This window comes from Neolewinella antarctica (assembly GCF_011927835.1).
Lineage (GTDB): Bacteria > Bacteroidota > Bacteroidia > Chitinophagales > Saprospiraceae > Neolewinella > Neolewinella antarctica.
The window spans coordinates 1-57,671 of the sequence record NZ_JAATJH010000012.1; the positions used below are offsets into that span (position 1 = coordinate 1).

Annotated in this window: 46 protein-coding genes and 2 tRNA genes (1 of these 48 running past the window's edge); 19 read left to right on the forward strand and 29 right to left on the reverse strand. The window is 54.8% G+C overall.

Annotated features, from left to right (window positions below; genetic code table 11):
• Positions 1-1,636: 1,636 nt before the first annotated feature.
• The 6 genes from GGR27_RS19090 (at position 1,637) to GGR27_RS19115 (ending at position 7,373) form a co-directional block, all read left to right on the forward strand.
• Positions 1,637-2,119: a YtxH domain-containing protein gene (locus tag GGR27_RS19090; RefSeq protein WP_168040393.1), complete on the forward strand. Its 483-nt coding sequence runs from the start codon at positions 1,637-1,639 to the stop codon at positions 2,117-2,119.
• 225 nt (positions 2,120-2,344) lie between these two features.
• Positions 2,345-2,728 (forward strand): phage holin family protein, encoded by a 384-nt coding sequence (locus tag GGR27_RS19095; RefSeq protein ID WP_168040395.1) that lies wholly within the window; start codon positions 2,345-2,347, stop codon positions 2,726-2,728.
• Positions 2,725-3,309 (forward strand): hypothetical protein, encoded by a 585-nt coding sequence (locus GGR27_RS19100; RefSeq protein WP_168040397.1) that lies wholly within the window; start codon positions 2,725-2,727, stop codon positions 3,307-3,309. The genes GGR27_RS19095 and GGR27_RS19100 overlap by 4 nt, the downstream gene beginning before the upstream one ends.
• Positions 3,310-3,564: 255 nt before the next feature.
• Entirely contained in the window at positions 3,565-5,304 is a 1,740-nt protein-coding gene (locus GGR27_RS19105) for a hypothetical protein (RefSeq protein WP_168040399.1), read from the forward strand.
• Between the two features lie 100 nt (positions 5,305-5,404).
• Positions 5,405-6,034 carry an RNA polymerase sigma factor gene (locus tag GGR27_RS19110; protein WP_168040401.1) on the forward strand — a complete coding sequence of 210 codons (630 nt, stop codon included), beginning with the start codon at positions 5,405-5,407 and terminating at the stop codon, positions 6,032-6,034.
• A 49-nt stretch (positions 6,035-6,083) separates the two neighbouring features.
• Positions 6,084-7,373, forward strand: coding sequence for a hypothetical protein (locus GGR27_RS19115; protein WP_168040403.1), 1,290 nt, complete (start codon positions 6,084-6,086; stop codon positions 7,371-7,373).
• Positions 7,374-7,384: 11 nt separating this feature from the next.
• Here GGR27_RS19115 and GGR27_RS19120 read toward each other — a convergent pair whose 3' ends face one another.
• From GGR27_RS19120 to GGR27_RS19135, 4 genes are all read right to left on the reverse strand, one after another.
• Positions 7,385-9,598: a molybdopterin cofactor-binding domain-containing protein gene (locus GGR27_RS19120; RefSeq protein ID WP_168040405.1), complete on the reverse strand. Its 2,214-nt coding sequence runs from the start codon at positions 9,596-9,598 to the stop codon at positions 7,385-7,387.
• A gap of 10 nt (positions 9,599-9,608) precedes the next feature.
• Entirely contained in the window at positions 9,609-10,082 is a 474-nt protein-coding gene (locus tag GGR27_RS19125; protein WP_168040407.1) for a (2Fe-2S)-binding protein, read from the reverse strand.
• Positions 10,083-10,178: 96 nt separating this feature from the next.
• Positions 10,179-11,138, reverse strand: a complete 960-nt coding sequence (locus GGR27_RS19130) for a 1-aminocyclopropane-1-carboxylate deaminase/D-cysteine desulfhydrase (protein ID WP_168040409.1) — start codon at positions 11,136-11,138, stop codon at positions 10,179-10,181.
• Positions 11,139-11,176: 38 nt separating this feature from the next.
• Positions 11,177-11,398, reverse strand: coding sequence for a heavy-metal-associated domain-containing protein (locus GGR27_RS19135; RefSeq protein WP_168040411.1), 222 nt, complete (start codon positions 11,396-11,398; stop codon positions 11,177-11,179).
• Positions 11,399-11,587: 189 nt separating this feature from the next.
• On the opposite strand from GGR27_RS19135, the gene GGR27_RS19140 reads away from it, so the two are divergent.
• Positions 11,588-12,406, forward strand: a complete 819-nt coding sequence (locus GGR27_RS19140; RefSeq protein WP_168040413.1) for a hypothetical protein — start codon at positions 11,588-11,590, stop codon at positions 12,404-12,406.
• A 239-nt stretch (positions 12,407-12,645) separates the two neighbouring features.
• On the opposite strand, the gene GGR27_RS19145 is transcribed toward GGR27_RS19140, so the two are convergent.
• The 12 genes from GGR27_RS19145 to GGR27_RS19200 form a co-directional block, all read right to left on the reverse strand.
• Positions 12,646-14,202: a T9SS type A sorting domain-containing protein gene (locus GGR27_RS19145; protein WP_168040415.1), complete on the reverse strand. Its 1,557-nt coding sequence runs from the start codon at positions 14,200-14,202 to the stop codon at positions 12,646-12,648.
• Between the two features lie 151 nt (positions 14,203-14,353).
• Positions 14,354-15,085: a ferredoxin--NADP reductase gene (locus GGR27_RS19150; protein WP_168040417.1), complete on the reverse strand. Its 732-nt coding sequence runs from the start codon at positions 15,083-15,085 to the stop codon at positions 14,354-14,356.
• A 54-nt stretch (positions 15,086-15,139) separates the two neighbouring features.
• Entirely contained in the window at positions 15,140-16,069 is a 930-nt protein-coding gene (locus GGR27_RS19155; protein ID WP_168040419.1) for a GYDIA family GHMP kinase, read from the reverse strand.
• Positions 16,062-17,396, reverse strand: a complete 1,335-nt coding sequence (locus GGR27_RS19160; RefSeq protein WP_168040421.1) for a CHAT domain-containing protein — start codon at positions 17,394-17,396, stop codon at positions 16,062-16,064. Before GGR27_RS19160 ends, GGR27_RS19155 begins: the two co-directional genes overlap by 8 nt.
• Positions 17,397-18,674: 1,278 nt before the next feature.
• Positions 18,675-20,777, reverse strand: a complete 2,103-nt coding sequence (gene rpsA, locus GGR27_RS19165; protein WP_406603646.1) for a 30S ribosomal protein S1 — start codon at positions 20,775-20,777, stop codon at positions 18,675-18,677.
• Positions 20,778-20,971: 194 nt separating this feature from the next.
• Complete coding sequence (locus tag GGR27_RS19170; protein WP_168040423.1) at positions 20,972-21,118, reverse strand: hypothetical protein; 147 nt, start codon at positions 21,116-21,118, stop codon at positions 20,972-20,974.
• 173 nt (positions 21,119-21,291) lie between these two features.
• Positions 21,292-21,362, reverse strand: a tRNA-Cys gene (locus GGR27_RS19175).
• Positions 21,363-21,591: 229 nt separating this feature from the next.
• The gene (locus GGR27_RS19180; RefSeq protein ID WP_168040425.1) at positions 21,592-22,425 is read right to left on the reverse strand and encodes a DUF4349 domain-containing protein; all 834 of its coding nucleotides are present in this window, start codon (positions 22,423-22,425) and stop codon (positions 21,592-21,594) included.
• A 171-nt stretch (positions 22,426-22,596) separates the two neighbouring features.
• Positions 22,597-25,083 carry an AsmA-like C-terminal region-containing protein gene (locus tag GGR27_RS19185; protein ID WP_168040427.1) on the reverse strand — a complete coding sequence of 829 codons (2,487 nt, stop codon included), beginning with the start codon at positions 25,081-25,083 and terminating at the stop codon, positions 22,597-22,599.
• A gap of 121 nt (positions 25,084-25,204) precedes the next feature.
• Entirely contained in the window at positions 25,205-26,107 is a 903-nt protein-coding gene (gene dapA, locus GGR27_RS19190; protein ID WP_168040429.1) for a 4-hydroxy-tetrahydrodipicolinate synthase, read from the reverse strand.
• Complete coding sequence (locus GGR27_RS19195; protein ID WP_168040431.1) at positions 26,091-26,645, reverse strand: DUF6913 domain-containing protein; 555 nt, start codon at positions 26,643-26,645, stop codon at positions 26,091-26,093. Before GGR27_RS19195 ends, dapA begins: the two co-directional genes overlap by 17 nt.
• 2 nt (positions 26,646-26,647) lie before the next feature.
• Positions 26,648-27,604, reverse strand: a complete 957-nt coding sequence (locus tag GGR27_RS19200) for an acetyl-CoA carboxylase carboxyltransferase subunit alpha (protein WP_168040433.1) — start codon at positions 27,602-27,604, stop codon at positions 26,648-26,650.
• A 284-nt stretch (positions 27,605-27,888) separates the two neighbouring features.
• Here GGR27_RS19200 and GGR27_RS19205 point away from each other — a divergent pair, with 284 nt between their 5' ends.
• Both GGR27_RS19205 and GGR27_RS19210 read left to right on the forward strand, forming a co-directional pair.
• Entirely contained in the window at positions 27,889-28,554 is a 666-nt protein-coding gene (locus tag GGR27_RS19205; RefSeq protein WP_168040435.1) for a hypothetical protein, read from the forward strand.
• Positions 28,551-31,850 (forward strand): hypothetical protein, encoded by a 3,300-nt coding sequence (locus tag GGR27_RS19210; protein ID WP_168040437.1) that lies wholly within the window; start codon positions 28,551-28,553, stop codon positions 31,848-31,850. Before GGR27_RS19205 ends, GGR27_RS19210 begins: the two co-directional genes overlap by 4 nt.
• 249 nt (positions 31,851-32,099) lie before the next feature.
• Here the strand turns inward: GGR27_RS19210 and GGR27_RS19215 are convergent, their stop codons facing one another.
• Complete coding sequence (locus GGR27_RS19215; RefSeq protein ID WP_168040439.1) at positions 32,100-32,372, reverse strand: HU family DNA-binding protein; 273 nt, start codon at positions 32,370-32,372, stop codon at positions 32,100-32,102.
• A gap of 165 nt (positions 32,373-32,537) precedes the next feature.
• Between GGR27_RS19215 and GGR27_RS19220 the strand changes: the two genes are divergently transcribed.
• The 4 genes from GGR27_RS19220 (at position 32,538) to GGR27_RS19235 (ending at position 36,378) form a co-directional block, all read left to right on the forward strand.
• Positions 32,538-32,714, forward strand: coding sequence for a hypothetical protein (locus GGR27_RS19220; protein ID WP_168040441.1), 177 nt, complete (start codon positions 32,538-32,540; stop codon positions 32,712-32,714).
• A gap of 173 nt (positions 32,715-32,887) precedes the next feature.
• A complete protein-coding gene (locus tag GGR27_RS19225; protein ID WP_168040443.1) occupies positions 32,888-34,369 on the forward strand; it encodes a DUF5691 domain-containing protein in 1,482 nt (493 codons plus the stop codon).
• 71 nt (positions 34,370-34,440) lie between these two features.
• Entirely contained in the window at positions 34,441-35,505 is a 1,065-nt protein-coding gene (gene trhO, locus GGR27_RS19230) for an oxygen-dependent tRNA uridine(34) hydroxylase TrhO (protein ID WP_245184764.1), read from the forward strand.
• Positions 35,506-35,688: 183 nt separating this feature from the next.
• Positions 35,689-36,378 carry an SDR family NAD(P)-dependent oxidoreductase gene (locus GGR27_RS19235; RefSeq protein WP_168040445.1) on the forward strand — a complete coding sequence of 230 codons (690 nt, stop codon included), beginning with the start codon at positions 35,689-35,691 and terminating at the stop codon, positions 36,376-36,378.
• A 147-nt stretch (positions 36,379-36,525) separates the two neighbouring features.
• Here the strand turns inward: GGR27_RS19235 and GGR27_RS19240 are convergent, their stop codons facing one another.
• Both GGR27_RS19240 and GGR27_RS19245 read right to left on the reverse strand, forming a co-directional pair.
• Complete coding sequence (locus GGR27_RS19240) at positions 36,526-37,143, reverse strand: uracil-DNA glycosylase family protein (RefSeq protein ID WP_168040447.1); 618 nt, start codon at positions 37,141-37,143, stop codon at positions 36,526-36,528.
• A gap of 111 nt (positions 37,144-37,254) precedes the next feature.
• Positions 37,255-39,477: a lamin tail domain-containing protein gene (locus GGR27_RS19245; protein ID WP_168040449.1), complete on the reverse strand. Its 2,223-nt coding sequence runs from the start codon at positions 39,475-39,477 to the stop codon at positions 37,255-37,257.
• 230 nt (positions 39,478-39,707) lie between these two features.
• Between GGR27_RS19245 and GGR27_RS19250 the strand changes: the two genes are divergently transcribed.
• Positions 39,708-41,123 (forward strand): CCA tRNA nucleotidyltransferase, encoded by a 1,416-nt coding sequence (locus GGR27_RS19250; RefSeq protein WP_168040451.1) that lies wholly within the window; start codon positions 39,708-39,710, stop codon positions 41,121-41,123.
• 688 nt (positions 41,124-41,811) lie between these two features.
• Here GGR27_RS19250 and GGR27_RS19255 read toward each other — a convergent pair.
• The 3 genes from GGR27_RS19255 to GGR27_RS19265 form a co-directional block, all read right to left on the reverse strand.
• Entirely contained in the window at positions 41,812-43,188 is a 1,377-nt protein-coding gene (locus GGR27_RS19255) for a trigger factor (RefSeq protein ID WP_168040453.1), read from the reverse strand.
• 94 nt (positions 43,189-43,282) lie between these two features.
• Positions 43,283-43,364: transfer RNA gene (locus tag GGR27_RS19260), tRNA-Leu, on the reverse strand.
• A 92-nt stretch (positions 43,365-43,456) separates the two neighbouring features.
• Positions 43,457-44,689 carry a metal-dependent hydrolase gene (locus GGR27_RS19265; RefSeq protein ID WP_168040455.1) on the reverse strand — a complete coding sequence of 411 codons (1,233 nt, stop codon included), beginning with the start codon at positions 44,687-44,689 and terminating at the stop codon, positions 43,457-43,459.
• A 148-nt stretch (positions 44,690-44,837) separates the two neighbouring features.
• Between GGR27_RS19265 and GGR27_RS19270 the strand changes: the two genes are divergently transcribed.
• Positions 44,838-46,163 carry a serine hydrolase domain-containing protein gene (locus GGR27_RS19270; protein WP_168040456.1) on the forward strand — a complete coding sequence of 442 codons (1,326 nt, stop codon included), beginning with the start codon at positions 44,838-44,840 and terminating at the stop codon, positions 46,161-46,163.
• A gap of 10 nt (positions 46,164-46,173) precedes the next feature.
• On the opposite strand, the gene GGR27_RS19275 is transcribed toward GGR27_RS19270, so the two are convergent.
• From GGR27_RS19275 to GGR27_RS19290, 4 genes are all read right to left on the reverse strand, one after another.
• Positions 46,174-47,511, reverse strand: coding sequence for an aminopeptidase P family protein (locus tag GGR27_RS19275; RefSeq protein ID WP_168040458.1), 1,338 nt, complete (start codon positions 47,509-47,511; stop codon positions 46,174-46,176).
• 125 nt (positions 47,512-47,636) lie between these two features.
• The gene (gene rluF, locus GGR27_RS19280) at positions 47,637-48,332 is read right to left on the reverse strand and encodes a 23S rRNA pseudouridine(2604) synthase RluF (RefSeq protein ID WP_168040460.1); all 696 of its coding nucleotides are present in this window, start codon (positions 48,330-48,332) and stop codon (positions 47,637-47,639) included.
• A 235-nt stretch (positions 48,333-48,567) separates the two neighbouring features.
• A complete protein-coding gene (locus GGR27_RS19285) occupies positions 48,568-49,359 on the reverse strand; it encodes a hypothetical protein (RefSeq protein WP_168040462.1) in 792 nt (263 codons plus the stop codon).
• A gap of 218 nt (positions 49,360-49,577) precedes the next feature.
• Positions 49,578-50,705, reverse strand: a complete 1,128-nt coding sequence (locus tag GGR27_RS19290) for an aminopeptidase (RefSeq protein WP_168040464.1) — start codon at positions 50,703-50,705, stop codon at positions 49,578-49,580.
• A 361-nt stretch (positions 50,706-51,066) separates the two neighbouring features.
• Here GGR27_RS19290 and GGR27_RS19295 point away from each other — a divergent pair, with 361 nt between their 5' ends.
• The 3 genes from GGR27_RS19295 (at position 51,067) to GGR27_RS19305 (ending at position 53,895) form a co-directional block, all read left to right on the forward strand.
• Positions 51,067-51,903: a DUF2911 domain-containing protein gene (locus GGR27_RS19295; protein ID WP_168040466.1), complete on the forward strand. Its 837-nt coding sequence runs from the start codon at positions 51,067-51,069 to the stop codon at positions 51,901-51,903.
• 250 nt (positions 51,904-52,153) lie between these two features.
• The gene (locus GGR27_RS19300; RefSeq protein WP_168040468.1) at positions 52,154-52,678 is read left to right on the forward strand and encodes a GAF domain-containing protein; all 525 of its coding nucleotides are present in this window, start codon (positions 52,154-52,156) and stop codon (positions 52,676-52,678) included.
• Positions 52,679-53,130: 452 nt separating this feature from the next.
• Positions 53,131-53,895 carry a segregation and condensation protein A gene (locus tag GGR27_RS19305; protein WP_168040470.1) on the forward strand — a complete coding sequence of 255 codons (765 nt, stop codon included), beginning with the start codon at positions 53,131-53,133 and terminating at the stop codon, positions 53,893-53,895.
• 114 nt (positions 53,896-54,009) lie between these two features.
• Here the strand turns inward: GGR27_RS19305 and GGR27_RS19310 are convergent, their stop codons facing one another.
• Positions 54,010-54,864 (reverse strand): class D beta-lactamase, encoded by an 855-nt coding sequence (locus GGR27_RS19310; protein ID WP_168040472.1) that lies wholly within the window; start codon positions 54,862-54,864, stop codon positions 54,010-54,012.
• 64 nt (positions 54,865-54,928) lie between these two features.
• Between GGR27_RS19310 and GGR27_RS19315 the strand changes: the two genes are divergently transcribed.
• Complete coding sequence (locus GGR27_RS19315) at positions 54,929-55,291, forward strand: DUF1304 domain-containing protein (RefSeq protein ID WP_168040474.1); 363 nt, start codon at positions 54,929-54,931, stop codon at positions 55,289-55,291.
• 119 nt (positions 55,292-55,410) lie between these two features.
• On the opposite strand, the gene GGR27_RS19320 is transcribed toward GGR27_RS19315, so the two are convergent.
• Positions 55,411-56,769 (reverse strand): RagB/SusD family nutrient uptake outer membrane protein, encoded by a 1,359-nt coding sequence (locus GGR27_RS19320; protein WP_168040476.1) that lies wholly within the window; start codon positions 56,767-56,769, stop codon positions 55,411-55,413.
• A gap of 13 nt (positions 56,770-56,782) precedes the next feature.
• Positions 56,783-57,671 carry the final stretch of a SusC/RagA family TonB-linked outer membrane protein gene (locus GGR27_RS19325; protein WP_168040478.1) on the reverse strand. It continues 2,006 nt past the right edge of the window, so 889 of the gene's 2,895 nt are visible here — the last part of the coding sequence; its start codon lies beyond the right edge, outside the window; it ends in the stop codon at positions 56,783-56,785.

Below are 57,671 nucleotides of genomic sequence, written 5' to 3' on the forward strand. Positions count from 1 at the left end.
TCAAGGGTTACTGGTTCATACATTTGGTAAAATAACAGCCGCAATCCTTGGCAGAATGGATGAATTAGAGCTTATTTAGCCCATGATTCGCATAAGTAATATTTATCGGCGGTATATATCAACCGGCTTAGCTTCTAATAAAATCGTGACACAAAATGAAAGAATATTTCACTGCATGAGGCTTGTACACTAGTGGATACTGACCGTTACGCAATTTATACTAAATTATGTGTAAAAAAAGGTGGTAACAAATCACTGATTTTTGATCAACCTTACCCTACTGCGCAGTATTATCTTTGACTTATCGAAGGAAAGGGGGGCAATGATTTCCCTTTCTGCCGACACAAAGATCCATACGTTTGAGTTGTTGTTTAGTATTTAGTTGGTGCCATGTCCGCCTTTCACTTTGAGTAATTCAGTGAAATACAAACGGACATGGCACCCTTTTTTGTGCCAAGTAATCCGTGAAATGTTAGACTAGCTTCCAAAATAGTCGTCCCGTATTTTACGGCCGTGCCATCAGCATCTCTCTTTCCTCACACTTTATACCTCTTACACTTACCCCAGCGATAACGCCCGCGCTATTGCCGGTTAGCGCTTGTATCTATTCTTCTTCCAGTAAATACTGTGTGAAGCTTTTGTACGTAATTCTGGAACCGGCTTCAACTTTTTTGCTGCACCTATTTAAATCGTTTGTCGTAAAATTTCCTGTGTTTTGTTTCAAATGCTATTGAGCCGTACCCAATAATTAGCAACGATAAGTCGCTACCGGTCAAACTTCCAGTAAAATCATGACACAAAGTGAACGAATCTTATTCATTATCCAACCCTAATGTCAGTAAACACTAGTCGTCACACAACTCATATTCAATTATAGACAATAAAACCTGGTAACAAATCAGTGATTTCTGATCAACATACCTCTACTTTACAGAACTATCTTTGACTTATCGAAAGAAGGGGGGCAATGATTTCTCCTTCAGCCGAAATAAAGATCCATACGTTTGAGTTGTTGTTTAGTATTTAGTTGGTGCCATGTCCGCCTTTCACCTTGAGTAACTCGGTGAAACATAAACGGCCATGGCACCCTTTTTTCTCTCAAAAAAATATTCCTCTCTCAGATCAATTTTTAGAAAATTTTGCACAGCGCCTATGGCCGTGCCGTCTTCGTCTCTCTCTATTTTACATACAAACTTGTTTCATCTAATCTTACCCGGTAAAAGCGCCTACGCTTTTACCGGGTAAGTGCTTTTGTATTTCAGGTAAGAACACATCAAATCCTACCAGAGGAGATAAACTCAATGTCTGCGGACTTCGGGAGAACTAGCTTCGCTATACGGTACAACTAAGACGACTTAGCAAGTAGTAGAATAATTTTGGGGTGACGCATTAGTTAGGCAACCCTTGTGCTCAAGAGACGGTAAATTAAGGTGTCCCCGGTCACAGAAGTCAATAAAAAGAGTGTGTTCTTCTACTCGGGTGCGAATATCCATACGACCAACTAGTGTTGAACTCATCAATCATGGAACAAAAACCGTCCAGTTGACCGAACAAACGGTAGCACTCACACGCTATACTTGTATAAATTGACAGCTAAAGTTGTCGATCCAATAATTTAACTCAAACTATCATAATTATGAACAACAATAACAACGACAGCGGCTCAAAAGGATGGGCTCTTGGTTTTGGTTTAATCGCTGGTGTAGCCGTCGGTTACTACCTTAACTCTAATGAAGGACGTGCCGCCCGCCGTAAGGCACAGGTTAGCTTTGACGAGTACGGTAATCAAGTTTCTGAGTACAGCACCCAGTTGTCAACCCGGGCCAACGAACTAGCCGACCAGGCTAAAGTGAAAGGTCAGGAGTATCTCGATACCGCTAAGGTTAAAGGTCAGGAGTACCTGGATACCGCCAAAGTAAAGGGCCAAGAGTATGTAGACACCGCTAAGCATCAGATCGCATCCACTAAGGAAAAAGCTACTACTACAGCACAGACCTTAAAAGAGGACGCCACCGATTCAGCTAATTCCGTAGCCGACAGTTTCAAGAAGGGCATGGACAAAGCAAAGAACAACATAGATGATAAGGCTGATAAGATTGACGACATCGTCAAGGCGTAGCATATCCGCTACCCTGGAATGAGAATTCTGGTTGACTTTAACCGAATTCATGTTTCCAATGCTTCAGGCAGCCATTACACAAGCGTGTAATGGCTGTTTTTTTTTGTAGGCGTAGATCACCTGGTCGATCAATATTTTCTTCTTTTCAGCGCACAGATCTTCCGTCTCCGTGTTAACAAAGAGAGGCATTGAATTTTTGAGAGTGACAAAACATCCCCCATTAGTATGTTAAGAGACAACCAACCTTTAGCGGAACAGATCGGTGAAACGATTGGGTACGTGAATGAAATATTTGATCGTAAAATCGAGAGTATTAAGATCAGCGTAGCTGAAAAATCAGCAACGACCATCTCCGGAGTGGTCATGGGAGTAATCTTGGGGATTTTGGGACTGGTCTTTTCTGTGTTCGGACTCGCCACTCTGGCGTTTTGGATAGCGGGAAGACCTGAATTGACAATGGGCTTTGGTATTGTTACCCTCGTACTATTGTCCTTGTTACTGCTCATCTTCCTGCTACGGAATATCTTAATCGTAAACCCCGCCGTCAGTAAGATTATTAGTATTTTCTTCGCTGACGACGACCCACAAAAACCAGACAACAAATCATGAGCAAATCGCAGAACATACATACCTTCGACGAACTCGAAAAACGTAAGAGAGAATTAGAACTCGAGGTCGAGGTATCACAGAGAGAATTGGCACACAGCTTGGGTACCAGTAAGGTAAACTTAAATGATTTTCTTCTCAAAAAAGTAGCTTTACCAATTGGCGGAGCGATCGTCGGAGTCTTCATGATTTCCAAAATTTTTGGCGGCAAGAAACGTCATACGCACGAATACCACGAAAAAACGATTGTCAAAGAGGTGCCCTCCACGACTGAACAGGATCCAGCCAAGTACCATTATCCCGTTCCACCGCCAGAGACGGATAAAGAGAAGGATGCCCCCCGTTACGTTGCACAACAAACCAAGTACCAGCGGCCGACTGCTGATCAGGCGTCACCAGCTGACCCTAAAGCTAAGCACGGTGCTAACTTTAGTCAAAAAGACAAAAAAGGATTGCTCAGTCTCGCCACGGTAGCATCGGTTGCAAAGATTGCCGTACCTGCCGTGAAGATGATTATCAAAGCCGTCAAAGACCACAAGGACAAACAACTAGCGGCCAACACGGATGGCGTACCAAACGTGTAAACAACTCTTTTAGCTAGTAGATTTCGAGTGCAAAAAGCCTCGGGTGGAGATGACTCCGCCCGGGGCTTTTTTACTTGCATTAGTGCAAACTCGCGTAGTCACAAAGCGACTGAATAAGAATACGGACGGGCGAAAATAATTTAATTACCCGTGTCACATTCCGTGAGATTCGGATATATACATGAGCGTTGGCTCGGGTAACTTTCCCTTTCGATACTATCATCAAATGACCGCCGGCACCCGTAACTTGGACTCATGCTAAAGCAAATCACCTTTCTTCTCACCGGTTGCCTCATCACATTAGTAGCCTTGTTAGCTTCGTGTGGAATTCTCGAAAACGAGGAATTTGAGGTCGTGCCCGTCGTCGATTGCCCTACACTTGCCCTAAACTTTCAAGATTCTTGCGCGGTCGCCGGTGCCATGACGGGGACGGTGAGCCAGGATTGTGCGTGCATCGTCACGGATTCACTCGATTGCCCGACACTGCAAGCCAATTTTCAAGACTCCTGCCGGACGGCCGATGGAACGGCGGGCCTCATCAGCGGTAACTGCGTCTGTACCGAGCCTGCTTTGGATAGCCTCGACTGCCCGGCACTAATGGCTAATATTCTGGACAGCTGTCTGATTAGAGATACCTTTCCCGGCATAGTTACGGGCAACTGTCGCTGCTCGTCAGCTATTCCGGATAGCTTCGACTGTCCGGTTTTAATGGCTAACATCGGCCGCCGCTGCCGCACGAGCTCCGGCGCGAGAGGTTCGGTAACCGAAGATTGTGAATGCTTGTTAAGCTTCGACTGCCCTGAGTTACGGTTAAACTTCAACGACTCTTGTGGCTTGGGTAATGGCCAGGCCGGGTACGTAGATACGCTTAATTGTGCCTGCTCACCTTATGACTGCCCCGTGTTTGAAAGTAACATCGGCGATTACTGCAAGACGGCCGAAAACTATTCCGGCCAGCTCGATGAGAACTGCAACTGCATCACTTTTTACGATTGCCCCGAACTCAGCGGCGACGTCGGCGACTATTGCAGAACACCCGAAAGATACTTAGGCCGCCTGGACGAAGCCTGCGAATGTGATCCCGTTTACGATTGCCCCGAAGTATCGAAAGACATCGGTAGCCCCTGCACCACAACGGAAGGTTACGCTGGTGAACTCGATGCTAATTGTGATTGCCTGATAACCTATGATTGCCTTGAGCTACAGTTAAATTTCAACGACTCCTGTGGCCTCGGTAATGGGCAAGCGGGGTACGTAGATTCTCTTACTTGCGCCTGTTCACCGTACGAATGCATCACCTTCGAAGGTAATCCTGGTGATCGCTGTCGAACGGCCGGGAATTATCCGGGTGAACTGGACGAAGCTTGCAATTGTGTTCCCCTTTTTGACTGTCCCGTGTTTTCCAGAAATATCGGAGATTTTTGTAGGACAATCGAAAACTATCAGGGCAAGTTGGACGAGAATTGTGATTGTGTCCCTTTTCATGATTGTCCCAAACTTTTTAGAGACATCGGCGACCGTTGTATAACACCAGTGGGCTACGTCGGTGAAGTCGATGCGGACTGCAATTGCACCAACGACTTCGCGTGCCCCATATTAAGAGAAGAGATTGGGGATACCTGCATAATATCCCGAACCGGAGAACTAGGGGTCGTTTCTAATGACTGCCAGTGTGTTGGCCCCGACGGGCCGGAATACGACTGCCCTGATCTTCAGTTAAACAAAGGTGAACCGTGCACAAACTCGGATGGTGTTCTGGGCTTCGTGGATGAGAACTGCGGGTGCGACGTCAGCCGGACAGCTTTTGACTGCCTGGCGCTGGAGCGGAATATTGGTGACTTCTGCCCCGTCCAGGATTCTCTCTCCGGCATCGTCAATTCGAAGTGTAACTGTACGCTACTGGATTGTCAGGTGCTTATGGCTAACGTCGGCGACGCCTGTCGTAGAACGGACGGATCCAACGGCAGGGTGAGTCAGGATTGCGAGTGTGAATAGACAAGCAGCCGGAGTGCAAGGAGACACGTCAAACTGTCAACTCTTTCCAAAGGCTGTACTAACCTTACCTGTTTTTCATTCCAATAAGTAATTAAACGTTTTGGCTAAAAGACGTATTGACGCCGCCCTAATTAGTGCCTGTCTTGCTAACCAGCAACGGGCTCAACGTTGCCTGTACGATATTTCTCTACCTACGCTACGCTTCCTAGCCCATCGGTACTTGTTAAACGAAGCAGAAACGCAAGACGCGCTACAGGAAAGCTACTTGAGCATCTTCAAGAATTTAGCTCAATTCGATCCAACAAGAGGAAGCTTCCGTACTTGGGCGGGCCGTATTACGATTAATACTTGTTTGAAACGAAACCGTAAACAAGCGAGCATTACTACCGAGATACTCGACGCTAGTTTACAGAAGCCCTGTGCTACCGCCGGGCCGCTGAGCCAGCTAACGGATAAAGAATTACTGAATTGGGTCAAACGAATGCCCCACCCTTATTATACGGTATTTAATCTTCACGCCGTAGAGGGTTATAGACACCAGGAAATCGCCGAGATGATCGGTATTACACCAGCCCTTTCCCGCCAACGACTGACCCGCGCCCGCGCCTGGCTGAAGCAGGAAATACAAACCGAGCCGGAGCATCCTTTACGGGACTGGGTACGCCACCGACCAAACACCATGATTACACCGGTAATAATAGCCCTACACGTGGCTATTCAAACGCTCTAACGCTAACCTCACCCGCTAACTATTTTCTGTACCGTCTCAACTATCCACCATGCCACATCCTGAAGAAGAACTTTCGCGGCGCTTACGCGAAGGCCAGTCCGAACCAGATCATTCGGCGGACGACCTACTCTGGTCGAGTATAGTAGCATCATTACCGGTAGGCAGTGTAACTAAAGATACCCGTTCCTCGAGGTGGGCTTGGTTGATTGTGCTGCTCCTGCTCCTACTCGGAGGCGGGGCTTGGTGGCTGATTAACCAACACGGAACGGGTTTATCTGACACGATTGCATCGGAAGTGACCGCTGCCTCTGAGAAAAGTAGCAATCGAGGCGACCGCAATGATGACCTAGTGATCCCCTACGCTGGCAATTGTACGGACGAAACAACTAGTATAGGTATTTCGGCTAGAGACAACCGGGCACGGCCCATCGGCGCAGCCTACCCGATTACCCTGCACCCGCGACCGCGCAAAATAAACGATCGGAATAGCGAGACAGCGAATGCCGCTTTACCAATAGGTTCGCCCAAATCTAGGGTCCAGGTCGTAGCCACAAATCCGATTAAGTTAGCCTCTCCCACCATTGCGACACCCGCCGTAAATGCCCTTCCCGTAACCACTTTAACGGTTCCCGACCGGGCAATTATAGTAGACAACAATCCGGATGAAGTATTCAGAAAGAAGCGGAGTGCTTGGTCGATTAGTGCCTTTGCGGGCGCAAATTATTTAAACGAACAATTCACCGGTGGGGCGGAGCCCGGCCAGTCGGAGTTGATGAATGATGCTACTTTTGGAACGGTGGGTCAAAGCGCGGGCCTCGTATTGAACCGTCGGCTCGGCAGTGGATTCTTAGTCACGAGCGGATTAGAAGTGCACCGTACTCATACCCTGCTCGACCATGAGGCAACGGTCGATACCATCGCTACCCACCCCAGTTTTCCCGGGCAGACTACGGACGGCCTAGGCCGCTACACCGTGACCCACAATAATAAACTCACCTGGCTTTCGGTGCCCATCGGACTAGCCTACGAACGACGCATCGGCTCCGTAGTAGCGAGCCTGGGCGTAGGGCTCAACGCCAATTATCAGATAGCCGCTAGTGGGAAAGTTCTCGACCCAAGTGGTTTGTCTAGTGCCGTTATGGACGTCGAACACGCTAAGCGTCTGCATCTTTCCTACCGACTCCAGCCAAGCCTCACCCTCCCACTGAGCGAGAATGGAAATTGGCAACTCCAACTGCGGACGAGCCTGAATCGGCTAAACTTCGGTCGTTCGGCAGATTCCGGACTCAAACGCTCCGCGTGGATGTACGGGGGCTCCGTTGGCGTTATTTACCGCTAAGACTTCCTACGCTACCCCCGTAGCGTAGGATTGGCAAATGGCTGGTCGTAAACTCGTTTCCCCGTAGCTTTATACATTGCGTTCGCCAGCGCACCCATGATCGGTGGCAAGGAAGGCTCGCCGAGCCCGGTCGGGGCGATACCGTTATCGACGAAGTGCGTTTCAATCTTTTTCGGAGCTTCCGCGTGGCGGATGAGCCGATAAGTATTGTAATTTTCCTGCTCGGGCTTGCCATCCGCAAAGGTCAGGGCGCCGTAAAGGGCGTGGCCGATGCCATCGATGATGCCACCCTCGATCTGGTTAACGGCACCTTCGGGGTTGACGACAATGCCGCAATCCACCGCGCAAACGACCCGGTCGACTTGGGGTCGGTTATTTTTTAGACTCAGATCGAGCACCTGAGCGACGTAAGAGTTGTGGCAGTAGTAGGCCGCTACGCCCCGGTGCTGGTTGCCGGATTCGTCCCAACCCGACTTCACGCGCACTTCCTTCAGAACACCCGCGTAGCGCTCGGCGTCGTAATCGTTCTTTTCCCCGACCGGGTCGGCGATCGCGCGGTCGAAAAGTTCGAGGCGGAAGTCGATCGGGTCTTTCCCGGCGGCTTCCGCGACTTCATCGAGAAAGGCCTGCTCGGCACCGGCAATGAAGTTCGACTTAGGTGCCCGCCAGGCGCCGGTTGAGATGTTGGATTCGCGAGAAAGATTCTCTGCCAGGTAGTTCTCCACCGCTCCGGCGGGGAAGCGGTTGGCAAAAACGGGGGAGCCGTTCGTGCCCGCGCCCCGTACGTGAAAGGCGATTAACTTACCCTCCGCGTCGAGGCCGGCGCGGTATTTCACCAGATAATCCGGGCGGTAAGTGCCCTGGGTCATGTCGTCTTCGCGGGTGTAAACCAGCTTGACGGGGCCACCGATCGCTTTACTGATCAGGGCGGCTTCGACGCCGAAATTACCGTAGAGACGCCGGCCGAAACCACCGCCCATGCGGGTCAGTTGGATGTCTACCTTTTCTTCCGCCAGCCCGGTCACCGCGCTGACGGTTTTGCGTAAGTATTCCGGTGTTTGGATCGGTCCGTTGAGCAGCGCGCGCTCGCCGTTGACGTCGGCGAAGAAGTTCATTGGCTCCATCGTGTTGTGGGGCAGGAAGGGTGCGGAGTACGTCGCTTCTACGATGTGGTCGGCATCTTCAAAAGCTTGCTCCGGGTCGCCATCGCGGCGGGCTACGTCGGCCTTTCCGGACTCGATCAGTTCCTTCAGTTCCTTCCGGTGGTCGGCGGAAAATTCACCTGCGGAGGTGGTAGTCCATTCTACTTTCAGCGCTTTTTTGGCCTGAAACACTTGCCAGGTTTTGTCACCGACGATGGCGATGAGTTGGGGGAAAGCGTTCACGTCCGACCATTGCATCTCCGCGCCGCCCGGCTTTGCGTCGATGGTCACTACGTGCCGGATGCCCGGCATCTGCTTGACTTCGTCGGCGTTAAAAGACTTCAGTTCCATTCCGAAAGCGGGCGGGTGGACGATGCCCGCGATGAGCGTTCCTTCCGCTTGCAAATCAATTCCGTAGACCGCTTTGCCCGTGACGATTTCGAGCGCATCCACGTTCTTTTTACCCTGGCCGATAATGGTAAAGTCTTTCGGGTCCTTCAGTTGAATATCTTCCGGCACTTCGATACCGGCGGCAGCGGACGCTACCTCACCGTAGCCAAGTGACTTTCCGGAAGCATCGTGGTAAATAATGCCCTTTTCCGTGCGCAACTCAGCGACCGGAACGCCCAACGACTCCGCAGCGGCGGCTACCAGCAGGTAGCGGGCGGCGGCACCCGTTTGCCGGAGAATAGTCCAGTTCTTGCGAATCGATTGGCTACCCCCGGCTAACTGGCTATTGAAATTATCCGTATCCAACCCCGCCTGTTCCACAACGACGTTCTGCCAATCTACGTCGAGTTCTTCGGCGACGATCATCGGCATGGAAGTCTTCACGTTCTGGCCGATTTCGGGGTTTGGACTGTAAATTGTCACCACGCCGTTCTCCCCAATTTTAACGAAAGCATTGACTTCCGACCATCTATCGGGCATGTCCGGTCGCGGGGGCATCTTAAATCCCGTGCCTTCCTCAATCGCCACTTCGCGCTCGCAGGAGGTGAGCCAGGTCATGCCTAAAAGCAGCCCACCACCGGTGGCGGCCGAGACTTTGAGAAAATTGCGGCGGTTGTTATTCAGCTTTTTCATGGTTGAGGTCTTAGGAGTTGGCTTGAAGTTTGGCGGCGGTCTTTACGGCGGCGTGGATGCGGACGTAGGTACCGCAACGGCAAATATTACCACTCATACCAGCGTCGATTTCGGCGTCGCTGGGTTGTGGTGAATTCTGTAGGAGCGAGACCGCGCTCATGATTTGCCCGGACTGGCAGTAGCCGCACTGGGGCACGTCGTGTTCTAACCAGGCGCGCTGGACCGGATGTGAGCCGTCGTCGGAAAGTCCTTCGATGGTCGTGACTGCTTGCCCGCTCTCGGCCAGTTTTCCGACGGGGGTTTGGCAACTGCGCATGGCCACGCCGTCGAGGTGAACGGTGCAGGCACCGCAGGAACCGATGCCACAGCCGTACTTCGTACCGACTAGATTCAGGTCATCACGGAGAATCCAGAGGAGCGGTGTTTCCGAAGTGGCCTCCACTTCGCGGGGCTGGCCGTTTACTTTCAGTTGGTAAGTGGGCATGTTTATTGGATTGTATCGGTAAGGTACGGGGAAATGGTTCACTACTCCGTGGAGGCAAATTTAAGTACGCGGGATCGGTTGGCTGCTCGGCCGTAATTAATAAATCCCTCCGGTATGGATGACGACTACCGTGCTGCCGGGAGGATAGTGGCCGTTGGCAATTCGATCGAGAACGCCGGTAAAAAGCTTGGCGGTGTAAATGGGTTCAAGGGGTGGGAGGCCGGGTTCGCCAACGTCAGCGCGGGTAGCTAAGCCGGAGCTTTGGGTAATCCATTTTTTAGGGTACTTCCCGTAGCCGCCGTGGTGATAGCCTGTCACGCAGGACCAATTTTCAGCTTGGTCTGAAGCAAGGTGTTGCGCTATTTCCTTTTGCATCCAGTTTCCTTTTAAGGCGGGATAGACTTCGACTTTCGTACGGGCGTTAGCGGCGCGGATGATGCCGGCCGCGGTTCCGCCGGTGCCGGCGCTGAGGGCTAAATAATCGGGGTATGCGCTTAAATCGGCTGTTATCTCGTCATAGAGATGGCGCATGTTTTCGATGCCGGCTTCGGTGGTGCCGCCTTCCGGTATTAGCCAGACATGGGCGGGTGAAATATCGTATTCCGCAGCGATTTTTTGCCGCAGGGTTTCCACCCACGCAGGGTCATGCTTTTGCCGGTATTCGGTTCGGCTGATTTTTTCCAGTCGCGCGCCTGCCGTGGTACAATAATCCAGGAGTGGATTGTCTACTTCTTCGCCACGAATGATCAGGTGAACCCGTAAATTGTACAGTTTCCCGGCGGTGGCCAGGGCGGCAACGTGGTTAGAATAGGCACCACCGAAACTAAGTAGAACGGGATCATCGCCACTCGCTAGTGCATCGTTAAGAATAGGCGCTAGCTTGCGCACTTTATTTCCTTGTAGAGCCGTCCCCGGTGCGGGTGTGTAGAGATCGTCTCGCTTGCAAAAAAGCTGAACGTCGGCTAATTCCGCCGCCGGGTGCTGGATACTTTCGAGGGGAGATGGGCGCGGCCGTCCCGAATGGGTGCGGGACTCGCTATGGCTTCGCGGGTGCATGGTAAATTTGTAAAAAGCAATCGATACGGGGCGTAGCCCTAAGCTAATTCCAACGGTTGAATGTCAAAACCAGCTTCCTCCACGGTAGCCACGATATCCGCTTCACTAGCGTTTCCTTCCACCGTAAGCACTTTACGCGCATCCTCAACGTCGACGCGCCAGATCGTCACGCCGGGCACGTCGTCCAAAAAGGCGGTAACCGTGCGGACGCAACTGCCGCAGTTGATGTTGGTACTAAAATACTGGAGTTTGCTGGCCATGAAGTAGGGTTGTTTACCCTGGCAAACGCCACAACCACGGAAAAGGGTCAACCCCACCCTGCTCCCTCTTTCGAGTCTACTTTGCACCCCCGACAGCTATCGGGGCCGCGCCCTGAATAGTATCATGGGTTTGATACTACATAACCCACCGACCGACCAACAAATCCCCGCGCACCACCTTTACCTCCCATGAACATCCGCCTGGTAAAACAAGAAGACCTCGATAAGCAGCTGTATAACTCCTGCATTCACTACGCCACGAACGGTAATATATATGGTTACGATTGGTTCCTCAACGCGACCGCTAAGGAATGGGACGTGCTCGTGGAGGGCGACAAATGGGTCAGCGTCATGCCCCTCCCCCGCCGTAAGAACTGGCTCGGCCGCACTTACCTGGAGCAACCGCGCCTCGTTCCCGAGCTGGCCGTTTATACCGTCAAACCGATTAGTCCCAAGCGTATTCAGTCCTTTTGGGATGCCGTGCCGGAAGAGTACCGTAGCGGTGAACTGACGGTCGAGCCCGCCTCCGTCCCCCAAAAACCCGGCCGATTCGACGTCGAAGCCGCCCCCGGCACCGTACTGTTCCTGAAAGATCCCTACGAAACCATCATCGGCGATTTCTCCCCCGCCTACCACGAAGGCCTTCTCCGCGCCGAAGACGCCGAGCTACGGCCCATCGGCAGTTTCAAACCCGAAACGTTCGCCGATCTCTGGCTAGAAGTTAACGGCAAAACCGCCGACAACGAATGGACCTACCACGCAATGCAGCGCATCATGTACCAAGTGCTCCACCGCTCCTGGGGCGGTACGCAAGCGGTGCAGGATAAAAAAGGCAACATTCTGGCGATGGTATTTTTGGTGTACAGCCATTCCCGAATATTCCCTTTGTACCAGGTAGAAACGCCAGCGGGCAAGAAGGTGGGGGCGATGACTTACCTGTGGGATAATATCTTAAAAATGCACGCGGAGCGGAATTTGAAGTTGAAGCGGGAGGATATTTTAGTATGACAGTGGCGGCTTCGCCATAGTATGATAGTACGGTAGTAGCTGACCTTACTTAACCAGATTTCGCCACAAAAGCACAGAATCACAAAAGGTCTCTAAGCGTTGCCAAAAAGAGCTTTTCTGTGATTTTGTGCTTCCGTAGCTGAAAATCTGTGTACTACTTGGCAGTGATGAGCTGGACGAAAATCCCCGCACCGAAACTCTCCAGTTGGTTAACTTCCATTAGCGCCCTTTTTCAGAATCTATTTTTTGATGATTCGTACCGAAACACTTACCCCTCCAGCCCGTATAACACCAACGTACATGCCCCTGGGTAAGTCACCCACTGCCAACTGGTGGCGCTCGGCGGGCGCGAACTTGCGTTGCAGGAAGCGGTGGCCGAGCAAGTCGTACAGTTCTACTTCAATGGTTTCCCCGAGTAAGGAAGCCGGCGTAGTCAGCGTTACCTGATCGTGTACCGGGTTGGGCGCTATACCCCAGGAAATTTCCCGTCCATTCTCACGAATACTTACCGGGCTCCCCAGTGGTTGGGCATCCGTGTCGAAAAAGAATTCGCTGAACTCATTGACCAACACGTCGATGTAATAACCACCCCCGTAACGACCGGCGTCTTCAAACGTCGCGCTAACTCCGTTGCCGGCGTAGTCTTCCGAGCAATTCCCGGTCGCAACTTTGGTGACGCGCAGATCGGCAACGGACGCAATACCGTTAGCGGCGATAAAGGAGTCCACCGCGGCACGCGTCAAGTAGCTCCGCACCCGCACCGGGCCCGCCGGTTGCGTAGTCGGTGAGATGCTGATGTTGCGCCCGAGGTAAGGAATGCTGGTGGGGCCGAACACGCGGGCGCCGTTCGGATCTTCGTAGTACCGGACGTCCACTTCCCCCAGTGGCTGGGTGTTTTCGATACTTACGATGACTTCGCCGTCCGCATTTACGACGTCAATGAATTCATTTTCCGCCCCCGTGCCGTCGAGGTTGACCAATTCGGCCGCGACGCACCCCGTTTCATCCGCGACCGGCAGGATTTCTCCCGCGGCACATATCTCAAAAGCGGCGTACCCTCCCGTACCGACGGTGTAGACGCGCATGTCGTATTCAAACCTGGAAAAAGAGCTCCGGTCGACGGGGATATTCTCCAGCGTAATTGACACTGTTTCCCCCGGCAGGCCACTCGTGCAGGCAACCAAGGTATCCTGGCGTTCGTCGTAGATTTCAAATACGAGCGCGGTATCCGTCCCGAAAATCGGATCGACGGTGAAGGTATATTTTGGCCAGATCGGGCTGAAACTGTACCATACGTCATCATCCGGGTCGCCGCCACAGGGGCCGGCCGGGTCGCCCTGGTTAGTGCCCGCGAAGGTGGAGCCGGGTTGACCAACGCAAATCGTTCTGGCGCTGGGGAAGTAATTAAACAGCCCGTCCCGGTCATCCAGCAATGGTCGGTCACCACCTTCCGTGGTAAAGATCAGCCGGTTACTGAAGGGAGATACTTCCGCACCGCAAATAGCCTGAATATTGACGCGGTAATTTTCCGCCGTGTCGAGGCCGTAAAGAATGATCGGCTCGTTGGGGCCGAATAGGTAGCTGGTATCGGGGTTAATTGTCGGGTCCGTGAACTCAACGTCGTCGGTCAGCACGACGCGGTAGCCCGTTACGTTATCGGCGCGGGTGGGCAGCAGGGTGGCCGCTCGCTGGTCCTCGATGACGGTATTGCCGAGGCTGGGTGCGACGCACTGGGCGGTTACCCCGGTGGAAAAAATGCAGATGAACAAGATCAACAGGGAGTATGGGTGCTTCATGTGTAGTGAGTTTGACCGTCAATACACCCAATTTAAGCTCCGTTACGGGTTCTTCACAAATTATTTGCCCATTTCCTTGCACCCGCGCCAGCGCCGCATGCGCGATTAAGCAATTGCAACTACCATAGATTTCCCCGCACCATCGCATTTTCTACCCGTACAGCTCCAGCAACACCTGGTCTTCTCCGTAACCCATTTCAGCTAATTTATTCTTTGCTTCGTCCACCATTTCCGACCAACCGCAAAGGTAAAACTGGAGGTCCGCACGGTAAACGGGATAATGTTGTTCGTAAACGGCGTGCACGTAGCCGCGCGTCGTTTCCACTCCTTCGCCCGATGGCATATCCTGCCGGCTAATGGCTAAAGAATAGTGGAAATTATCGTATTCCTCGGCCATTGCTTCGAATTCCTCACGGTACAGAATATCCTCTTCCGTCCGGCAACCGAAAATCAGGTGAAAATTCACTTTTTCTTTCGGTAACCGCTCCTGCAACATGGCACGAAAAGGTGCCACGCCGGTCCCGGTACAAATAAAAACAATATCCTTCTCCAGCGGCGTGGGGGGAAGCTTGAATACACCGCCGGGGTCCTTCGCCATGATTTGCGTACCGACCATCGTTTCCTCAAAAAGCCACGTGCTGCCCTTCCCGTCGGGTAACTGGACGACGCAGAGCTCGACCTGATTCGATCCGTTCGGGGCCGCGGCGATGGAGTAGCTGCGCCAACCGTCGCGGCGGCGCTCGGTAACCGGCAGCTCAAGGGTGACAAACTGACCGGGTTGATAGGTCAGTCGCTCGTGGTGGGGCAGTTCCAGCCAAAAACTACGGACGGTAGGGCTGCGTTGCTCGATCTTTTGAATGGTAGCGGGGTTCCATTTTGGCATGCTTCGGCGGCCTTTGGCCTTTTGTTACGCGGCGTGCCACTTGCGGGCGCGCGGTCAGAGAATCATTTCCCGGTACGTGATAACCGTGTTGTAGCCCCGGACGTTGAAGTATTCTTCAACTTTCTCCTTTGATAGCTCGCATAGGGCCCAGATGAAATCGCCACCCCAGGCCCCGAGGGATTTTAGCTGGCCGGGGAAGTCCGGAAATAGCTCCTCCTGTACGGTTTGCGTGCTTAACGTTGCGGCCACGATCCGCTCGTGATTTTGCAGAATTTTTTGCGCGGAACGCAGGTGCAGGGTAGGTTCGGTGAGCGCAGCGGTGAGACTGGCGACCTCCTCTTTTGTCTTTTCCGGAATAGCGACGGAGCGGTACGACCGGATGCCCTCCCGACTGTTCTGCTTCTGGTTGCGGTAGACGAAGTACGTTTGGTCGAGCCAGGCGGGGTACCAGTCGAGCGCTGCGATGGTCGGTGTCGTCCCATCGCGGGTGTACACGATCGGCCCCTTAGCCGTCGCGCAGGCAAGATCGTAACCACTGCCACCAAAAGTGTTTTCCAGCAGCGCGAAGGCGTCGACTTCCAGCCAATCCGCCACGAAACTGATGAGGGTGGAGCTCGTGCCCAGGCCCCACAAGCGTTCAAACTCCAGGTGGGAAACCACGGAATTATTTGCGGTAGCGTACACCAGCGCCCCGGGGTTCAACTCGTCGGCCGCCCGCAGGAGTTGGTACAGTCGTTTCGAAAACGCGTTCGCCTGCCGCTGGTAGCCCACCGAGCCGTCCCAGTTGAGGTGAGTACTGAACCACTCTTTTCCCCGCGGATCGAAAGAACGCCAGGCGAGGCCCGCGCCCTTGGTGGGATTTACCGCGAACCGCTGGCCCAGTTTGGTGGGCACGGCCAGGGCGGGGACGCCGTCGAGAACGAAGTATTCTCCCGTCAGGAGCAGTTTACCCCGGTAGGTTTGTTCGAAGGTCGCTCTAGGCATAATTGCGGTTCCGATTATAAAAAAACAGCCCGATGACCGCGCAAACCGCCGCCAGCAAACCACCCCAGATAGTCGTCGATATTTGGCCGTACCAGACTTTCGTGCGGTCCCAGTTCACCGGCTGCATCCCACCAAAAGCTTCGAAGGCCGCCCAGCGGGAGGGGTGCGCGTCGGGGTGGGCTTCCCGGTAGTCGCGCCGGGCGTTCTGCAGGGCGATGTGGGCCGGCTGCCCCTCCGCCGTGTAATTGTAGAAGGACTGCATCATCTCCGCCGTAGCAAAATCATTTACCGCCCAGTTGGAAGCGACGACGGTGCGCGCGCCGGCGGCGAAGTAGGCGCGGGTGAGGCCGATGGTGCCTTCGACGGTGTTCTGCCCGCCCCTGCTCGTTTCGCAGGCGCTCAGCACGATCAGTTCTGCTTCCAGTTTCTCCTGGGCAATGTCCCGGGCGTTCAGCGCAACGGGCTGGTTGTCGGCGTCGACGAAATAGATGCGGCTCTCCAAGCCGTCCTGCTGGTTGGATTTAGCGTGGGTGGCCAGGTGAATGATGCCGTAATTCGGTGCGTACTCGTGGTAACGGTCGAGGGTAGCGCGGGCACTGGTGTAGAAAGCCCCCCCGGATATTTCTTCTAGCCACGTCACCTCTTTTTCGTTGTAGCTCAGGGCTGAGATGGTGGGGTCCGTAGATTCTTTGAAGTCCGGGGCCAGGGCCAGCGGTTGATGGTATTTCGGTGCGGGGCGCAGCGCGTTCAGCATCTCCATCGTTCGCAGGGAAAATTGCCGGCTGATGGCGTGCTCGACGCCCAGGTACCGTGGGTTGTTGGTTAGGGAGTCTTTACGCAGGAGGTTAAAGGGGAGCGTTTCCAGGTTGTCATTCGCGACGATGTGGAGGGCGTTGGGGAGTAAAGTGTCTAAATCGGCGAGGAGGAGTTGGTAGAGTCGGTGGGATATTTGGGGTAGGCGGGTATTTTTTTGGTTTGTTTGGGCTAGTATTCCAATTTCAGTAGCCAGCGAATCCATTTCGTTACTGTAGTTCATCCGGTCGGCCCGCAATATTTCTCCCGTCACGGTTAATCGGTACAGCCCCCGATCGCTTTTGTAGAAAGCTATGGCCATGGAAGAATCCGACGCTAGCTTTTTTTGGAGGCTCTGCATGTTTACTTGATAGTTGCTTAATAGTAAATCATAGTATTCTTTATACTCCCGTCGAAAAGCTTCTTTACTTTCGGTGAATGATTTTACGGCAGCATAAATATCTAATAATGTATTTGTTGAATTTAGGGCGCCGTCCACCTCCCGCAGATTACGCTCAATATTTGCAGCCTTCATACCAAATTCGGGCTTTGTCTTAGCCACCCCGTTAAATAGTAGAGCACGGTACAGTCCCCCCGCACTAAATGCATCTACGAATGATAAGGTCCGGTCCAAATACGAAGTATCACTCGTTTTCTCGTAGAGGTATTGTCCCACTACAAAGTTATTGAGATACGCAATCTCTAAATTGGAATTTCTGAAAGTGTATAATCCAACCGCATTCGTAAGACGATCTTCTAAATCAGCGATTCCAATCGCATCGAATATTTGAAAGGCGGTATCCACCGTTGCCATTCCCGCTCCCAGGCGGGTTTGAAAGAGCTTTGCAGTTGCGTAACTTGTCAGAACTCTTATTTCTCCATTATGCCTATTGATCTGCTGGATTTTTGCCAATAAATACTCGTTAATTACTTCCTCAGAATACTTATTTTTCAAATTTTCATTTGCAGTGTGTAGTGCTTTCTTGTAGTTTCCTTGAGCAAGTTGATGCCTCACTTCTAATCGAAGTTTCCGTATAACATGTCGCTGTTCATTGACTTCGGAGTATGCCTGATCAAGCGTGTCCTTATAGCGTTCTATGGATTTATCCTCAGACTCTATCAGTCTCAATACTAACTCATCTAACAATAAATAGCGTAGTACAGGATTTTTGACGGTAACAGCAAAATCTATATATTTTTTACTCAAGTCCGTTTTCGATAATACCTGTAAAAGGTAAGAATATTTAAGTATCGCCGCTGCTTTCTGGTCAGAAGTCAATGCATCATCCTTCATTGTCTTATTTAACCTGACGTCTAGCTCACCCAGCATATTTGTAGTTGGGCTCATGGAGGTGACACTTATTGCCGCCAAAAAATTCAGATAGGAACCTTCCTTTGTTTTAGTTTTCACATATCTGTAATATACATTTGCTACATCTACGCTACCCAATCGCTCGAGAATCGAAGCATATACGTAGGCTACCTCGATTTTGCTAAAGAAGCCATTTTCTTCGTTCGCAATAAATTCTGAGAACGTTTCGTCAGCGGCGTCAATGTCTGCTTTATCAAAACATGTGATGAGTCTTTGCAAGCACCGATCCCTTTCGGAGCAAAGACTTGTTTCCGGTCGACCATCCACCTGGCTTGCGATATAATCCAAAACGGGGATGTAGATTATGCTATCGCATTGCCCGATTAAGCCGTTGGCACAAAAAAACAGCGTAAAAACTAGTGCGTAGAGTTGCATAAAAACAAAAAGGCCGCCCTCCCAATATTGGAAGGACGGCCTTAAGGTCGTAAAATTCGGTGACAATTACTTCTCGTCGTCGTCGTTTCCGCTCAACTGCTCGAAAGCTGAGAGGTCACCCAACGTGGAACGCTCGATGCTGGAAGAGGTCTTCTTCATCACCTTGCGCGTGTCGTCACGCTCCTGCTTCTCCTCTTTGTAGACCTGGTCCTTCGCTTCCTTACGGATGTCGTTGACGTAGCGGCTGTGGCTCACGGTGAGGCGCTTGCTGTCGCGGTCGAACTCGATCACCTTGACGGTGAGCGTTTCGTCCACTTCGGCGATGGTGCCGTCTTCCTTACGCATCAACTTAATCGGTGCGTAGGCTTCGAGGCCGTACGGCATCTGTACGATGGCACCACGGTCGTCCTTGCGGAGTACGGTTGCCTCGTGGTAAGAACCTTCGGGGAACACATTCTCGAAAGTATCCCAGGGGTTCTCTTCGAGTTGCTTGTGCCCGAGGGACATCTTGCGATTGTTCTCGTCGACTTCCAGCACGGAAACCTGGATGTCATCACCCACCTTCACGAATTCGGAAGGATGGCTGAAGCGCTTCGTCCAGCTCAGGTCGCTGATGTGGATCATGCCGCCAATGCCGTCTTCGAGTTCGACGAAGACACCGTACGGCGTGAGGTTCTTAACCTTACCCGTGTGCACGGAATCCAGCGCAAAGTTCTCACCGATCATCGTCCAGGGATCGTCCTGCAACTGCTTGATGGAAAGCGACATCTTCCGATCTTCCCGGTCGATGGTTACCACTTTGGCGGGCTTCATCTCACCGACGGTGAAGTACTCGCGGGCGTTGATCGGCTGGTTGGACCAGCTGACTTCGCTCACGTGAACGAGGCCTTCTACGCCCGGCTGAATCTCGATGAATGCGCCGTAGTCTTCGATGTTGACCACTTTGCCTTCCACCGTAGAGCCTTCCGTGATGGTTTCGTCGAGCACTTCCCACGGGTGGGGCAGTAGCTGCTTGAGGCCAAGGGAAATACGCTTCTTGTTTTCGTCGAAATCCAGTACGGCCACGTTGACCTTCTGGTTGAGTTCGAGGATATCGGAGGGGTGGTTGATCCGGCCCCAGCTGATGTCCGTGATGTAGAGCAGTCCGTCTACGCCACCCAGGTCGAGGAAAGCACCGAAGTCGGTGATGTTCTTGACCACACCTTCGAGTACCTGTCCGCGTTCGAGGGAAGCGATGATTGCTTCGCGCTGCTCGGCGAGGTCGGATTCGATAAGGGCTTTGTGAGAAACGACGGCGTTCTTGATGGTTTCGTTGATCTTGACGACCTTGAATTCCATCGTCTTACCAACGTACGCATCGTAATCGATGATCGGCTTGATGTCGATCTGCGAACCGGGGAGGAAGGTTTCGAGACCACCACAATCGGCGATCAAACCACCCTTCGTCTTGCTGACCACCTTACCGGTGATGACCGTTCCGTTTGCGTAAGAATCGCGGATACGATCCCAGGCGCGGAGGAGCTTGGCTTTGCGACGGCTGAGGACGAGTTGTCCCTTTTCGTCTTCCTGCTGCTCGACGTACACTTCTACGGTGTCACCGACCTGGAGGGCGGCTTGGTCGCGGAATTCGCTGAGGGGAAGCAGACCGTCTGACTTGTAGTTCAAATCGAGGATCACGTCACCGTCGATGATGCTGCTAACTTTAGCGGACATGATCTCGGCTTCGGCGATGTTGGTCATGGAAGCGTCGAACGCTTTTTCCAGATCGGCGCGTTCCTGATCGGTGTAACGGCTGGCGGCGGAGCGGCTGGTCATGTTCCAGTTGAAGTCGGCGTGGCCTTCTCCGGTGGTGCCTGACTGGTCGGCTTCGTCGATCTCCACGCCTTCTTCCTTCACCTCTTCGGTGATGACGACGTTTACTTTCGATGCATCTTTGCGGATTATCTTGGAAGTAGGCTTTTCTTCTTCCTCTTCTTCGTCGGAAGTATCGTTGGTGTCAGCAGCGGCGGTAGCTTCAGTAGCTGCGGCTGCGGGCTTTTCTTCCGTCTTGGCGGTGGCTACGGCTTCGGTAGTTTCCGCTTGGGTTGTTGCTTCCGTTTCGGCGCTTGCCTCGGTGGAAGTTTCTGGGGTTCCCTCGGGGAGGGTGGTATCTTTTTCGTCATCCATCATCATGGGCTCGGAAATGTTTAAAAGGTTACTGTATTTGGCGAATTCGGGGCCCGCCGTCCCCCTTCTTCCTCGCCCGGAGGCTTGGTTTTGGACGCGCAAAGGTACGGCCTTTTTGCTAGACTCACACGTTATTTATTTCTACCGTTAAGTGGTTTAGGCGTGGACGCCGGTGCCGGGTTGATTCGAAGTGCGGACTAGTCGAAAATACTCCAGACAGCCCTGCACAACGCAGCGATCCCCGCAAAGAGAATTTCTACGAATAGACAAGCGATCACGTCGCCGACAAATCCAAATATCCCATCACTCTGCTTGTTTTTGTTCCGACTATTACTGTGTGCCATGACCCTGCGTGATTTTCGTGTGAGCACATAGATACTTACGTAGCCGCGGGAAAGTGTTGGGTGCTGTACGAACGTAGGCAACTACTCGACAAATGTGCCTCCAAAATGCCTGAAAGGTTGCGCTAACAATAGAAAACCCGATCTCCACGCAAAGTGGAGACCGGGTTTAACAGAGGTTGGGAGCGGATTCGAACCGCCGTAGCAGGTTTTGCAGACCTGAGCCTAGCCACTCGGCCACCCAACCAAAACAGGAATGCAAAAGTAGGTTCCGCGGCGGCGGACGGCCAAACTTTTGCCGAGGTATTTATTTGGGAAGGCACGTACTAATCATAGCTTCCCATCAGCTCCGTAAACTCAGAAGTCATGTTATAAGTTGCGGGATCACCTCACCCGGCTCTCTCCCAACTACACTGCACCCGTCCCGACTTAGTCGGGACCAGCTAGTCTCGCACTTAGTCGGGGCGACCGCGCCCTTATTTATCACCACTACCGCCCTTGCGGAAGATTCGGCTGCGAAATATGAAGATTATCAGCAGAATTAGCAGGACGGGCCAGAGGTAAACCACCGCTACGAAAACGTCTACGATGCCGGTAGCTCCGCTCTTGAGGGCTTCCCCGAGCCGCTCCACAATCCCCGGATCTTCGGCGACGTACTCGTCCGTTACTTCCGTCAGCGTCACTTGGATGGTGGAAAAACCAACCTTGTTGTCCAGAAACCGGAGCCGTCCTTTCTTGCTCTCGATCTCTTCTTCGATGACGCGAATCTTTTCCTGAACTTGCAGGATCTCTTCAATCGTTCGCGCCTTTTTCAGGATCTCTTTGTACTGCGCCAGGTAAGCGAGCTTGTTTTCGAGGCGGATCCCCAAATCGACGTATTCTTCCGTCACGTCGCTGGCACTCACCTCCTTCAGGGTCAGTTGGCCCGTGCCGCCTTCGAGTGAAGCAAGTAATAGTTCGAAATTATCGACGGGCACACGGATAACGAGTACGTAACCGATCGAGCCGTAGCTCGTCTGGTACTCCTCGCGCTCGTAGTACGCGTCATTCCGCCGGAGCAGACTGTCAACGCGCTGTTTCCCCAGGGCGAGATTTTTCACCTTGAAAGCTAAACGACCGTTCTTGATGATTTTGGCCGCGGCACGTTCCGTTTGTGCCCGATCGTCGGTGAGATTCATACCGGACTCCGCCCCCCGATCATCCGCCGAGCTTTCGTAGGATTCCGCACTCGTGTCACCTGAATACTGCTCAGTACCTTGTCCGCAGGCAAAGAGTAAGGAGAAGGTGAGAAAGGTGATAATGTGCTTCATGGTGGATCGATTTAGTGTGCTTACTTGATGCAGCAATTGATGAAAAGCACATTCAAGTGAGCAGCTTGGCATCTCGTTAACAGTAATGGGCGCGGTCGCGGATGCAGAGGATATGTGATAAGCCATTGAGCATTTCACATTACTCCCGTCTAAGGACCTTTCGGCGGTACGTCAGCCACCGAACCGTGACCGTAGACCACGCTCAATCCGTTGCCGCCGCAGCAGACTCCGCTCAAAGGCGGCTTTTACCGCCCGTTTGTCCTGTTCCACCGCAAAGGTTTCTACCGGCCCCTTCATCGTGTAATAAAGATTGAACCAGCCCTGCCGCTCCGGCAAGACTTCCAGTTCGTCATCGTGGCGGGAGAGCTTGTTGGCGATCGCCTGGCCGGCGTTTACCTTGATGGCATAGTCTAACTCCTGCTCGAAAGTGTGGCTACCGGCCAGGTCCATATTCAGCGCGCTGGATTGGATGAACATGGCGGGTATGTATAAGGTCTGGTCGGAGATTTCGAAGTAGTTCTCCAGTTTCGTAAAGCGGACCCGCTCCAAATCACCGGATTTAAGGGCGAAAGCGAAGTTTTCGAGCATGGCGAAATCGTGCAGCTCACCGTCGATGATGGTCAGGTGGGCCAGAACTCTTAGGGCACCGTAGTCAAACTCGCCGGCTTCATCGAAGGCGGATTCGATCCAGAGTTGCGCGTCCATCGCTCCCGTCAGGTTATCGGAGGTAAGCACTTTTTGAGCGAAGTTTTCACCTTGCTCGAAAAATTCCTTCACGTCGATCCGGTTACCCGCTACCCGGCCTTCCACGCGGAGACGCTCGGTGAAAAACACGTCGCCGTCCAGCCGTAGCTCGCCGCCCATGGCGACGGTTACCCCAGCTACGCCGAGCCGACCGGGGGTGAAATTGAGTTGGCCGATAAAGTCTTTTCCCTCGATTTCGCCGTAGTTCCATTCCTCCAACCGGGCGTCGAAGCGGCCGCGTAGCAAGTCGCTGATCCGCACGCGGTCGCTTACGGTTCTCGCTCGCAAAGAATCCACGGCACCCGCGGCCTCGGCCAATTCTTCTTCCGCTTCCGTGGGGCCGGAGAGTGCGATGAGTTCATCTAGATCCAGCGACTCGCCTTCCAAACGCGCGTCGAAGATCAATTCGGCGTCATTGGTATTCAGCGAATCGGCGAAGAGAACGGGAATAAGGTTAGTTGCTTCTCCAGTGAAGGTGATTTCGGTCCCCGGGCCGCTGAAAGCGAATTGCTGGAGTCGCATTTTATTACCCAATAGTTCAAGATTGCCCGACGGGAAATTCAACTCCCGTCCCCGCACGGTCAATTCCGCATCGTCGACCCTTAGCCTACCTTCGGCGCGAACGCGTCCCATGCCCCGGGGGGTGAGCATGTCTTTGTACTTTCCGGTGATCCGAATATTTTCGGCGCGTAGAAAGCCACCGCCGTCCGTAATCGGCCCCTCACCGAGCAGAGCGGGCAGGGTTTCCAGGGCGTAGGCACCGTCGGCCTCAAAAGTGACGGTCGGGTTTTCGGTGTCCTCAACCAGCAGGGTCATGCTGAAGGGCTGGCGACGAAACTCACCCGTCAGTTTGTCGATGGAAAAAGTTTGTACGCCGCCCTTCGGTCCGTCAAGGTAATTAAAGGTGGCGCGGAGATCGAGGTCCTTGACGCCAACGTTGACGCGGGGGCTGCCGACGCGGCCGTCGGTAAAGTCTAGTTTGCCTTCGATGCGGGGATACGCGCGCTCCGTCCACGGGCCCCTGACGGTGGCGGAAAGGAGGAGTTCCCCCCGGGTTTCCAACTCAGCCAGGTTGCCGGCGTAGGCGGGCGGAATGAGGGCGATCACGTCGGCGAGGCTGCCGGATTCGGAATCTATCCGGAGGTCCGTCTGAAAGCCATCTTTCGTTGGTTGCAGTTTGCCGACTACGTCGAGTTCGAGATCACCCACCTCCAGGTGAAGCGGGGCCAGGGTGTAGACGCCGACGGCGTTGTCGATGTCCGTGCTGGCGGTAACGATGAGCTGCTGGCGGCTAACGTAGCGGTCGCCCTGCTGATCCAGATAGTCGACAAAGATGCTGCCGTCGGTGGAGAGGAGGTAGTTCGTCGTACCGAAATCGCCGGTGAAGGTGAGCCCGTCGATTCTTCCGGCCAGGTCCACGTTCAGCTGCCGGTCACGGTAGCTGACGCCGACGTTCTGAAAGATGGCTTCGCCGATGTTGAATTCCGTAGGTTCCGCCGGGGCGTCCGACGCAGCGGTTCGTTCACCCACGGAAGTGTAGCCGGCCAGCTGGTAGTTCGTGTTGCCATCGGCGTCGGTGAGCAGCTGGAGTTGACCATCGCGCACGACCACTTCCCTTACCCGAATTTTTCCGAATAAACTGCCCAGGTCCAGGAGAAAATCTATCCGATCGGCCGCCAGTAATTCGCTGCCGTCCGAGCCAGCTACTTCCACGTGCTGCAGGCCAACGGAGAGATTGGGGAAGGTAGACCAGAAGGCGACCTCGTACCGCTCGATACGAATTTCTCCCTGTAACCGGTCGTTGAGGGACGTGACGACGGACCGGGCGATGGGCCCACCGAAGAAGGTGACGGCGACTACGGGAATGAGGAAGACCAGGGAGAGGAGGATGGCCGCGAATTTTAGTCCCTTCATTGGTAGTTTTTAATAAAGGTTGAGGGCATCCTGCCCGAACGTAACGGCGGAAGCGCTCCCGCATGGCCGTTCGGGCAGGATGCCCTCAACCTTTAGACCTAACACTTATAGTAGCACAAGCTTACAGCGTAAACCCCGGCACCAAACTCAACTGCTTCCGCAACTTCTCCCGCAAAGGCTCACTCAGCGGAACGAGCGGCACCCGCAAGTAATTCCCGCAAAGCCCCAGCATACTAACCGCCGCCTTAATGCCCACCGGGTTCCCTTCCGCGTAGAGCAGCGGGTGCACGTCCAGCAAATCAAAATTCAGTTGGCGCGCGGTCGGGAAATCACCCGCCAACGCCGCCCGAACCATGCCGCTAAATTGTTTCGGCAGTGCGTTGGCAATCACGCTGATGCCACCGTGGCCACCCATGGCGATGACGGCCGCCGTGATCGGGTCGTCGCCGGAAAGAACGCCAAAGTTCTCGTGGCAGTGCTTGAGAATTTCGATGGCTTGCCCCAAATCCCCACTAGCTTCCTTGACGGCCGCAAAGTTTTGGTGGCCTTCAGACAGGCGCAGAATCGTTTCGGGCAACACGTTGGAGGCCGTCCGGCTGGGGACGTTATAAATGATCAGCGGCAGCGGGCTGGCGTCGGCCACGCGCATGAAGTGCTGGTAGATACCCTCCTGCGGTGGCTTGGAGTAGGCCGGGCTGCTGGACATGATCCCCGCGCACCCGTCGAAATTATACTCGCGGAGCACACCCTCTAGCTTCTCGGTGTAGTTCCCCCCGAAAAAGCCCGCGACGATCGGGACGCGCTCGTCGACGTGCCGGATCGTATAGTCCAGTATCTCCCGACACTCCGTGGCGCTGAGCGTGATGGCCTCGCCCGTCGTTCCCAGGCAGACCACGTAATCAACGCCCCCTTCGATAACGTAATCGATCACGCGGCCGAGCGCCGGATAGTCAACGGAGCGGTCCGCCGCGAAGGGCGTGATGAGGGCAACGCCCGTGCCGCTGAACTTAGGTAGATGTTGCATTCGTGTAGCTAAAGATGGCTTCGATGGCGGCGAGTTGGCTGATCAGGTCGCCGTTGGCCCGGCCGTCGAATTGGAGTTGGTAAATCGGGGTGTTTTCGTTGGGGTCGTGGGGGCCTACTTTCAGGCTGGCACGTTTACTCGCGGCAAGGTAATTCAGTTCCCGGTGGCCAGCGGGGCCGAGTCGGATGAGCAGATCGCAGGCTGCTTCGAAGTAACGTTTTGTCGGCGCACCAACCGGGACGCCGTACCAATTGCGCTCTTGGGCGGTAATGCGCAGCAGGTCAGCGTCCTTAACGCCGGTTTCCCGGGCGAAGTAACCGGCCATATTCACTACGCACGTGGCGCTGCGGGTAGTTTCTTTCCAATCTTCAACCACCTTGCGGTCGGTCGCCTTGTCGGCGGGAAACAGCACCAAGACTTGCGTAGCGGTGGCGAGGTTCACCGGTTTTTCGCCGGCTTTAAGCGCCTCGGGCGCGCGCGTATCCGCAAGGAGTCGACGCTGAAAAAGCCAGGTTTTGGGATTGGGTAGGAAAGACACGCTTATTCGGCCTGCTGTACCCGCCCGATGCTGGCGTACTTCTCGATGCGCTCTTCGATGAGGGTATCGACGTCCTTCGCCTGGAGGGCCGCGATGGCTTTCTTGAGTTGTTTTTTGAGGGTTTTGGACATTTCCCCGACGTTGTTGTGCGCGCCGCCTTCGGGCTCCTTGACGATCTCGTCGATGATACCGAAGCCGAGCATGTCGGTGGCCGTGAGCTTGAGGGCGTCGGCGGCCTGCTCCTTGTAGTCCCAGCTCCGCCAGAGGATAGACGAGCAGGACTCGGGGCTGATGACGGAGTACCAAGTGTTTTCGAGCATCATCACGTGGTCGCCCAGGCCGATGCCGATGGCGCCGCCGGAAGCGCCTTCGCCAATGACGGCGCAGACGATCGGCACGCGCAACTGGGCCATTTCGAACAGGTTGCGGGCGATGGCCTCGGCCTGGCCACGCTCCTCGGCCTCGATGCCGGGGAAGGCACCGGGGGTGTCGATCAGCGTCACAACGGGAAAGCCGAATCGTTCGGCGAGTTTCATCAGGCGCAGTGCTTTGCGATAGCCTTCCGGGTTGGCCATGCCAAAGTTTCGGTACTGACGCATCTTGGTGTTGACGCCCTTCTGGTGGCCGACGATGACGACCGTCTGGCCGTCGAGGTTAGCAATGCCCCCGACGATGGCCTTGTCGTCGCCGTGGTACCGGTCGCCGTGGAGCTCGATGAATTTTCGGCACATCTCGTCGATGTAGTGCAGCGTGTAGGGGCGTTCCGGGTGGCGGCTGAGCTGGACGCGCTGCCAGCCGGTGAGGTTGGAGTAGATTTCTTTGCGCGTCACCTTGATGCGCGTTTCGAGCTCCTCGATGGTGGCGGTCATATCGACGACGCCGTCTTCGGCCACCTCCTTTACTTTGGTGATTTGCTCGTAGAGTTTTTCGAGGGGGCGTTCGAATTCCAGGAAGATCATAGTGGGTGGTTTAGCTTCACTGCTCCCCACGTCGGTGGGCGAGCGGGCGCAAAGATAATAGCTTGGGCGCGGACGTAGATGCGGAGGATTTATGGAAAGCAACGTGTGCGGGCTCGCAACCGGACGATGCACGCGTACATTACGGATGGTCAGCCTCCAGTGCATCTCCGTGGCGGCGGGCGCTACCGTGGAGTGCACTGATGCGGAGCGACTTATTTCGGACGGTGCCGCCCCGGTCAAATACCCACCAAATTACTTACCTTACTATAACACAACCTCCCGCAATGGCCACCCGCCAAGAAATTCTGCTCACCCTCCGCGATGTCGTCCGGCGTATCTACGATCACCGGCGCGACGCCACCGCGGGCCTTTCCCGGGTCAGCCGGGAGGAAAAGAGCGGCGTGGCGGAGTTGGTAATTTTGCTCGATCGAATCCGACAAGCCGAGCCGTTCCCCGACTTCGGGTCGGAACAGGAAGAGACCCTCCGGGAACTCGCCGAGCTCGCACCGGACGAAGCCCGCGACCGGTTACGGACCTGGGTGGAAAACTTTGCGCCCCTTCCCCCACCCCCGGCACCCGCGACCGCGCCACTTAGCCCACACCCGAACGGAATACCCCTTACCTCCCCCGGCAACACGCGGATGCTGATGAACCTGCACCACTTTCACACCCGCCTCACGCGCGCCCGCCTCCGCCTCCTCCGCGAGCAAGACCCGTACGACCAGGCCGCCTACAAAACCGCCCGCAATAACTGGCACCTGGCCTACGCCGCCTACAAACCACGACTGACGACGGACCGAATCACCGCCACGCCCGTCCAAAACGAAGAGATGCTGGGCCTGGTGACTAATCTAAAAACGGTTGACGGCCCCGGCTTTCCTACGCTCCTCAAAAGCGCCGCGGATTTGGTGCGGGAATATATTTTCGGACCAGACACGTTTGTCGTATGAAACTACTACTTCTCGTGGCCCTGCTCACCGGCGGCCTCCACGCCCAAAATATCGGGGAAGACCTGAACCGCATCCTTCAACTCGTGCCCGCCATCAGGGCCGCCGACGCCGAATCCAGCAACCCCGCGCTGGACGAGACGGTTTGCCTGCTGGCTTACTACGCCGGGATGCCGGACGCGGAACGTGTGTACGCACTAGCGAGCGGGCCGGCGTTGCTGGAACACTACGCCGGTAACGAGGCCATCCGGGAATTTCTGTTACAAGCGGGCATCGCCGCGGAGCTGGAAACGCACCTTGTGGGTAACCCCGCCGAGTACTTGGAAAAGCTGCTGGGTCAGGAACGCGGGCGGTTTTTAGCGCGTAAAAAAGGGTCGGAATTATTCGGCCCGGCGGGTCAGGTGGATTTGGAGCAGATCCGGCAGTCGGTCGTGGCGCCAACATCGGCGTCCTTCAGTCTGGCTTCGGCGAGTTCCGCGGCCGGCGCGCGCAACACGAGCCTTGTGCCGGATGCGCTGGTGAGTAATGCGCTGGTCGGGCTATCCGATTTCATCGCCAAACGGGCGCAGCAGGAGCTGACTTACACCTTTCTGGAGCGGCTGCGGGGGTACCTGAACGACAACGACTTACAGTACCTTTTCCCGGAGACGGCCGGCTATCTACCCGGGCTTGACTTACTGAATTACAAAGCAATATTACCGAGCATCCGCCGGGCTTTTTCGGCGGACCTAAACGCCGTCTCGTTTAACCTCGGCAACTTCCTGGAGGCCCGCGACGTCGACGGTTTTAGCAACCCGGCCGTTTATAACATCTTTCTCGTTTACCGGATTCTCGACCTGGAATTACGCGACGTACCGCTCCCGGACGTGCTGAGCTTTACTTACGGCGAACTGGCGCGCAGTCGCACGACGGTCCGGTCCGAGATCGACTTGAAAGTTGCTCAGGAACGGGGCGACTCACCCGCTTACCAACACTTACAGAAGTCATTCGGCGCGTACGCGGGTGCCGTAGAACAACTAAATGCCGGCTTCGTTACCGCCACCGAGCGCGCTACCGAAGACGTAGATTTATACCTCGACGTGCTACTGGATCTAGACCTTACCGCCGACGAGATCGACGCCCTGAGTACGGAGCTGAGCGTTCTTACCGGAAAGCTACTCGACGAAGAGCTCCCGCTTGCCCAGGGCGCCCTTTCGGCCACCACCTCGATCGTAAATAACAACGTAATCCGCCAGTGGCTCAACGGTGAGGAAGCGTACGCTTACTACGAGGCGTACCCCAGCCTCACGAAATTCGACGACTTATTCGGTCCCGACGCGCCGACTTTTGACGCCACCGAGCGCCGCGCCGCTGGCCTCCGGGCCGTACGCGAGATCCTGGCTAACCGGGACGCCCTGGATGCCTACCGCCTGCGCTACGAAACGCTGAATGAAGTACGGATCGACCTGCACAACATCAAGACCACCTTCGAAGACGCGCAACGCCGCAAACTTTACCTAAGCGAACCCCAAACCCTGTACCGCCGGGCCGTTCGGCAACGAATCGATACCGAAAGAAAAAATCAGGACCACCCCGCGCTACGGCTGCTGAGCGGCCTCATCGCGACCACCCCCGCAACACCGGAAGCCGCTTACCGCCACCTCGCCGCCATCGAGGAACGTCTGGACCAGTGGTTGATGACAAATAGCCCGGAGCGTTTACCAGAAATGGCCGCCGCCAACCTCGAACACCGGGGACTTTCTGACTTCCCCGGTCTCACCGAGACCATCGCCACCACCGACCTTGCCTACGGGGAGCTCAACGCCGCCCTCCTGGCTTTCAATGCCGCCCAGACGGACGGTAAGCTCTCGGATGCCTACGAGAACCTGACGGCGTTTGAATCCATTTTCGGCGTTGCCCAGCAAACCTTCTTCCTCCTGGCCGGCTCCGACGATCAACTTTTCCTGGGCAAGGAAGCGATGAGCGTTTTCCAGACCGACGCTGCTGCGCGCCAGCTACTGGCTGGCATTAGTCGCGAACGCATGAGCAAAGTGCCCAGTATAGGCCAAATCAATACCACCGGCCTCGTCGACTTCTTGCTGGATTTCAGCCTTTTTCTATCCGATTATCAATCCGTGCGCGACTCGACTGAGGAAATTGGTGAAAAAGGGAAAAAACCCATCCGGCAAGCCGGGGTAGAGTTTATTACGAGTAGTCTAGAGACGCTCTTGACCGCACCGATTTTTCAGAATACTGCCTTTGGCCTTGATCCGGACGCAACGGCGCGGACGATCTCTTTCGCGGAATTATACCCCGGCTTCGCCAAGGTGCCGGCCGTTAACGCCGAACTGAAAGAACTCTTTAGCCTGAGCCAACGGGGTGACTACCGGTACGCGATCGACAACCTGCTGAACCTCTTCGAGCTACTGGAAGTGTTCCCCCAGGCCAACCGTAAACGGGACCGCTTAGAGAGCAAACGCCTGGGTCTGGCGACGGAGCGGAAGAAATTGCTTCAAGACTTTACCGACGCCGAGGCTTCTCCAACGGCGGATTCCGTAGCGGAGTCAAGCCCCACGGATGGAGTAATACTGAACCAAAAAACCGCCCTAACCCCGCCTACAGCCACTCGATTACGCGAGCTAGATCTCCAACTCACCGATGTACAACGGCGGCTCGACCGGATCGACCCGCGCGCAAATCGTCGTTTCCAGGAGGACCTATTTAAATACGGAACGTTTATGTCCGACGTGGCTAGCGCGAACACGCCCGTGGACATCCAGACGGCGCTCAGCAACATTGCCCTGCCCCCGGGTAGCTCGCAGATTAAGCGCAACCGATCTTCCAGTTTTGAGCTGGGTGCTTACTTCGGAGCGGCGGTGGCCGGGGAGCGATTGATCTTACCGGTGGGCGAGACGGACCGGTCGCTGGAAGAAATGACGACGGTCGTATCACTCTTCGTGCCGGTTGGGTTGAGCTACAGCCGGCAAATTGCCGGGCGGAGTTCCTTTACTTTGTTTGCTTCGGTGCTGGACCTGGGCGGCATTACGGCTTTCCGGCTGGAGCAGCGTAGTGGCAACTCGGCCGGTGCTTCCGTGGAGCGACTACCGGAATTCAGTTTACGAAACGTGGTGGCACCCGGGCTCCACTTACTCTATAATTTCCCCAAGACGCCCTTCAGCCTGGGGTTCGGGGTGCAGGATGGGCCGAGTGCCCGTAAGTACACGCCGGCGGGGGGTACGGAAACGCGGGAAGCACGGTCCGTGCGGTTTATGTTGACGGGAAGCGTGGACGTGCCGATCTTTCGGTTTGGTGGAGGGTAATCGAAGGCTAGCGAATCACTACGAAATTTTGGCTGACGGTGTAAGGCCGGCCTCCTTCGGTACTGCGTAGGAAGCTACGTACACACGGGGCCGATCGTGGTCAGCCGCTAAATTCTTTCGCGGCCACGTCTACACAAAATGACAATGGCCCATTCCTTTGCGGGAATGGACCACGGTCAGTATCGTTTCAATAGCTGTGAAGTGGGCGACGGGAGCTAGTATTGCTTACCCTTAACCATTCACCAGCGACTAATTCAAGCTGTCGCTAAGTTTCTTACCGGGCTTGAATTTAGCTACGGTCTTGGCGGCGATCTTGATCGTCTCGCCCGTACGTGGGTTACGGCCGTCACGTGCGGGGCGGTCATTGGCAGAGAAAGTACCGAAGCCTACGAGGCTTACGCTGTCACCTGACTTGAGGGCATCCTGGATGCTCATGAGGGTGGCGCTGAGGGCGGCTTCCGCTTGCGTTTGAGTGATGTCTGCTTTTTCGGCAATTGATGCCACTAGTTCTCCTTTGTTCATAATGGTAGAATTTTGAGGGGGGGATGGTTAAATATCTCGGCAAATATTGCTTACGTTAGCGGGCTAAACAACAAAACTTGCTGACACTGTGAAATTTGAACGCTTTTAGGGGTTAAATTTGGGTCGAGACCCGCATTTATCTCCTAATTACAATTCCCCTAACGCATGAAAGCCGGCCGTGTTTACCTGCTAAGCCTTTTGTTTATGGTGCTTTCCGGGCTATTCGTCAGTAGTTGCGGTCGAAAGTCTGGCTGCCCTGCGATCGACAAGTCGATCAACAAGAAAGTCAAGAAGAAAAACAACACGAATCTGTTCAGCAAGAAGACGCGCCGAAAAATGTAGCTGAGGGATCAGACGGCTTCGCCGCTTAGAGTGCTCCGCATGGTTAATCGCTTCGCTCCAGAGCGGCCGTTCGTAATGCTGGGCCAGCCCCAGAAGTACGGTAAATCCCCCTGGTGTACGCTAGCCTAAAAACACGGCGATTAATGGGCACCGCCGTCCGAAAGCATCGCGCCATGAAACTCCTCCAGACCCTGACCCTCGGCACCAGTCGCCAGCCCCTCAGCCAGGAAGCAAAAGATTACCTCGACCTGCGGGATGCCGTGGACCCGAGCGCGGACGACGCGGAAAAAGCGCTGGCCGCCTACGCCCTGGCCGAACGGCTGGACCGGTTACAAACGCCTACGGTAACGCCACCCGGTGCTTCCGAACCAATCGCGGAAAGCCGCGCCGCCGCCTCCCCCAAATTAGCTCGTGCTTTACAACTCGTTTTTTCCGAAACGTACGCCGACGTGCTTCCGGAAGCCGTGCGCGTACTGGACGAGCGAGGCCTACTTTTTCCCCCGCACCTACTCCCAGAGTTACTGGACTACGCCGCCGGCACGGAACTGGACGCCCCCCTTACCGCCGGCCGCGCGGTCCGTGCCGGAGGTAACCGGGCCCGTTGGTTAGCGACCATGAACCCGGCCTGGATGATGCTCACCCAGCGAGTGGATTTCCCCGACCTGTGGAAAACGGAACAAAGCCCCGCCGGGAAGCGCGACGTGCTTTCCCGCTGGCGTAACGTTGCCCCGGAGGACGCCCGCCGGGCTCTTGCCAATTGGTGGCCAAAACAGTCACCAAAAAACCAAGAAACGCTCCTCGAAGCAGTGCGAATCAAGCTCTCCCCGGACGACTTACCCTGGCTCCGCGCCCAGTTCGGCCCCAAGCGCAAGGGCGTCCGCCGCGCATTACTGAAATTGCTTCTGCTGGGTCGGGACCTAACCGTTAGCGAAGAAATTACGAACGTCGCCGTTCGTTCCCTGGACGAGCGGGGGAAGTTCATCGCGGCGCTTACCGACCCGGCGGACAAAGACCTCCTCCAGCGGTACGGTGGCTTGCGTAGTAAGGAGAGCATCGGTGAATTCGTCCTCGAAGCCCTTCCCCCCGTCACCCTACCCGACCTACTGGGTCAAACCTACGCGGAGTACTGGGCCGGCCTGAACAAACGCGAACTCAAAGCTGCCGCCGTGGCGATTCTGGATTACGAAGACGCCGACGCCGGCGGTGAGTTTCTCGCCTTCGCCCTGCGCGCCCGGCGGGAGAATTTGCCCCTTACGGAACTGAGCCAAATCACCAAGTCCCTACCCACGCCCCTTTTCAACTCGGTTTATCACCGGTTGATGGACGAGGAAAAAGATAGTTTTCACTCCGGCAGCGTCGCGCCCTTACTGGCCGTGCTGCGCGACGAAAGCTGGTCGGAGAGGATCAGTAAGGCGTTCGTGTTGTCGCTCGTCGCGGGGTTGCGGGAGGGTCGGTCGCTACCCTTCGGCGCGGCGCGGCAGCAAAGTGAGTTGTGGAAGCGCGCCATTCCGCTCGTTCACGTCGCTACGTTTGCTTTCCTGCGGCAGCACCTGCACGCAATGACGGAGCGGCCGGACCAGTTCGGAAAGCTCAGTTTAGAAATGTTGCAGACCACGGCCTTTCGCCGGGTGCTCTACGACGAGTCGGCCAAATAAACCCTGCTCCTTCGTGCATTACCTGACACCCGCGACTTCGCCCCTTACAAAAAAGTCGAAATCACGTAAATTTGCCCCCAATCAAATCCCGCGCCATGCGCAGCCGCCTCAAAAATATCCTCAGCCCCGCAGAACTTCGCGCCCGCCTGGCCGCCGAGACGGAGTCGCGCGTTACCTTTTCGTTCTACCGCTACGTCCACATCACGGAGCCCGCGGCATTCCGCGATGAGTGCTACGTGGCCTGGGATGAATTGCTGGTATTTGGCCGGGTGTACGTCGCAAAAGAAGGCGTCAACGGACAAGTATCCGTGCCGCAATCTAAGTTCGAAGCCTACCGGGCGGCGCTCGATCGCGTCCCCGCCCTGCGGGCTATGCGCCTCAACCTCGCCATCGAGGCTAAGGCGGGTTCGTTTCTGAAGTTAAAGATTAAGGTGCGCGATAAGATCGTCGCCGACGGGCTGAACGACGCTTCGTTCGACGTCACCAAACGCGGCCGCCACCTGAGCGCGCCGGAAGTGAACCAGCTACTCGACGAGGAGGGCACGATCGTCGTCGACATGCGCAACCACTACGAAAGTGAAGTCGGGTATTTCGAAGGTGCCATTCGGCCGGATTTTACCTACTTCCGTGACCTACTGCCCGCCGTTGAAGAAATGCTGGCCGATAAAAAAGAAGCCAACATCGTCATGTACTGCACGGGCGGCATCCGCTGTGAAAAGGCGAGTGCCTACTACCTCCACCGCGGTTTTCCCAACGTGGCCATGGTCGACGGTGGCATCATCGACTACGCCCGCCAGTGTGAAGAGCTCGAGCTTGAGTCCAAGTACATCGGCAAAAACTTCGTCTTCGACGAGCGCCTCGGCGAGCGCATTTCCGACCACGTCGTCAGCCACTGCCACCAGTGCGGCACCCCCGCGGACCGCCAGATCGATTGCACCAACGGCCCCTGCCACACCCTGATTGTTCAGTGCGAAGCCTGCGCGGCCACGTTTGACAATTGCTGCTCGCAGGAATGCTACGATTTCAAGCAACTACCGCCGGAAGACCGGGAGCGGCTTAAGGCTACGAAAATCTTTAATGGACAGCGGTACGGCAAAGCCATGCGCGCGGGCGTGGTCAACAAAGGCTTAAGTTGAACAAAAGCGGTTGGGCGCGGTCCCGATAGCTATCGGGAGTGAAAGGATATACGGTAAGGCCCGGAGGGATACAACTCGTAACGTGAACCGTGGCTTCACTCGCGCATTCTCCAAATCACACCGTTCTAAATTTCAATTCCCCCCACCCAAGCAACCAAACCCCCACCCCACCGTTAGCCCCCCATGGCAAACTACCTTATTATTGGCGGCAGCTCCGGCATTGGCCGCGCCCTCGTTGATCAACTCCTGACTGACGGGCACACCGTGGCCGTCTGGGCCCGTGAGCAACGCGACCTTCCCACAACCGTCACTTTTACTTCCTACGACGTGATCGGTGAAGCGGACCCCGACAAAGCTACCATTCCGGAAGGTCTCGATGGTTTCGTCTATTGCCCCGGCAGCATCGACCTAAAATCTTTCCGGAGCCTCAAAGCCCCCGCCTTCCGCGAGGCCTTCGAGCTGAACGTAGTCGGTGCCGTCCGCTGCCTGCAGGCCTGCGAACGCACCCTCAAAAAATCGGATAAGGCTTCGGTCGTATTCTTCTCCACCGTTGCCGTACAGCGGGGGATGCCCTTTCACGCCGGCATTGCCGCGGCGAAGGGCGCCATCGAGGGCCTCACCCGTAGTCTTGCCGCTGAGTACGCTCCCAACATCCGCGTCAACGCCATCGCGCCTTCCCTCACGGATACTCCACTGGCCGGAAAATTGCTCGGTACGGACGATAAGCGCCAGGCCAGCGCCGACCGCCACCCACTCAAGCGCGTAGCCGCGGCGGAAGAGATTGCCGCCATGGCCGCTTTCCTGCTGGGTGACAACGCCGCCTTCGTGACCGGTCAGGTCATCGGCATGGATGGCGGGTTGGGTGCTATTTAACCCACCGGTACCTGCGCCCGAACACAACGGGGGTCAATTAACCAGCCCCGGGCACGGTCGTCAGATCGTGCCCGGGGCTTTTGTTATTCGTTCTACTATTTCGGTAATCCTAATGCCCTAATGAAAACCAGCAGAACGGTACCGCCCCTACTGACCATCCAGCAAGAGAGCGGCCACTCGCCTGCGCAGTTCCGGAATCACTTCTTCCTCGATCCACGGGTTGCGGCGCATAAAGATGCCGTTGCGGGGGCTTGGGTGGGGAAGGACAAAGTACTCCGGCAGGTATTCTTCGTAGCTCCGTACGGTTTCCGTTAGGGTCCGTTTTCGCCGCGCGCCGAGGTAGTGTTTTTGGGAGTAGGCCCCGATCAATATTTTCAGCTTGACGTTGGGGAGGAGTTTCAGCAGGGTGTCCTGCCAGAGCGGGGCGCATTCCGGGCGGGGCGGCAGGTCGCCGCCTTTCCCCTTGCCCGGGTAGCACATACCCATCGGGGTGACGGCGAAAGTGGGAGAATCGAAGAACTGTGTTTCGTCGACGCCCAGCCACTCGCGGAGTTTGCGGCCGCTGGGGTCGTCCCACGCCACGCCGGACAGGTGCGCTAACCGGCCCGGTGCCTGACTGATCAACGCAATGGTCGCCGCGCCGTGGAGGCGGAAAATGGGCCGGGGGCCGAGGGGCAGGTGCTCGGCGCAAACGCGGCAGGCGGTGATGGGTGCGTAAGCTAGCTTGGCCTCGGGAGCGAAACCGGTGGGAGTAGAAAGGGGCATGGGGAGTAAATGAAAAATGCCCCGGGTGGTTCCCCGGGGCATCTTCTTTTACCGAACTGGCTGTTTCGATTCACGTGCGAACCGCTAATGGTTAGCGCATGATTTTACGGATTACCGCTTGATGAATCTAATCGTAGCGGCACCGGCTTTACGCTGCACGCGCAGCAGGTAAACACCCGCAGTGAGGTCGCTCACTTCCACGCCATCCACCCCGTCGGGAAGTTGACGGAGCACCCGACCGTTGATGTCGGTGATGATCGCAACCTCGTCCACGTTGAGTGACTGGTTGAAATTCAACCGCCCGGCGACGGGGTTGGGGTAAACGGCGAAGTCGCCCCGCGCGAAGTTGGTGGCTACCGGTCCGTACTCGGTCATCGTGCCGTCCAGGTCGTACTGACGTAGGCGGTAGTAGTTCGTTCCGGCGGCTGGTTCGGTATCCGTAAAGGTGTAAGTATTGGCCGTCTCGAGGCCGGCGTTGACGGATCCCAGTTCCGTCCAATCCTGACTGTCTGAACTACGGTCAACAAAGAAGCGGTCATTATCTCTTTCGTTGCCGGTCGCCCAGCTCAGCTCCACTTGCTTGGCACCCGCGGCCGCGCCAAATTGCAGCAACTCGATGGGGAGGACCAGGCCGGCGGTGGTGTTGGATTCACAGGGAGAAAAGGGCACCGAGTTGGTCGTGATGTTCTGGTGTTGCACGAGTGGGCCCGTAAAGTCAGGGCTGCGCGCGAAAGACTGGTCGCTAGCTCCGCCGCTGTAGGATACGCGGGTGGCATCACCCCGTAGAGCGTTGCGGACGGTCACTTCCCCCATTGTGTTGTTTAAGTTGAGGCTACTACCACCGTAGACCGAGCAACCGAAGCTGTTATTATTTGGCGCCGACCCGAAAACGACAACCGCCGTTTTCGCGGGAATGATCGTACCCGCGGGGAAGGTGAACCTCCGGCTGAATTGATTATAAACGGTGTAGCCGGCTGCGTCAATGGGCGTATCACCGCCGTTGTAAATCTCGACAAATTCGTCGCGGCTGGTACTGCTCTCGCCATTCCCGTTTACGTCGACGTTGGTGGGTGGGTCGGCCAGGATCTCATTGATGATTAATTCCGAAGGTGCACAAGCGCCCGACGCAAAATTGAAGGTGCGTGTTTTGACTTGTCCGTCGACACAACCGCCCCCCGTGAACGTGACCGTGTAGGCGTTGCCCTCCACGAGGCCACTCAGGATGATGTTACCGTTTCTATCCGTAGCGGGGTCGGCACCACTAACGGTGGCACCACCATCCACCGTGACCACTACCCCGGGTTCGGGGCCACCCGTGAAGCGGGCGATCGCCGTGCCCCCGTCGTTAGCTGCCGTCTGCGCGTCGCAGTTAAAATAGATGTTGTTGACGTTGATATTCGGGTTGCAGGGGTTACGGCACTGGTTTTCGGTGGTGCTGACGTCGAGTACGTAATTACAATCACCGCTGGGGTCGGACAGCGTGACGCGAATCTCGTCTCCTTCCTCGAACTCGCCGGCGAAATTCTCCAGAACGATGGTACCGTTGGCTACCGTATTGGGGTCTTCCCCGACGTTCGTGGTGGTAGCGGTGACGTCGTTAGCGGGGGTCGTGGCACCCGCCCTCACTACAATAGTTGCGTTAGCGGACATACCCACGTAAGGGATACTGATGCGAAAGTTATCGGTGCCAGTTGCGGGGGTCTCGTCGATGCAAACCACTTCCGCAGGGCCGAAAACGGTGATTCCACAGGTATTGGAGACTACTTCAAAGTTATCTACTGCGAAATAATCATTGCCACCATTTTGTACGACGGCAATGGATAGCTGAACGGAAACGGAACTATCGGGAATAATTAACTCGATCCGCTCCCAGCCTGCGGAGCTAACGCCGCCGGTGTTGATGCCGTCAATAAGTAGAACTTCCGGTTGGGCGGCTCCGTCGATGGTGAGCGTGTATTTGAAATCATCACCGCCGTCAAACCCAAAAACGTTGTAGTAAAAACTCACCAGCACGTCGTTCGCTCCACTGACGTCTACTGCGTCGAAATTGAGGAAGTTATCTCCGGGGCGCCCTCCGGCCGTATTGTTCAGGTCTCGGCCGCCGAACAGCATGGTTCCGGCAAAAGGAGTAATACTTCTTGATGTCGTACGGCCCCCCCAGTGACTATTGGTGTTGCTGTAGGTAGCCGGGTCGGTGGTGAACGCCCAGTCGTTGGAGGGGCTACTTTCGAAACCCTGGAAAGCGATTGTATCTGATTGGGCGCGGACGCCGGTGCACAGGGAGAGGGTAAAGAGCAGTGCGAGCACTACCCGTAGCGAGTAAATTTTATCCATGAGAGGGTTTGTCTTAAATCAATTGAGAGACTAATAATGACACAAATATAACAAATGCAGTGTTAAAACACGAATATTTCCAATCTGATTAACAAGGGTTTAGCCACTATTCTCACGGGTAGATATTGGTTCGGCTCCCTTGGGTTCTTCGCTTGGCTTTTGCTCAAATGTGCGCCGTATATACCCCACGGTGATCTTCACCCCAAAAACAATTATCTTCGCGCCCTGCTATGGTATTTCAGATACGCGATAACGAAAGAAAGATCTTTGAGGTCATCAGCCGGGCGGCCGCCGAGCTGGGTTTCCCGACCTACGTGGTGGGGGGCTACGTACGGGACCGGCTACTCGCCCGACCGAGTAAGGACCTCGACATCGTCTGCGTCGGTAGTGGCATCGAGCTGGCCCAAAGGGTCGGCAACGCGCTGCATCCGCGTAGTCGCGTGACGGTCTACAAGCGCTTTGGCACGGCTGCCCTCAAGCACCGCGACCTGGAAATCGAGTTCGTCGGCGCCCGCAAAGAGTCCTACCGGTCGGACAGCCGCAAGCCAACCGTCGAATCCGGCTCCTTGAGCGACGACCAGAACCGACGCGATTTTACGATCAACGCGCTGGCCATCTCCCTCAACGAGCACGACTACGGCACGATCATCGACCCCTTTAACGGCCTCGAAGACCTGGAAGCCAAGCGCCTCATCACCCCCCTCGAACCCGGTAAGACTTTTTCCGACGATCCGCTCCGCATGATGCGCGGCGTCCGCTTCGCCGCCCAGCTCGGTTTCAAGATCGACCGCAAGACCCTGATCGGGATGCGCGACAACGCTCACCGGCTCAAGATCATCAGCTGGGAACGCATCGCCACCGAAATGAATAAACTGCTCCTCAGCCCCCGACCCAGCGTCGGCCTGAAGTTGATGAGCGACACCAAGTTAATGGACTACGTCCTACCCGAAATGACGGCCCTGAAGGGCGTTGAAAGCCGCAACGGGCGTAAGCACAAGGATAACTTTCTCCACACCATCCAGGTAGTGGATCAACTCGCCGAGAAGAGCGGTGATCTCTGGCTGCGGTGGGCTTCCCTCCTACACGATATCGGGAAAGCCCGCACGAAGCGCTGGGAAAGCAACGCCGGCTGGACCTTCCACGCGCACGACGCCGTGGGGGCGAACATGGTCCCCAAGATTTTCCGTCGTCTACGCCTGCCGAATGATAAACTGAAGTACGTTCAAAAGCTCGTCGCCCTGCACCAGCGTCCTATTTCCCTGACGCAGGAAGAGATTTCCGACTCCGCCGTCCGCCGCATTCTCTACGAAGCCGGTAACGACATTGACGACCTGATGAAACTCTGCGAGAGCGACATTACTTCCAAGAACCCCAATAAGGTCACCCGCTACCTAAAGAACTACGGTGAGCTACGGGACCGGATGGTCGAGATCGAAGCCAGTGACAACCTGCGCGATTGGCAGCCGCCGATCACGGGCGAATACATCATGGAAACTTTTGCCATCCGGCCCAGCCGCCAGGTCGGTCTGATCAAAGATGCCGTGCGGGAAGCCATTCTGGACGGAGACATCCCCAACGAGTTCGACGCCGCCCGCGTAAAAATGATCGAGACGGCCGCTACGCTGGAAATATATCCCGTCGCGTAGTTGACAATTATTCTTGTCTGAGGGAAGCAAATCGCCGGAATACCGCGAAAACCTTAGCTTCTTAACTCTTTTTAACAGCTCCGACCTTTACTCACCCCATAGGTATGGGGTAGCGCCCCCCACCCCACCCCCATATCTTTGAGGTATCGAAAGGAGGCGGTGCAACGCTCTCCTGCGAGTTTTTCCAAAAAGCGTATTTGAATTTGTCTTGGTGGCCGGGATTGTTGGTTTTCTCCCCACCCTTTTTGAAAGGTTTTGGCGCTACGAGCGCCCTAGATTCCAGTTATTACACTAGTAGTTTGAAAGCTACAACCTATAAGAGGCCTTGACGGTGCAACGTCGAGGCCTTTTTTTGTGCCCATACCTCATGTGCGCTCCGCTCCGACTGAGTCGGAGGACGACGAGAGAGGAGGATAAAGGAAGAGAAAAGGGGAAGAAAGTTTGTCAAACGATAGAGTCGCTGAAAGTCTTCTTTACCATTGATTTTCCGCTGTTAGATAAAATGAAGACTTGGTAAGGACCTAACCCACGAATAATATCTAAGATTTTCTCTTCATCCTTTTATTTCTTCTTCCCCGTCCTTCGGAGCACGCAGTACTTGCGCAGCAAAAACCGCGCGGAGCGCAATAAGAAAAGGGGAGAAAACCGAAGTCCTCTCCCCTTTCAGGTTTCCTAGTAAGCAAAGAACCTACTCCTCCTCTAACACAGCAGCGGGAGCCGGGCTATTAGCCTCATTGAATTTCTTGATCACCTCGTTGAATTTATCAGAATCAACCGGCATATCCTGCAGCGTCACTTTTTCGCGCAGCGCATTCATGATCTTCTTCTCGATCGCGTTGCTGGAAAGCTGGTTGCGCTGCTCCTCATCGTCGAGGGCGCGTTTGACGTAGCTGTCGATAAATTCTTCGGTGAGGAAGTCGGGGCGCTGACCGCCGAGCATACCCAAGAGGCTGCTAACGGCTTCTTCGCGGATGTCTTCGTATTCGAGCTTGAGGTCCTCGTCGGCCGCGAATTTATTGCGGATGAGCATCCAGCGGACGCCGCGCTCGAAAAGGTCGTACTCAGTTTCGTCTTCCTTGTTGATCTCCTTCATCATCTCGATGGGGAGTTCCATCTCGGTGTTCTCAACGAGGTACTTTTGAATGGCGAAACCAGCCATGCCATCCGCCTGCTGCTTGAATCCGGCGGACTGCTTGGTAACGATGTCGTCACGTAATTCTCCTTCGGTTGTGACGGCACCGGTGGGATCGTACTGGGCGAAAAAGTCGGTGGTCATCTCGGAAGGCGTAACGCGGGTAATGCCATCGACGGAAACGTCGAAAGTTTTACCGGAGATGTCCGTTTCGGTGTCTTCCAGATCGAGGAAGTATTTCTTAACGTAGGCTTCGGTGCTGTCTTTCTCGAGGGTGGACAGGTCGGCTACGTTGACGCTATCACCAACTGACTTACCGATGAAGAGTGCTTTTGACTCGTCGGTCAGGGCCTCCAGGTAGATTTTGGTAGCGTTGGTAATCTTGTCGTCGACCGGTCCGGCTTCGGTGAAGGTGACGCTGATGACGTCATCGTCCTGCACGGTGCCTTCGGTAAGGTCTTCGCTTTCGCCGGCGCGTTTGAGCATGCTCTGGACGGCTTCTTCGATGTCCTCGTCCTTTACGTCGAGTACGTAGTAGTCGAAGGCCGTGTCGGGAATCTCGAAGGAGAATTCCGGCTCGAGGGCTACCTGGTACTTCAGGGTCAGGTCTTCGATGTTGCCGGCCGTGATGACGGGGGTGCCTTCTTCCTCAATGGGTTGGGGGCTAAAGATGAGTTTGATGTCTTCCTTTTCGATGTAACCGAACAGGCTTTCGCGAATGTCCTCATCGAGGATGCGGCCCAGAATTTCGTTGCCAAACATCTTGCGGAGGGTACCCATGGGGACTTTGCCCTTCCGGAAGCCCTTCATGGCTACTTTAGCGCGCTGGCCTTTGAGCTCGGTGGTGAGCCGTTCGGTGAGCTCTTGTTTGGGCATCGCTACGGTGATGACACCGAGGACGTTGTTGGTCTTTTCGAAACTTACGTTGGGCATGGAACATTGTTTGGACCGGTTTTACCCACGACGGAGCTACCGGGAAAAGAACGGCCCACCGAAGAACGGTGAGCCGCGAAAGACATTTATAAAGTGCGGGTGAAAGGACTCGAACCTTCACGCATTGCTGCACTAGTTCCTAAGACTAGCGTGTCTACCAATTCCACCACACCCGCAGAGAATTTGCGCTAAAGCGGGGCAAAAGTACGGTATGTTTTTAATCTGTGCAATTCTAAATTACTAATAGCCTCCGAATCAGTGGGCTGCCTCAAATACCCTTCAACCGCCCCCACAACCGCCCCAGTAGTTCTCCCGGTTTCACTCCCTCCCGCGGCCCCGCAGACTCCTGCACTACCCTAACCGGCCGGCTGGTCGTATCGACTTGCCAGCTGAAGATATAGCTGTTCGGGTCCGCCGGGTCATCGGCAATGAGGCCGTAGCGAAGGTCATTCACCTGAACTTTTCCAGCCACATCACTGGGAATAACGCCGTAGTAATCCTTCGTAAACCAGCGGAGGATGCGCATGTCCCGGTCTTCGAGGTAGGGGGCGACGAGGTCGTGGTTACCCGCAATGCGGATGAAGGGCTCGAAATTCCGGTAACGATCAAAGAGACTGTACTGGCTAAAGTAATAGACATCACCTTCCGTACGGGCGGTGCCGGACCAGAGGACGTTATTAAGGATCGACGGAGAAATTACGTGTTCTGTAGCGTTGATCCCCCGCTCGTTCAACGTATGCTCCATGACGGAATCCACGTTGAAATAATTCACGGTCGTCAGCAATAAGTACCCGCAGGAAAGTATCAACCCGGCCGTATTCAGCTTTCTTCTTGCTCCCGTTCCCTGCACCCGCGTCCGCGCCCAAACCAGCAGAATTAGGAAAGGAATGGTATAAAGCGGATCGGCAACGGAGATCGTGTTCCAGGCCACCCTGCTTGCCAAAAATGGCTGAAAAAATTGTGTTCCGTAAGCGGTGAAGCAATCCAGCAAAGGGTGGGTAACGATGGCGGCAAAGGCAAGCCACGACCAACCTTTCCAGCTAGCGTTCGCCATTACGTCCGGGAAGCCACGGAGCCAACGTAGCCCACCGACGACGAGGAAAATTCCCGCAAAAACGGCCGTAATGACCAGTGTCACCACCGGAATATTGTACACCTCAATTGGCATTAGCAACGAGCCGGCGGTGAGCAGCGCGTAGAAGGCAGCAAGCAGCGCGGCAAACACCGGCCACCCCTTCACCGGCCCTTCCCGACCACCGTAAAACCGATGAATCGCCAGCCCCACCAGCGGCGCGGCCAGTAGCGCAAACGGCAAACTGTGGGTGAAAGCCCGGTGGTACGCCAGCGCGCTCATCGGGTCGGTGACGGCATTGGCGAATACATCGAGATCGGGCAAGGTGCCGCAAATGCCGCCCCAGAGCATGGCGCGGTTACCAACTTTACGGCCGAGGACGGCTTCTCCTACGGCGGCCCCTAGTATGATTTGGCTTAATGAATCCATTTTTGGTCTGTAGTCTGTGGTCTTTAATCTGTGGTCTGCAGACTATAGACCACAGACTAAAGACTATAGACCTTACATCTGTTCTGTACTAAATTTTACAAAGATTTTCATAGAGACCAAAAAATCCACCGTCACTTACCTTTACGCCATGGCAAGTTCCCCCCAAAAGCGATGGTTCACGTTCCTGGTTTTGTTGTTCCTCGTGCTGTTCGCCGCATTTTTATGGGTGCGCCCGTTGCTCAATATCGGCTCCGGATACGCCGCCAAACACGCTTGCTCTTGTCATTTCTTACAAGGCCGGGCGCTGGACGAAATTAGCGAGCACGATCTTAATTTTTCCGTCCTCGGCTACGCCTCACTTTCGGCGGGTAAGAACGGGGTGCGCGCGTCATTTTTTGGGCTGGTCCCCCGGGAGGCGATTTATCGGGAAGGCATCGGCTGCACCTTAATCAATGATGAGGAAGCACCGCTGGCAGAGGTTGTTGGCGTGGCCGCGGGTGCCGGGGAAACACAGATGAGCGGAGATACTTTGGCTTACAACCCAAACCTCGCTACCGCGCTGGACCTCGGAATGCAGCCCGTAGAAGGTGGTGGCGCGCGTGGCATTGTGATCTTACAAGATGGCGTCGTCATTGGTGAGCGTTACGCTGATGGCTACGACGAGAACTCTCTCCTCCTCGGCTGGTCCATGACCAAAACCTTAACCGGCCTCGCCTGGGGTTTCCGCCGCCCGCTGGACGAATTCACCTCCGATGCTGACGTCATTAAAGCGATTACCAAGCGCGAGCGCCTTTACCCGGAATGGGCTGGCGATGCCCGCGCCAAGATTGAGCTCGCCGAGCTCATGCGAATGCACTCCGGCCTGGCCTGGAACGAAGGCTACGGCAGCCTCACCGACGCGACCATCATGCTGCACGAGCATTCGGATATGTCGGCCTACGCCGCCGCCATGCCTGCTCAGCATCCCACCGGGGAGGTGTGGAACTACTCGAGTGGCACCACTAATATCCTGGTTGACCTACTCGAAAAAGAGCTTGCTTTGGAAGCGAATATCTATGAGCACCTTAGTGATGTGTTTGGCAACATCGCCCCTTCCCTACTCATCGAGCCCGACCAATCCGGCTCTCCCGTCGGCAGTTCCTACGGCTGGGCGACGGGCCGCGATTGGGCTCGACTTGGGCAATTCATGTTACAGGACGGCGTCTGGCAAGGCGATACCCTTCTCCAGCCAGGTTGGGTAGATTTTATGCGAGAGCCTGCTGCGGGCGGCGACGGAACTTACGGCGGACAACTCTGGCTACCCAGCCCGGATATGCCTTCGCTACCGACGGACGCTTATATGATGCGCGGGTTTCAGGACCAGCGGGTGTTCATCATTCCTTCCCGTAATCTGGTGATTGCTCGGTTGGGGCATAATGTTGATAAACGGACGGATTTTGAAGAGTTGGTCGCTGCCGTGCTGGGTGTTTTATGAATTTCCGCGCCTAGAGTAAGCGGCTTCCACTCGCGGTGATGGCAATATCATCCTCCAACCGAATCCCACCGAAATCGTAGTAAGCCTTCAGCTTATCAAAATTGATGAAGTCGGCGCAGATCTTGTCAGCCTTCCACTGGTCGATGAGGGCGGGAATAAAGTAGATACCCGGCTCGACGGTAATTGCGAATCCTTTCTCCAGTTCACGGCCCAAGCGCAGGCTGCTGGTGCCAAACTGGGTGGAGCGTCGGGTATTTTCGTCGTAACCGACCAAGTCTTCACCGAGGTCTTCCATATCGTGTACGTCAAGACCAATCATGTGGCCAAGGCCGTGGGGCATGAAAAGGGCATGGGCACCGGCGGCTACGGCTTCGTCGGGATTGCCCTTGGTGAGGCCGAGATCTTTAAGGCCGGAGAAAATGGTGCGACCCGCGTTATCGTGCAGGGTCCGGTTCTTGACGCCGGGGCGGGCGGCCGCAATACTTTCTCGTTTGGCGCGGTCGACAATTCGATAGATTTCTTCTTGCTTGGTCGTCAGGGGTTGGCCGATGGCGAAGGTGCGGGTAATGTCACCGGCGTAACCGCTGGTTGCTTCGGCACCGGCATCGATCAACAAAAGATCACCTTTTTGCAGGGTGTTGCCGTGGTAGTGATTGTGCAGGATTTGCCCGTTCTTGGTGACGATGGCGGCGTACGCTAACCGTCCTCCACCGGCGATGGCCATGCCCTCGATCAGGCCGGCGACTTCGTGTTCTAATTGGCCCGGGGCGGCGTGGGTTTTTGCGGCGGCGTGCATGTCCATGCTAGTCCGTACGGCGATCGACATTTGCTCTAGTTCTTCACTGGACTTGATCGAGCGTTGGTTGATCACTGCTCTTATCAAACCTTTGTTTGCACCTGCGTTCTCGCCCATCCCCGTAGGGAACAGCGTAGCTAAATGCTCCTTTAGATAAGTCTTGCGATCGGCGCGGTAGGGAGGGAGAAACTTCACCTCCTTGGCGTAAGTCTTGAGAACCGTGGATAATTCTGCCAGCGAGCCACCCCGCTCGGCACCAATCCTTGCGGCTAGCTCCGCAACACTCGGTTGCTCCCCCATCCACACTACGTGGTTGAGGCTAATATCGTCGCCCCAGAGGCGGCTGGCCCCGCTCGCCGCGTCGATTGTCAACGCAAGATCGGGAATGTTGTGGCCGGCGAAGTAGCGGAAGTTAGAATCCTGGCGGAAAGGGTAAGTGTTACCCGCATAATTCATCGGTGCCTCGGCGTTACCGGGGAGGAAAATTAGGCCGGACTGGACGTCGGTGGCTAGTTGCTTGCGGCGGGCGGTGTAGGTGGTGGCGGGGAACATAGGTGGGTTGGTTTAGTATTTGTGTCGTTTACACATCTGATGACCGCCTTTGGCAGCAGCGCAGCTAACTTTTCGACTTATTGGTTGCGCTCCAACTGAAAAGATGCATCCGATGAGAAACGAAGCTAGGTTTCCGTCAAGGTAAGCAGTACTTCTAATTCATCCGGCCGCAATTCCCGCCACTCTCCAACGGGAAGCTTGGCGAGGCGGACGTTCATGATCCGTGTGCGCTTAAGCGCTTGCACTTCGTAACCAAGATACTCACACATGCGGCGGATCTGGCGATTCAGTCCCTGAGTAAGGATGATGCGAAATTTCTGTTTGCCCAACTTCTCTACTTCGCAACGCTTCGTTACCGTGTCGAGAATGGGCACGCCTTCCGCCATGGTGTGGAGAAAATCCCGGTTAATTGGTTTGTTAACCGTCACAACGTATTCTTTATCGTGCGCGTTTTCGACGCGTAGGATCTTGTTGACAATGTCGCCGTCGTTCGTCAGTAGGATGAGCCCAGTGGAGGGTTTATCGAGCCGGCCGATGGGAAAGATTCGTTCGGGGTAGTTGACGAAGTCGATGATGTTGGTCCGGTCCCGCTGGTCGGTCGTGCAGGTGATGCCGGCGGGTTTGTGGAGGGCCAGGTAGATGGTGGTGGGTTTAGCACCGAGAGACTTTCCGTCCAGTAATACGATGTCGCCCTCCTCAACCCGGTTCCCTTTTCTTGCGACCGTTCCGTTCAACGTTACGCGGCCCGCATCCAACAACTTGTCCGCTTCGCGGCGCGAGCAGACGCCGGTGGCGGAAATATATTTGTTGATGGAGATCATTCTGGCTGGTCAAAAGCTATGTACTAACTTCCCCCTCCCCCGGCCCCTTTCACTGCGTGGCTGCCTGCGGCGGTCTAATGGAAGAGGGGAGACGCGACAAGTGTTGGAATATATCAATAAATCAACGATTTTAATTGTACCATACTGCGTATGAGGTAGCATTCAGCCCTAACAAAGTCAAAATGACTGGATTCTGGTATGGTCATTCCGTCGCACTTTACGAATGGTAGAACCGCTACGATTCTTCGTCCTTGCCCCGCGCTGCTTCCTCCTGCTCGAGTTTCGCGGCCGCGGCAGCCTTCGCATCCTTCCGTTTCTGGATCTTGTTGAGCAACTTAGCCGCCCGCAGCATAAAGTCGGGGTGACGCTCATTGTACTCGTTGAACACCATCAGCAAACGCGCGGCGTCGAAGGCAGCGGTGCCGGGCATAATTTGCCGGGCGGCGATGGGGTGGAGCCAGTATTCGAGGTTATGGGTACGCAAGTAAGACCGGTCCGTGTGGAAGTCGACCACCGTAGCCAGTTTATTCAGGCTGAAGAGGTAATCCGTCTCCCGGTTCAGGTCTTTCTGGATGTCGATAATGTTGACGTAGTCAAAGCTCACGCCACTGCGTTCGCAGAGGAAGATATCGCGCCGGCCGTCAAAAACGATCATGTCGTCGAAGCGGTACTTGCGCAGGTTCTTATGGAGGAAGTTCTTGACGGCCGTTTTGGTGGACCGCAGGTTCCGGAATGCGCCCTGGAGATCGCGGTCGGTCAGGCGGAATTCCTCGTCGTAGCGAAAACGCTGGTTCGTCTGCATGTTGAGCACTTCCCGGATGCGGCGCGTCGTGTGGCCGAGATCATCAGTTTCGGCGAAGACGTCGACGATGTCCACGTCGGCCTGGTTGATCCAGGATTCGAGGAAGATCTTGTTGGAGCCGCGTTCGAAGACGAGCAGGGCGATTTCGGAAATAGCGTAAAAATTGGGGTACCCCCCGTAGATATTTCCGTATTTGAGTTCTAGAAAGGCTATATTTTCGTTCACTTTGGGTTGTTGTTTCAGTAGACTCCTCTGGGCCGTGATTGGCCCCATCGAGGTGGGGGTTTAATACTGTTAAGCTGAATCTTGGGAGCGCCCGGTAGGTAGCGAGCGCTTTTTAGTTACTTCGTCGTGCAATACGTTGCGGCAAGTTACGCAATGCGGGTGACAAAATTGCGGCTAATCGACTTCCCTCGTTTCGCCCGGATGACGCCCGCGATAGTTTAGCTCGTGGGCCAGAGCTCGGCTATGAAACGTCCGTCGCGGTAGATTTCTTTTCCGTCGGCAAATATCCGTCCACCGTTTTTCATGTCTGCAATCATATCCCAGTGCACGGCCGATTGGTTCTTGCCGCCACACTGAACGTAGCTCTGCCCGATGGCCATGTGCACCGTACCACCGATCTTTTCGTCGAACAAAATATTTTTGCTGAAGCGGTCGATGGTGTAATTCGTGCCGACGGCCGCCTCGCCGAAGCGACGGGTGCCTTCGATCTGGAAGGTTTCGTCGAGCACGTCCTGGCCTTGCTCGGCCGTCCAGCTTTCGATGTAGCCATCCTTTACCGTCAGCGTTACGCCCCGCACGACTTTGCCACTGTTGATGGCTGGATAATCGAAGTGGATTGTCCCGTTCACGCTCGTTTCTTCCGGGCTGGTGTAGACTTCGCCGGAGGGCATATTTGTCTGTCCGTCACTGTTGATCCAGGTGCGGCCGTTGGTGGTGAAGGTGATGTCGGTTCTGGGGTTGACGTAGCGGAATTCCGTACAACTGTTCAGGCGGTCGACGACGGCTTGCTGGCGTTTGCGGACGTCCAGCCAGGCGGCTTTTGGGTCCGGGCTCGTCGCTTTGGTGGCTTGCATTACGAAATCGGTGTATTCTTCGAGGCTCATGCCGGCTTCTTCAGCCAGGGCGGGGCAGGGGAAGACGCAGGTGTTGCGTTTGAGGCCGCCGGGCGCGTCGCGGTTGGCGGTGCGGGCGAAATAGCGGTCGTGGAAGGGTTTGTGGCTGGCGCGCCGGGCGTCGCGAAGTTCTTTAGCGGGCTGTTCGTCGCGGAGGGAGAAAGGCGCGCCGATGTTAATGTAGGCTTCGAATTCTTCCATCGCTTTTTGGTAAAGCGTGCCTACGTGAGCGTATTGTTCCGGGCTGGCGTAGTCGCGGTAGGCGGCGGCGCTACCTTCCACGGCGAGGTGGTATTCGAGGTGGCCACCGGCTTTTAGGACGGCTTCCTGGAGGGCGGCGATCAAAGGGGCAGCTAGGGTAGTCGAGCTGACGAACAGGCGCTCGCCGGGTTGGAGTTCTACGCAGTAGTTGACTAGTAGGCTGGCGTAGGCTTGTAATTGTTTTGGGGACATGTTTGGGTTTTGGCTGGGGTGGTGCCTAAGATAGTGCGCGGTCGCGGGTGCAAAGATAATATCGGAAGAAGCAGGGAAGTGGGACCTGAGATCGGTGGTTTTCTGGTTGGAAACTGATGGTGAGGGGGAATTGTTATTGAGGTTACTTAGAATGATCATAAACGAGGGGGTGAACCCGCCTCGCAACGTTAGACGACCCTACGGGCCTAAGCATTAACGACCTGTTATAATAATAGAGGTGCCAACACCGTATCTTCGTGGCCCCGTAGCCATTGCTCTTTGCTAATTAACCTTGCACCGGCGACCGCGGCAATTTGTTTTAAACCAACGGCAACTCAAGCCAAAACTAACTACAACCAACATGCGCAAGCAATTTTTCACCCTCCTCCTGGCCTTTACGGCCTTCGGCCTTACCGCCCAGATCAACACGCCCTCCCCTAGCCCCATGGTTAAGATGGAGACCGTAGTTGGCCTCACCGACGTCCACGTAGAATACAGCCGCCCCGGCATGAAGGGCCGCACGATCTTTGCCGCTGACGGACTCGTTCCTTACGGCGAAATCTGGCGCACCGGCGCTAACCAAGCCACCAAGATCACCTTCGCCGAAGACGTTATGGTCGGTGGCCAGGAAGTCAAGGCCGGCAGCTACGCCGTGCTCACCAAGCCCGCCGCCGATCAGTGGGAAGTAATGCTTTTCCCCTACGAAAGCGGTAGCTGGAATAGCTACGTCGAGCAGACGCCCGCCGCCACCGTCATGGCCAAAACCATGAGCACCGGCAGCGAAGTCGAAACCTTTACGATCGACGTACGCAACTACACGACCGACGCGGCCGACCTCGTCATGATGTGGGGCAACACCGCCGCCATGCTACCCATTCAGACCAACGCCAAAGAAGCCGTCCAGGCCAGCATCGAGCGCGTCATGGCCGGACCGAGCATGAACGATTACTTCAACGCCGCCACTTTCACGGCCGAAAACGGCGACGCCAACGAAGCCCTCAAGATGATCATGGCCGCCAACGCCATGGCCGGTGACAACCCCCGTTACTGGATGTTGCGCCGCCAGGGCTTGATCCAGGAGCAACTGGGTATGAAGGACGAAGCTAAGAAGTCGTTCGAGATGTCTTTGGAGAAAGCTAAGGAGAATGATAATATGGATTATGTTCGGATGAATGAGCAGAGTTTGAAGATGATGTAGAGAGAGTAAAGAGGTAAGAATAAAGAGTAAGGACGTTGTACTCGTGCGCTTCGCGCCCTCGGACTTCGGCTTAGGAGTCATTCTTATCAAAAGAGCGTAGCGATCCCGACTAAGTACGGGACCATCCTTACTCTTATCTCTTTATTCTTTCCTCCCCAAAAAAAAGCCGTGGACTCGCCCTGAGTCCACGGCTTTTTCGTGCATCCAATACTCGTCTAACGTTGTTGCCTGCCGAACAGATCAAATAGCCATGAGTGCCACCTCCGTAATGCCGTACTTTATTAAGCCTTCCCAAAATCTTTCCGCCGCCGAGAAGGAAACTGCCTACGCAACCGCCCGGCAGCAAATCCTGGCTACGCTGGGGGAGGAGACGGACGAGCAGATTAAAATGGTGACCGTTAATTGCTTGCTCAAAACTCACTTGCCTTACTTTTACTGGGTGGGATTTTATCTTAACCGGGGTGACGAGACGCTGCGCGTAGGGCCGTACCAGGGGACGCTCGGTTGTCTTTACATTAAATTTGGTCGGGGCGTTTGTGGTAGCGTGGCCCAGTCCGGCAAAACCAAGATCGTTGCCAATACGCACGCGCTGGAGCAAGGTTCGGAGCACATCGCCTGCGACCCGAATAGCCAGTCGGAAATCGTCCTGCCGGTTCTGCGGGCAGATGGTAGTTTGCTGGGTGTTTTTGACGTGGATAGTACGGAGTTGGGTTCTTTTGATGGGGTTGATGAGCGGTGGTTAACGGGATTACTGGGGGGAATTTTCGGGAATTAGCCCGCTTGGTTACACATCTGATGAGCTTTTCCGGCCTTTCGCTTCGCTCGGGCTGGAAAAGACGCATCCGATGAGAACTAAGCTTAGTGGTACTCAACCCTGACATTTGTGGCACACTACTGGACATTTTCAAATTGGACGCTTGGAGGACTCGAAACCCTTCGCTACGCTTTAGTTTCGAGACGCTCCAAGGTTCTAAAATTCTACTTGAGGACCTTGGAGCGTCCTCTGCCGTGAAGCCGAAGGCGAAATTGTTGAGGTCCTCCAAGCGTCCGGGGAAAATGTCCAGTAGTATGCATTTATGGTCATTCTACGAGGATCCACAATACAGTGGCTCTAGCTTCACTGCTGCCAGCGGTTCTCGTCGAATGTATCTTTTTGTGCTGGCACGGAGTGTCTGCGCAAAAAGTTCATCAGAAGTGTAATCGCGTCAACTACCTTCGCCCACCCCAATGGCTACCTATCAAATAAAATTACCCCAGTTCGAAGGGCCCTTCGATCTCCTGCTGTTCTTCATTGAGCGGGACGAGTTGGATATCTACGACATTCCCATCGCCACGGTAACGGACGATTTTCTAGCTTATATGCGGCAGGCGGAGTCTATGGACATCGATCTGGCGAGTGAGTTTGTGCTGGTCGCGGCGACGCTTTGCCGGATTAAGGCGAAGCTGCTCATTCCACGCAAGGCCGTTGATGAGGAAGGTAACGAGATCGACCCACGGGAGGAGTTGGTGGCGCGGCTGCTGGAGTACAAACGCTATAAATCCGTCCTGGAAGAACTTCGCCGCCTGGAAACCGACCGGGGCATGCGTAGTTACCGGGGTAATATTTCGGCTGAGCTTTCCCAAATTGCTACGCGGGCGCTGGTGGATGTCGAACTGGAATCGGTTACGCTTTTTAAATTGCTCAAGGCGTACGAGCGGATGCTGGGGCGGCTGGAGGACGAGGCTAACCGGCCAGCTATTCACGAGATTGCGCAGTTTAGCCACACGGTCGATGAGGAGCAGGAACGGATTATGACGCTGGTTGCGGGGACGGCTTTTGGTAAGGCGCGGCCGAGTTTTACGGAGATTTTTGCGATTTGCGAGACGCGTATTCATGCAATCGTTGCGTTTCTTGGCTTACTTGAATTACTCAATGCGCGCGAGATTCGCTTGATACCCGGAGAGGGGGTGAATAATTTTTGGCTGGGTCTGCCACTTGGGGAGGAGGAGTAAAATCAGGGCGCGGTCCCGATAGCTATCGGGAGTGAAAAGTTGATTGGGCAGGGCCGGACTCCGAAAGCTTTATCCTACTACATAAATAACCTTAATACTTGGACTTATTAACGCTCATTCGGCAAGGTTTCCATCCAAAATAGCCCTGATTCCCGCTAGCGCAATAGCCATTCTCCCCGTCAACAATACCTCCCGGTCAAATTCATTTACTGGCTCGACGTTCACGATTACGTATACCGTTCGCTCACCCGCAACCGCGTAGCCGACGAACCAGCCGTTATTTTGGCCTCGGTCGATGGACCAGCCGGTTTTTCCATAAAGTTTATACCCCTTCCCCTCCGGCCGCCGCATAATGGCGGAGAGTTTAGTATAAGTTTCTGGTCGTAGTGGAAGTGATTGATTTTTGATATTGTGCGGAAACCTTAATTGCTCTAACGGACTAGTGCGGGCGGAGCCGAGTAGCCAGAATACGTCGACGCTGTCGGGCGTGACGGTAATGTCGGCGTAGTTCAGTTTACGCAGATAGTCGTTCATCCGTTCCGCACCGATGGAGCGTGCTAAGCCTCGGTAGCAGGGGACGCAGGACCGGGCGAAAGCTTGTTGCACCGTCAGGTCTTGGTTCCAACCCGCGTTGTTTCGCTCGGTACCATCCCACTCAAATACGGTATTCTGGTCTTTAAGCAGCTCTAGCTCCAGCCCGATTACAGTGTTGGCAATCTTGAAGGTAGACGCAGGAAGTGCGCCTTCCGCTTTCCAGCCGAAATCGTTCGAAAACAAACTGTCTGAGCTCTCGTCGTAGAGGAGGATTGACCCCGTAAGATTGCTGGCAGAAAACAAGCTATCCAGACCGGCTAGCGTCCGACGCTGTTGAAATACTTCGCCGCGCGCATCGGCGCTTAGTACGCCCGTTCTTGACTCCCTGCAGGAGAGTAGACAAAGCAACAGTGAAAATAAAATTAGTCGATACATGGTCTAATTGATGGGTAATTCACCTTACTAGGTTATCCATTAGTCAGACCTAAACGCCTCTCCTATGTCAATACTTGCTCAGTTTATGGTTGCACTCGTTGCTCTCATCCACCTCTGCATTTTTTGGATCGAGGCTTTTGCTTGGGAAACCGCTGGGCCGAAAGCATTCCCCAGCATGCCCCGTGCCTTATTTGGTAGCACCAAAGTCATGGCCGCTAATCAGGGCGTTTATAACGGATTCCTTGCGGCGGGGCTGATCTGGTCATTACTCATTCAGAATGCGGCGTGGTCGGCAAACGTCGGCTTGTTCTTCTTAGCCTGTGTGGCCGTAGCCGGTGTTGTGGGTGCACTGACGGTGGATCGGAAGATTTTGTTTATTCAGATGGTGCCAGCGGTGGTTGGGATCGCGTTGATTCTCTTAAGGTAGATGCAAATTGACTATTGTTATTCACATTTAGCTTGATACCAGTCGTGAAACAACCGAAAAGGCCCATGAAATTATATTCACGGGCCTCCTGGCAAAAAAGCTTTACGGTTCGAGCAAGTTTAGTTGTACCCGGGGTTCTGCGTTATTGCTGGATTGGTATCGATCTCAGATTGCGGAATTGGGAAAACGAGTTCATTCGCGTCGGCGTCAAATCCATCGACGGAAAGGCCGAGGCGGCGGATGTCGTGAATGAAGAAACCTTCGAAGGCTAACTCGCGGAAGCGCTCTTCAAGAATCGTATTAATGCTAATGTCATCTTCGATGTTATCATCATCATCCTCTAACAGTTCAGCTCCCGCACGAGCCCGTATGGTATTTAAATCAGCTAGTGGACTGGCACCGACTTCCGTATCTAGCCGAAGGTTAGTTTCGGCGCGAATAAGGTACATCTCGGCCAAACGAATAAGGGCGATATTACCAAACTGATTACTGTACTTACCGGTGAGGCGGTTACCACTTTGCCGACTGGCGTAGAAGTAATCCCCCCGCACGTCCAACGTATCAGTAAATAGCGTTAAATAAGCATCGGTAACGATAATGTCGCCACCCCGGCCACCATTCTCCTCATCCGCATAATGATTAATTAAATCATTTTGCCCGTCCTGTGAAGTAACCTGAAAGGCGAATAGATCTTCGGTACTGTTTTCGTCATTATTGAATGCGCCGGCATAGTCAGCCGTTAGCATCCGACCGCTATTCAGAATAACATTATTGGCAGCGGTCCTAGCTACTTCATAATTACCTAGTTGCAGATTCACCCTTGCCAAAAGGGCCTGAGCGGAATACTCATCAGCAAAAAAGCTATTTGATCCTGGTAGGATGTCTACTGACGTTTGAAGGTCGGCAAGGATTAGGTCATAGATAGCACTGGTCGGAGATCTATCCAGCGAGAGGTCTACGGCATAATCGGAGATTCCGGTCGTGCGTAGTGGAACACCCATGTCACCGGAACCAAAGTGGCGCACCAAATCAAAATAGCAGAGGCCGCGCAAGAATCTTGCTTCGCCTTCGATACGGTTCCTTTCTTCCGGGTCGCTTTCTATCTTATCCAGGTTGTCTAAGACAAGATTGGCCTGGTTGATCGTTGCGTAGTGATTGTTCCAGAAAAGTGCAATGAAGTTATTATCCGTTAAAATATCTTTCGTAACGACCTGACGGGGGTCGAGAAAGGTTCCCACCCAGGAAATGCGGTCACCAGCACCGAGCAAATCAGCCATAAACTGCATCTGCCCACCGTAGGATTCGTCCTTGCCCGCCTCGGCGTACGCGCCAACCAAAATATTGCGAACGTTAGCCTCCGTAGCCGTGGCGAGTTCTCCAGAAATAGATTGTTCCGGCGCTAGCTCTAATCGATCACCACAGGCGGTGAGGCAGCAGAAAAGGAGGCCGAAAGAGAGTGTGTTGATTAATTGTCTCATGGTTCCGGTAGATTTAGAAGTTTACGTTAATACCCACGGATACCGTCTTAGCGGCGGGGGCGGAGTAGAAGGACTGACCGGTACTCAAGTCATCGTTTGAGTCGTTACGAGATTCCGGGTCGTAGCCGGGGAAATCCGTAAACGTGAGTAGGTTGATTCCAGTGAAGTAGATTTGAGTATCGGACAAGCCTACCTTGTCGTTAAACAGTCTCGGTAGATCGTAACTCAGGGTCAAGTTCCGAAGACGAATGAAGTCAGCTCGGTCCAGGTAGCGAGTGGAATTTGCCGTCCCGTTGCCGCCAAAGAAACGGGCCTCCGGCACGTCCGTAATATCACCCGGGTTCTGCCAACGGTTGAGTTGGTCGACGGTTTGGTTATCGTAAAAATCACCATTTGCTGATTGGAAGCGACCGCCACCGTTGTAGACCGAAGCGCCCCACTCACCCATGAAAGTAAAGTTGAGGGTTACACCCCTGTATGATATTGTATTGGTGAACCCCGCGGTCCAGTCCGGAAACGGATTTCCTACGACTTTTCGATTAGCCTCGTTAACACTATTCGTCGTTTCGCCAGCATCCTCACCATCGCCGTTGATGAAATAAAGTGCGTCTCCGTTTTCGGGGTCCACGCCGGCGTATTCCGGAAGGTAGTGCGCGGAAATCGGCTCGCCAACGCGGTTGATGTTCTGACTGAAAATGACGTCCGCATTGTTGTTAGGCAGCTCAACTAGTTCGTTGAAGTTGCGCGCCGCATTGAAGTTAGCATTCCAAACAAAGCCATCACTGTTAATTAAGTCCGCATTCAGCACGAATTCGACACCTCTGTTATCTAGTATACCGATATTCTGATTAATTGCGGTAGCTCCGGAGCTACCCGGAAGAGGTACTTCAAACAGTAATCCT

Bases quoted from the DNA above. Each gene is read 5' to 3' on its own strand.
- GGR27_RS19090 (WP_168040393.1), top strand. From the start codon at position 1,637: ATGAACAACAATAACAACGACAGCGGCTCAAAAGGATGGGCTCTTGGT.
- GGR27_RS19095 (WP_168040395.1), top strand. From the start codon at position 2,345: ATGTTAAGAGACAACCAACCTTTAGCGGAACAGATCGGTGAAACGATT.
- GGR27_RS19100 (WP_168040397.1), top strand. From the start codon at position 2,725: ATGAGCAAATCGCAGAACATACATACCTTCGACGAACTCGAAAAACGT.
- GGR27_RS19105 (WP_168040399.1), top strand. From the start codon at position 3,565: ATGCTAAAGCAAATCACCTTTCTTCTCACCGGTTGCCTCATCACATTA.
- GGR27_RS19115 (WP_168040403.1), top strand. From the start codon at position 6,084: ATGCCACATCCTGAAGAAGAACTTTCGCGGCGCTTACGCGAAGGCCAG.
- GGR27_RS19120 (WP_168040405.1), bottom strand. From the start codon at position 9,598: ATGAAAAAGCTGAATAACAACCGCCGCAATTTTCTCAAAGTCTCGGCC.
- GGR27_RS19125 (WP_168040407.1), bottom strand. From the start codon at position 10,082: ATGCCCACTTACCAACTGAAAGTAAACGGCCAGCCCCGCGAAGTGGAG.
- GGR27_RS19130 (WP_168040409.1), bottom strand. From the start codon at position 11,138: ATGCACCCGCGAAGCCATAGCGAGTCCCGCACCCATTCGGGACGGCCG.
- GGR27_RS19135 (WP_168040411.1), bottom strand. From the start codon at position 11,398: ATGGCCAGCAAACTCCAGTATTTTAGTACCAACATCAACTGCGGCAGT.
- GGR27_RS19140 (WP_168040413.1), top strand. From the start codon at position 11,588: ATGAACATCCGCCTGGTAAAACAAGAAGACCTCGATAAGCAGCTGTAT.
- GGR27_RS19145 (WP_168040415.1), bottom strand. From the start codon at position 14,202: ATGAAGCACCCATACTCCCTGTTGATCTTGTTCATCTGCATTTTTTCC.
- GGR27_RS19150 (WP_168040417.1), bottom strand. From the start codon at position 15,085: ATGCCAAAATGGAACCCCGCTACCATTCAAAAGATCGAGCAACGCAGC.
- GGR27_RS19155 (WP_168040419.1), bottom strand. From the start codon at position 16,069: ATGCCTAGAGCGACCTTCGAACAAACCTACCGGGGTAAACTGCTCCTG.
- GGR27_RS19160 (WP_168040421.1), bottom strand. From the start codon at position 17,396: ATGAAGGCTGCAAATATTGAGCGTAATCTGCGGGAGGTGGACGGCGCC.
- rpsA (WP_406603646.1), bottom strand. From the start codon at position 20,777: ATGATGGATGACGAAAAAGATACCACCCTCCCCGAGGGAACCCCAGAA.
- GGR27_RS19170 (WP_168040423.1), bottom strand. From the start codon at position 21,118: ATGGCACACAGTAATAGTCGGAACAAAAACAAGCAGAGTGATGGGATA.
- GGR27_RS19180 (WP_168040425.1), bottom strand. From the start codon at position 22,425: ATGAAGCACATTATCACCTTTCTCACCTTCTCCTTACTCTTTGCCTGC.
- GGR27_RS19185 (WP_168040427.1), bottom strand. From the start codon at position 25,083: ATGAAGGGACTAAAATTCGCGGCCATCCTCCTCTCCCTGGTCTTCCTC.
- dapA (WP_168040429.1), bottom strand. From the start codon at position 26,107: ATGCAACATCTACCTAAGTTCAGCGGCACGGGCGTTGCCCTCATCACG.
- GGR27_RS19200 (WP_168040433.1), bottom strand. From the start codon at position 27,604: ATGATCTTCCTGGAATTCGAACGCCCCCTCGAAAAACTCTACGAGCAA.
- GGR27_RS19205 (WP_168040435.1), top strand. From the start codon at position 27,889: ATGGCCACCCGCCAAGAAATTCTGCTCACCCTCCGCGATGTCGTCCGG.
- GGR27_RS19210 (WP_168040437.1), top strand. From the start codon at position 28,551: ATGAAACTACTACTTCTCGTGGCCCTGCTCACCGGCGGCCTCCACGCC.
- GGR27_RS19215 (WP_168040439.1), bottom strand. From the start codon at position 32,372: ATGAACAAAGGAGAACTAGTGGCATCAATTGCCGAAAAAGCAGACATC.
- GGR27_RS19220 (WP_168040441.1), top strand. From the start codon at position 32,538: ATGAAAGCCGGCCGTGTTTACCTGCTAAGCCTTTTGTTTATGGTGCTT.
- GGR27_RS19225 (WP_168040443.1), top strand. From the start codon at position 32,888: ATGAAACTCCTCCAGACCCTGACCCTCGGCACCAGTCGCCAGCCCCTC.
- GGR27_RS19235 (WP_168040445.1), top strand. From the start codon at position 35,689: ATGGCAAACTACCTTATTATTGGCGGCAGCTCCGGCATTGGCCGCGCC.
- GGR27_RS19240 (WP_168040447.1), bottom strand. From the start codon at position 37,143: ATGCCCCTTTCTACTCCCACCGGTTTCGCTCCCGAGGCCAAGCTAGCT.
- GGR27_RS19245 (WP_168040449.1), bottom strand. From the start codon at position 39,477: ATGGATAAAATTTACTCGCTACGGGTAGTGCTCGCACTGCTCTTTACC.
- GGR27_RS19250 (WP_168040451.1), top strand. From the start codon at position 39,708: ATGGTATTTCAGATACGCGATAACGAAAGAAAGATCTTTGAGGTCATC.
- GGR27_RS19255 (WP_168040453.1), bottom strand. From the start codon at position 43,188: ATGCCCAACGTAAGTTTCGAAAAGACCAACAACGTCCTCGGTGTCATC.
- GGR27_RS19265 (WP_168040455.1), bottom strand. From the start codon at position 44,689: ATGGATTCATTAAGCCAAATCATACTAGGGGCCGCCGTAGGAGAAGCC.
- GGR27_RS19270 (WP_168040456.1), top strand. From the start codon at position 44,838: ATGGCAAGTTCCCCCCAAAAGCGATGGTTCACGTTCCTGGTTTTGTTG.
- GGR27_RS19275 (WP_168040458.1), bottom strand. From the start codon at position 47,511: ATGTTCCCCGCCACCACCTACACCGCCCGCCGCAAGCAACTAGCCACC.
- rluF (WP_168040460.1), bottom strand. From the start codon at position 48,332: ATGATCTCCATCAACAAATATATTTCCGCCACCGGCGTCTGCTCGCGC.
- GGR27_RS19290 (WP_168040464.1), bottom strand. From the start codon at position 50,705: ATGTCCCCAAAACAATTACAAGCCTACGCCAGCCTACTAGTCAACTAC.
- GGR27_RS19295 (WP_168040466.1), top strand. From the start codon at position 51,067: ATGCGCAAGCAATTTTTCACCCTCCTCCTGGCCTTTACGGCCTTCGGC.
- GGR27_RS19300 (WP_168040468.1), top strand. From the start codon at position 52,154: ATGAGTGCCACCTCCGTAATGCCGTACTTTATTAAGCCTTCCCAAAAT.
- GGR27_RS19305 (WP_168040470.1), top strand. From the start codon at position 53,131: ATGGCTACCTATCAAATAAAATTACCCCAGTTCGAAGGGCCCTTCGAT.
- GGR27_RS19310 (WP_168040472.1), bottom strand. From the start codon at position 54,864: ATGTATCGACTAATTTTATTTTCACTGTTGCTTTGTCTACTCTCCTGC.
- GGR27_RS19315 (WP_168040474.1), top strand. From the start codon at position 54,929: ATGTCAATACTTGCTCAGTTTATGGTTGCACTCGTTGCTCTCATCCAC.
- GGR27_RS19320 (WP_168040476.1), bottom strand. From the start codon at position 56,769: ATGAGACAATTAATCAACACACTCTCTTTCGGCCTCCTTTTCTGCTGC.